Source organism: Erwinia pyrifoliae DSM 12163 (genome assembly GCF_000026985.1).
Lineage (GTDB): Bacteria > Pseudomonadota > Gammaproteobacteria > Enterobacterales > Enterobacteriaceae > Erwinia > Erwinia pyrifoliae.
This window is the reverse complement of sequence record NC_017390.1, coordinates 1,911,231-1,968,901: the sequence shown is the minus strand read 5'-3', so window position 1 is coordinate 1,968,901 and position 57,671 is coordinate 1,911,231. Positions and strand designations below refer to the sequence as shown.

Below are 57,671 nucleotides of genomic sequence, written 5' to 3'. Positions count from 1 at the left end.
CCGGATAAGTTCGCCCGGAGACTTCAATGACCGGCGCATTGTGGAAATGGCGCGAGAAGCGCTGCGGGTCGATGGTCGCCGAAGTAATGATCACCTTAAGATCGGGGCGTTTCGGCAGCAGTTCACACAAGTAGCCGAGGATAAAATCGATATTCAGACTGCGCTCATGCGCTTCATCGATAATGATGGTGTCATACTGCATCAACAGACGATCCTGCTGGATTTCCGCCAGCAGGATGCCGTCGGTCATCAGCTTCACCTGTGTGGTATCACCCACTTTGTCGTTAAACCGCACCTTATATCCAACACAGCCACCCAGCGAGAGCTCCAGTTCAGAGGCGATGCGTTCCGCCACGGTACGGGCAGCAAGGCGGCGCGGCTGCGTATGGCCAATAAGCCCGCGAATACCGCGCCCCAGCTCCAGGCAGATCTTGGGCAGCTGGGTGGTTTTGCCCGAACCGGTTTCCCCGGCAACGATCACCACCTGACTGGCTCGGATGGCATCGGCAATTTCCTGCTTCTTCTGGCTGACCGGCAGATTTTCCGGATAGCGTATCGACGGTGTGGCCGCTTGCCGGGCCGCCACCCGCTGTTCGGCGCTGGTGATATCAGCGCTCAACTCGCCGGTTACCGCCTGTAACGCAGTCGGGTTTTTGATTTTTTTTGCACTCTGCAGGCGGCGTAAGAGACGCTGGCGGTCACGCAGCATCAGCGCATCCAGCCGTGAGTACAGCGTTGACAGGACAGATTGTGAGGTGTCAGACATGTTAATAGTGCTCGCTTTGTTGCGCCTGCATGGGCAACAGGGATTGATCAGGGTAAGAATTGTGCGCAGTGTAACACAGACAGGGACTTAGCGTTTTAAATGCGCAGCGGGAACTTATTCAAACTTTTCGAACATTGATATCGAAAACTCGCACTTACACTTGCGGTAAATTGTCCGTAAAGTGTTTCTCAACAAGCGGAATATTTTCGTATGACAGCACAGGAAAAAACCATGAGCAAAGTATTAGTCCTGAAATCAAGCATTCTTGCCGGTTATTCTCAGTCCGGCCAGCTGGCTGACTACCTGGTCTCCGAGTGGAAAGCTGCCCATCCAGGTGATGAAGTGACCGAACGTGATCTGGCCGCAAACCCCGTACCGGTGCTGGACGGTGAGCTGGTCGGCGCATTGCGCCCGTCGGATGCGGCGTTAACTCCGCGTCAGCAGGAAGCACTGGACTTGTCCAATCAACTTATTGCCGAACTGCAGGCGCACGACACCATTGTGATAGCCGCACCGATGTACAATTTCAACATCCCGACTCAGCTGAAGAACTATTTCGACCTGGTTGCCCGTGCAGGCGTCACCTTCCGTTATACGGAAAACGGCCCTGAGGGATTAATCAAAGGTAAAAAAGTGGTGGTATTGTCCAGCCGTGGAGGTATTCATAAAGATACCCCAAGCGATTTGCTGACCCCCTACCTGACGCTGTTCCTTGGCTTCCTCGGAATGAGCGACGTACAGTTTGTCTTTGCTGAGGGCATCGGCTACGGCCCGGAGGTGGCAGCGAAAGCCGCCAGCGAGGCAAAAGAAGCGATTTCGCAGATCGTTACTGCCTGACAGGAATCAGACGATTACAGGAGCTGGAAAGCGTGTTTAGCTCCTGTCCGGTTAGTTTATAGCGGTAACAGGGTAGCCATAATAGTTGCTTATTTAAGGGAAGAATCAGATTTTGCCCGTGTTGTTTCCTTCCAGCGCTCATGCTCCAGATTTGGCTTTAACCTCATCAGTAATGCCTTATAGCCACTTGCTTCAGTGGGTACTATCGTTGTCATAAATTTTGCATTGTTATCAGACTCTTCTACAATAACAGGGTATTTGTAAGCATGACGTCCTCGTGACTCTATTTGACCTGCATCACATAAAGAGCGTTTACTTGCAAAGTCAGTCCTGTAAGATTCTTGACTACATGTTGTGAGCAATCCGTTACCAGATAAAAATAGATCTTCTATTGGTACTCCCATTAGCGCCCCCTTGCGGTCATTGAGAGTGCAAATATTTCTTTTCTTATCGAATCCTGAAATAACAGCTGCATCCTCTGACTGGCCACTCTCTATATGCGAACTATCAAGCATCATTCCGTACGGCATGTCCGGATTGAATCTGAAGAAAGTAATCAACCCGCTATCGCCGATATATTTTTCGATGTATTCGCTTAGCTCTGAAGATGTACGTAAGTTGATTAATTCCACCTCATATCCCATATATTCAGCAATTTTCTTTAGATCACTCGACTGCAATACCTCACCCTGTAAAGAATTAAATTTTTTTGCTATTTTTCTTATACTTTCGACATTACCCTTCTCAGCAAGAAGAGGAATTTTCTTAATCGCCTTCGAATCGGCGTAAAACGCTTCAACAAGAGCTAATGCATAAATTTTGCAATGTTCTCCTCGTCGGGGTGGATAAAAATCCTCTTTCAATTCAACCGTAACGCAATTTGACTGACTATACTTTAATTCATACTTAATAACTTCTCTATTAAGCTTTTCCAACTCACCTTTAAGAGGTTGAATCATAAAATGCTCCAGCTCCCTGTCAAAACGCATACTTTTTATATCCATAATACCATTGCATATCACATTTCTACGTTCTGTATTATCATTGTTTTTGTTAGCTTCGGCGTTACGGTCATCCACTTTTTCATCTTCCCTGGGAGATGCGCATAACGCGTTTTCATACTTTTTCTCAGGCTCAATAGAAACACCTGGCTGATTGTTCACGCCAGAGACGGAAAGAATAACCTGGCTATTATTTTGACTTGGAGAGGCAGGTCGTTTTCAACAATATATTCAGGTTCATTTATGCTGCTGTCTGTATTAATCTTCATCTTTACTTTCCTATGCATTTGCCATTTTAGCAAATGCCATATATTAAATTAATATGGAAAGACGTGTATTAAAAAACGCTAAAGCATCCTCACAAAAATCTGTTTCACTACTGCCCTCGCCTGTTAATAACCTACCTGTTTCTTCAGCCACAACCCGTTAATACCGCGCACATATTCACCGGGTTTGGCGCGATCAACCAGTTTCTGCCCGGCGATATTGGCCACCTCTCGCGTGGTCAGGTTATTTTGCTGTGCCAGCTGTTGATACTGTTGCAAACGCCCCGCGTTAATCTGCCTGACCAGCTGCAGGGTTTCACCGTCCTGCTGAATGGGCGCAATATAGCCGTTTAGCGTTTCGCCCACCCGCCCCTGCTGGCGAGCCTCATCAAGCGTTAGTGCTATTGCCGCCGGTGACAGCAGCAAACAGCCCAGCAGTAATCCCCGGTACCGTTGTCTCATACGTATTCCCTAAAACAGGTTACTGTTGTTTTTGAGTAAGGCTTCCACGTCTTTATCGACCTTGATATGAATCTCATGTTCAATTTTGACATTCATATTGATGGTAATCGGCTCTTTCGGCGCGGCGACCTCAATGCGTGGGACACAACCACTCAACAGCATAATGCAACTGGCCAACGGCAGGCTAATCAGGGCTTTCATCACTTTTTTCCTTATGCAATGGCAGGGTAGCGTTTTCTTCAACCCAGTACTGCAAATTATTGCCAAAGCGCAAACTGCGCCACAGTTGAAACAGGTTTTCACGCTGGGTGTAATGCAGCGATACCCGTTGGTTTCGATTGCTGAAACGGCTGGAGCCCTCAATTTTTGCTGCCATCGACATCCAGCCGAGATTATCAATATCGACAGTGGCCCAGCTGCGGGTAATCTCCATATAGCGCATCCAGTCTAAGGCTGCCCCGGCGGCAACATTGTTGCTACTGATGGCATCCGCCATGTCCTTATCCATGCGCACCGTTAACGTATCGCTATTCGCGACCCAACCGCCTTTAACCAGCCACTGTGAATGGGTCAGCCAGAGCGGTAATGCACCGTCGATCGTGCCGGACATCGCTATCTGCTTTAACTTTAACGCCGATATCAGTTCGGACACATTGATATGCTTAATCTGCACGGTGGCGGGCTGGGTTTGCGGCATTTGCAAATTGGCCATATGAAGCTGGCCACCTAAAACGTCAGTACCCACATTGGAGAGCCTGAGCGGTTTAGCGCTGCTCCACGGATACCATCCCTGCAAATCGGCGGTGATATTTTGCATCGCGAACTGGTTGGTGATCTCTTTGATGCGCAACGCTACCGGGCCATGCATGCCGAAATACCAGCGCTGTGCTTGCAGTCGGAAGGGCAAAGAGAAATCAATACCCTTAATTGCATTATCAGGCATTAACACGCTGCCATTGGTGACCAGCCAGTGCCCGCCTGCTTTCAGCCCTTGATCGCCAGCGGCGGAGAAAGCAATCTGCGCTTTAAGCTGTCCGTCCTGGATGGACATTTTCAGATCCGGGCTGAGCAGCGGCTGAAAAACGCGCAGCGACTGCTGCGGCCACCACATCTGACCGCGCAAACGCTCGCCGTTCCACCGGCCTTGTACCTGTACCGGGCCTATTTCCCCGGCCTGCAGACTGCCATTATACAGAAACCAGGCCGGGTCACGCCCTTTAACCGCGAAGGTCAAAACGGAAGGGGGCAGATATCCCCCGCTCTTCAGGCGCACTTTTTTGGCTTTCATGTTGAGCTGACCGTTGAACGAGGGCCGTGCCGGGTCGCGCTGCCAGAGAATCGGTTTATCCAGCGTCAGACGCGGCGCATCCACGCTGGTGTCTGCATAGCGCAGATGGTTAAAACCCGTTGATAGCGAGTTCAACTCAATCAGCGTATTCAGCCAACGCCCACGACCGTTTACATCCCACTTTGCTGCCAGCGGAGCCAGATAGCCGTTGCCCCAGTAGCGCCACAGCCATTCGCCTTTATCCGGCCAGAAGCGGCTGGCTCGGCCATCGAGGTGCAGGCGAAAACGCCCCATCTCCCGGTTATGAGCGCTAAGAATTGCCTGCAGGCGGCCGTTGATCCCGGCAGATGAGACGGAAAGGCCTGCCAGAGGCCAGCGTGCTTCATCAACTTCCAGCGTCGACAGCAATTGTCCTTTCATGCGCAGCAACGCCCCGGGTTGCAGCACCAGCAATGGATCGATTAGCGGACCACGTAAAACGCCCGGCAGCCCGGCAAAAAATTGCAGCTGCGCCATTTTTGCGTCGCCGGTCAGCCGCAACGGCAGATGACTGTCTGACAGGTCAAGCCTGCCCGGACCGATAGCGAGCACGACGTTACCCTTACCACCGCGCCCCTGGGTAAGCAGATTCAGGCGGCCGGTTATTTCCGTCGCGGCTAATCCTTGCTGCCAGTTCTTTGCACTTAACGCGATATTGCCAGAAAGGGGCTGACCACCCCAGGGCCAGTTCCACTGCCCCTGCCTTATCTCGATAAGCTGCGGAGCAATTTGCCATGGCAGAGTCAGAAGCGGGATGGCATGATTTTCGCTGCGGGCGATCAGCGTGCCGTTCCGCTGTTGCCAGTTCAGATCGACGCGAATGGGATCGGGGACACCATCAAGTGTGATATTACCGCGTAAACAGCCGGATTCAGGCAGGCCGCCCGGATTCGCCGGCAGATTAAGCGTGCCGTTCAGGATAACGGGCTGCGCAATACCAGCCGCTTGCCATTCAACATTATTCAGCGCCAGCTGCTGGCCGTTAAGTTCGGCCTGTAAGGTCAGTTTTTTTGCCCGGTACTCCAGGCGCTGGCGCCGGGCATCAATATGCAGCTGCAAACGACCGCTTCCATTCTGCCAGGGCGCAACGACCAACTGACCGATGCTCACATCGGCAGCCGGCAGTATCTGCTGCCATTCAGCCAGTGTTCCAGGAGCCTGCCGACTGTCTGAGGGTGGAATTTTCGCTGCACAGGCGCTGTCAATCAACAGGGTATCGGCAGACAGCTGCCAGCGTGACCGGTGCCGGGATAATGCCGCGTTGCTCACCGTCACCAGCTCGCAGTTACCGATGCGATAATGCAAGCCGGGAAGCCGCAGCGCCCCCTGTTGCCAACGAAGGTTGCCATGAAGCACGAGGGTGGCGTTTTCCGGTAGCCAGAGAACGGCCAGGCGCGGCAGCCATTTTGTCACAGTAAGCAGCAGGCACGTCAGCAGCAAAATGACTACCGTCAGCACAACCAGCGCTCTAATCCAGCCCCGTTTCATGGCGGCAAATCCTGTTATGTCTGTGATTATTTGTCAAATGATGGCACGGAATGCCACACGGGTGAAGTATTTTGCCGGAATGCAGCAGATTCGCTGCTTTTTCTTATAGTTGATGAACGGCACCGCCCCCCTTCGGGCATTCATTGTTACACTGCTAAATAATCAATGACGTGAAGGAAAGGAGTAAAACCTTGAAAATTGCGGTGTACAGTACCAAGCAGTATGACCGGAAATATCTTCAGCAGGTCAATGAAGACTACGGCTTTGAAATTCAGTTCTTCGACTTTCTGCTCAGCGAAGCCACAGCAAAAAACGCGGCGGGATGTGAAGCAGTTTGTATCTTCGTTAACGATGATGCCAGCCGAAGCGTATTAGAGGAACTGGCCGCGCTGGGGGTGAAATGTGTTGCCCTGCGCTGTGCGGGTTTTAATAACGTAGACCTTGATGCAGCCGCAGAACTGGCAATAAAAGTCGTTCGTGTTCCCGCCTATTCGCCCGAAGCAGTGGCTGAGCATGCGGTAGGGATGATGATGACCCTCAACCGCCGCATTCATCGCGCTTACCAGCGCACCCGCGATGCTAATTTTTCGCTTGAAGGTTTGATAGGTTTTAATATGCACGGCCGAACCGCCGGGGTGATTGGCACGGGTAAAATCGGTATTGCCGCGCTGCGCATTTTGAAAGGCTTCGGTATGCGTCTGCTGGCATTTGATCCTTATCCCAGCCCACAGGCGGTGGAACTGGGGGCTGAATACGTCGATATAGATACCCTGTTCAGCCAGTCTGACGTCATTACCCTGCACTGCCCGCTGACGGCGGAGAACTACCATCTGCTGAATAAGAGTGCCTTTACCAGGATGAAGCAAGGGGTGATGGTGATTAACACCAGCCGGGGCGGGCTTATTGATTCTCAGGCGGCAACAGAGGCCCTTAAGCAGCATAAAATTGGCGCTCTGGGAATGGACGTATATGAAAACGAACGTGACCTTTTCTTTGAAGATAATTCTAACGATGTGATCCAGGATGATGTATTTCGCCGGCTGTCAGCCTGCCATAACGTGCTGTTTACCGGGCACCAGGCGTTTCTGACCGCCGAAGCCTTAACCAGTATTTCACACACTACGCTGGAGAATTTGCGGCTACTGAAGAAAGGCGAGCCGTGCGAAAACCTGCTAACCGCGTAACTGAGATCGTCAGCGGCGCGGATCCCCGGGAGCTGACACACCAGTCAGTGACCGGGGTGAGCAACGGCAGCCAACGCACCTGCGATGCAAAGATGAAGGGTATCAGCGTGCGCAGCTACCATTGAGTAACGCCCCTTCCGAACAGCGGCGACCGTTCTTCAACTGACACATCCCTACCGCGCTACCATCCAGCTGACGTGACAGCGCCAGCGTCCCTCCGGCATTAAGGCAGTTGTTCGCCGCCAGGTCCGCCATCTCTACTCTGGCCGGAGCGTGGGCAGCTGTAGCTTGCTGCGGCGGCTCATTATCGCCGCTGTTGCTGCAGGCGGAGAGTAACAAACAGGATGCCACCAACAACGATGTTACTGCTTTCATGGGATTGACTCCGGGTCGGTAAGTGCGGGAATGCGCCGGCCAGCATATGTCAGGTTTATCTGCAGGTCGATAGGTACCACGCAATTTTACAAAACAATTTCCAGGGAATATCAATAGACGTTTTCTGATTTATCACCAATGAGAATGGGGAGAAGTGAATTGTTATTGGAAAGCATTAAGCCTGAAAAGATCATGGCAAACACGCGCGGTCGCGTTAGTCTTAGAAGTTGACGGTTAATTTGCGGCGGCCGGGTCATCAGGCCCTGCGCCTTTTTACCATTTTATAAGGAGAGTTTAATGTCTGATAAATCCGTTTTGATCATTGCCACTATGACCGCTCACCCCGGCAAGGGCGACGCGCTGTTTGATGTATTGAACCACTGCGTGGCTCCCAGCCGTTTTGAGCAGGGTAATATACATTACGATTTGTACCGCAGCGCAGAAAATAGCGACCGGTTTTTGTTCCATGAAACCTGGAAAAACGCCTCTGCCGTGGACCATCATGAAGCCCAGCCGCACTTTAAGAAGTTACTTGCTGCTGCCGGCCCGCTATTGGCAGAGCCACCAGTGATCAATAAGTTCTGAATCGAGAATCGTTGCGTCTGAACACTGACGAGGCAGGCGGAGTTCTCTTCTTATCATCCGTCTGCCCCGACCAGTTATTTCAACAGCCGCGCCCGGCAGGACTTACCTTTGATTTTCACCTGCTGTAACTGCTGCATTACCTTGCGCGCCAGCTCGCGGCGGATAGCCACATAAGCCAGAGTTGAAGCTATATCAATCTTACCGACCTGGTCGCCGTTCAGGCCACCTTCACCGGTCAATGCCCCCAGAATATCCCCCGGGCGAATTTTGGCCTTACGCCCCCCTTCCAGGCTTACCGTCACCATTTCGGCCAGCAGTGGCCTTGCAGCAACTGCTTTCAATGCAGACAGGTTGCACCACACCAGTTTCTGCTGCAAATAGTCTTCCAGTGCATGCGCACGTATCATTTCATCAGGAGCGACAAAACTCACCGCGCACCCCTCTTGTCCAGCGCGAGCCGTTCTGCCGATACGATGTACATGCACTTCAGGATCGAAGGACAACTGATAATTAACCACCATCGCCAGAGCTTTAATATCCAGCCCGCGTGCCGCCACATCCGTGGCGACCAGGACCCGACAGCTCCCGTTGGCAAAGCGTATCAGCATCCGATCGCGCTCGCGTTGCTCAAGATCGCCATGCAGCGGCTGTGCGCTAATCTGGGCTTTGTCCAGCGCGTAGGCGATCTCATCACATTCACGTTTGGTATTGCAAAACACCACGCATGAAGAAGGCTGGCGTTCGCTAAGTAAGCCGATAAGCGCAGTCAGTTTTTCACGCGCTCCTGCTTCATAGAAGGTCTGCTCAATCGCTGGCAGATCAGAAACGTCTCCGGTTTCTATGGTTAACGGGTCGCGCTGAATGCTCTGACTGATTTGAGCGATAGCCTGCGGCCAGGTGGCGGAAAACAGCAGCGTCTGGCGCGCCTGCGGGCTGTGGCTGATTATCGTGTCAATATCTTCGCGGAAACCCATCTCCAGCATACGGTCGGCCTCATCCAACACCAGGGTGCTGATGGCGTCCAGCTTCAGCGTTTCTCGTTTCAGATGATCGAGAATACGCCCCGGCGTCCCTACCACGATGTGCGGCGCATGCAGCAGCGAGTCACGTTGCGCACCAACAGGCTGGCCGCCGCACAGGGTTAAGATTTTGATATTCGAGGTAAAACGCGCGAGACGGCGTAGCTCTTTCGTTACCTGATCGGCCAATTCACGCGTAGGACAAAGCACCAGTGCCTGAGTCACATACTGACTGGCATCGACGCGGTGCATCACCCCCAAACCAAATGCAGCAGTTTTGCCGCTGCCCGTTTTTGCCTGGGCGCGAACGTCACGACCAGCCAGAATGGCGGGCAGCGATTCAGCCTGTACCGGGGTCATGGCAAGGTAGCCGAGTTCATTAAGGTTATCAATTTGGCTGGCTGGCAGTTGGGTCAAGGTTGAAAAAGCAGTCACGGAATAGGTCTCTAAAAAAACGGGCAGGTTATTAGCGGCGATTGTAGCAGATAAGTGTGCCTGAAGGGGATAAAAGCGCTGGCGGCAGGTCCTGCCAGCGCAAGGTGTTTCGCATCCAAATTAGATGAATACGAGGGCGACCAGCAGCCAGAATGCCGCACAAAATAGCAATATTGCAATCCAGGTATTTCTGCGGTTCCATTTCATAGTGGATATTTCTCCCCAAACTTTCGCTCCGACAGAGACGTGGGTAAAGCACAAAGCTGTATGAAGATTCATTTATCAGCATAAACATGGAAAAGATGGCCTGAATATCGCACTGCGTAGTGAGTCGGTAACCATCGCGGCGATGCTCTGAAAAATGCACCTGATGACGGGAAATCAGCGCCGCCGGTAAGGATTTTTTTTGTCATCCTCACTGCTGTCTGGAGCACGCGGAATTTCCCCCTGCTCTTTTGGCTTATCTCTGGCTGGGTGCGGTTTATCTTTGGGTTCAGTTTGGGGCATGGCTCTCTCCTTGCTGGCTGTTTATTTAAGTTTAGACGATAGTTGGACGGCGTCGATGGTATAACGTGCGTGCACTGGGAAACGTAAAAACCGTATTATCGCCTATCGAGTCTCTGGCCAGACGGCACGCGGCCGTAAAACGTGCTGGCATTCGCCGCCGGAATCCGTACCATACGCGGCATACTTTTGCCTGCTGGTTTTAATCTGCCGGCGCAAACCCATCGTTTATCGCGGATCAGATGGGGCATAAAGACGCGCAGTGGGTTTATGACGTCTACGGAAGTGGATTGAAGAGCTGAACGGCGATCGGGTGCTAATGCTAAACAATAAGCAGGCACTTAAATTTTTTGCCCCTTATATGCCCCTTATATGCCCCTTTTGGCTTCAGAGATAGAAGATAATGCCAGAAAATCAACAAGATACAAAGAAAGAACAATACAATTTGAATAAGCTTCAAAAGCGCCTGCGCCGTAACGTGGGTGAAGCGATCGCTGATTTCAACATGATCGAAGAAGGCGACCGGATTATGGTTTGCCTGTCAGGTGGTAAAGACAGCTACACGATGCTGGAGATCCTACGCAATTTGCAGCAGAGCGCCCCTGTCTCCTTCTCGCTGGTGGCGGTCAACCTCGACCAGAAACAGCCGGGTTTTCCGGCGCACATTCTGCCGGAATATCTGGAACAGCTGGGTGTGGAATATAAGATTGTCAATGAAGACACTTACAGCATTGTTAAAGAGAAGATCCCGGAAGGAAAAACCACCTGCTCGCTCTGCTCACGTCTGCGTCGTGGCATTCTTTACCGCACCGCCAGCGAGCTGGGCTGTAGCAAAATCGCTCTCGGGCATCATCGCGATGACATCCTGCAAACGCTGTTTTTGAATATGTTCTACGGCGGAAAAATGAAAGGAATGCCGCCAAAATTAATGAGTGATGATGGCCAGCATATTGTTATCCGGCCATTGGCCTACTGCCGCGAAAAAGATATCCAGCGTTTCGCTATTGCCCGGCAGTATCCAATCATTCCTTGTAACCTTTGCGGTTCACAGCCCAACCTGCAACGCCAGGTCATTGGCGACATGCTGCGCGACTGGGATAAACGTTATCCGGGGCGCATCGAAACCCTGTTTACCGCCATGCAGAACGTGGTGCCTTCTCATCTTGCCGATGCAAATCTGTTCGATTTTAAGCATATTCGCCACGGTGCTGATGTGGTAGACGGCGGCGATCTGGCATTTGATCGTGAAACGCTTCCCGTTCAACCGCCAGGCTGGCAGCCGGAAGAGGATGAAGACGCACCTGCCCGGCTGGATGTCCTGCAAATTCGTGAGTGAATCCATAAGCTGATTACACTGGCTATGCAGGGCGGCAAGTGCCGTTAGTGGCAAAACGCCAGTGATAATAAGGCCAGAAAAAGGGCGTACGGCAGATATCCCTCGCCTGGCCTGGTGACCTGAGGGTTTAGTTGAGCTGGTAAATCCCTGACTGCCAGGGTTGTAGCAAAAGTTCTCGCGCGTTTTCCGCAACGGGCTGAATGGCGCTACTCTCTGACAAGGTTTGCCTGATGGTGAGTTGATCTGGCAGCCGGTAATTGACCACATTTTCCTTAAAGTTAATTACCACTAAATATCGCTTATCCCCATGAGTGCGGGTACAGGCATAAACCGTGTCGTTGTTGGGGTCCAGATCTTTATACTCACCATAGGTGAGCGCCGGTATGGCATGTCGCAGGCCGATCAGCTTGCGATAATAATTGAACACCGAGTCCGGATCCCTGGTCTGATCCGCAGCGTTTATCAGCTTATAATTCGGATTGACGTTGAACCACGGCGTTCCGGAGGTAAATCCGGCATTGGCGCTGTCATCCCACTGAAACGGCGTTCGGCTGTTATCCCGGCTGGTCAGACGCACGTTGCGCATAAACTCTTCGGGATCGACCTTGCCGCTGCTGACGTAATCCTGCCAAAATCCCTTTACCTCTATGTCGTCAAAATCAGCGATGGTCTTAAAGGGGTAATTTGTCATGCCCAGTTCAGATCCCTGATAAATAAAAGGCGTCGCACGCTGGGTGATCATTAAGGTTGCCAGCGCTTTAGCCGATGCCTGTCTCCACTGAGGCCGATCGTCGCCAAAATGCGATACGGCACGAGGATTATCATGATTATCCAGGAAGAAAGCATTCCAGCCATATTTCCCCGCCACACGGTCAACCTTGTCGATCGTTTGGCGGAAATCCGTCAAACTCCAGGCTTTCTGACGCCATCTCTCTTCTACCCCTCTGTCCAGACGAATCAGGTCAAAAGTAAAGGCAATATTGAGTTCGCCACGGCGTCTGTCGAAATAGTCAATTGACTTCTCTAAAGGAACGCCAAATATCTCCCCGGCCGTGGCGATATTATAATGTGAGAAAACCTGCTGGTGCATTTCTTTAATATAGCGGTGAATAGATGGCCCTTCGGTATATGTCCTTGCGAAGTTTTTCCGCTGTTGAGGTGTGAGATCGGGGAAATCCGGGATTTTGGCATAGGTGGCCACCGTGTCAAAACGAAGCCCCGCTACCCCTTTGTCCAGCCAAAAGCGCAGCATCGCATAGAGGTCTTCACGTACTTTGGCATTATCCCAGTTAAGATCCGGTTGCTGCTCAGCAAAATAATGCAGATAGTACTGGCCGGAATTATCCTCTTTCTTCCATGCAGAGCCGCCGAAAAATGAGGGATAATTATTGGGCGGCTGGCCATTTTTGCCATCACGCCAGAAGTAATAATCACGATACGGATTATCTTTGCTGCCTTTACTTTGCACAAACCAGCTATGTTGATCGCTGGTATGGTTGATCACAATGTCAATCATCAAACGCATATTACGTTTATTCATTTCGGCAATGAGTCGATCAAAATCTTCCATCGTACCGTATTCTTTCATGATCTTGCGGTAGTCACGGATATCATAACCGTTATCGGTATTAGGCGAGTCATAATGCGGGTTAATCCAGATAGCATCAACGCCCAAACGCTTTAAATAATCAAGTTTTTCAATGATGCCTTTAAGATCGCCTATCCCATCACCGTTGGTATCCTTAAAGGAACGCGGATATACCTGATAAAAAACGGCCTGTTTCCACCATGCTGGAAAATCATCAGACTTCTGCGCTAATTGTGTTGTTGCCATATCCATTTTGCCAGCCATAACCTGGCCTGGTAAAACGGATAAAACAGGAGCCACTAAAAGTGCCATGACCGTACTGAGTGTAAAACGTGACATCAAACTCTTCTCCATCCATAGGTAAAGTAAAATGCGTCATCCCCCTGTTTTCTGGCTTCAGGTACATACTCACAGGCAATATGCTCGCAGGATAATGAAAAAAAAACCGGCTATAAGCCGGCGTCGTCAGAATCAAATGTGCTAAACATTAATTCTAAAAAGGAAGTGAGACAATTGGAGTGCAACGCCCATCGCTTGATGTTGCATTCACCTGCGAGAAAAAGTTTGCCTGTATTCGCTTATATCTGTATTGATTTCGATCAGTATTTGGTTATATATTGCGCCCTCTTATTTTGTGCATCATAACCATTTACGGCTTCTTAACCAAAAGGCAACTCCCAGTACCAGAGAAGCTAACAACAGGCAGAAAGCCACAAACCCGTAGCGCCATCCTCCTCCGGGTATGCCCCCCAGATTGACGCCGAACAGTCCGGTAAGGAATGTGGTCGGCAGAAACACTACCGCCATCAATGACATGGTATAGGTGCGGCGGTTCATCGCTTCCGCCATCACCGTGGCGATCTCGTCTGACAGCACGCCGGTACGTGCCACGCTGGCGTCAAGATCGTCCAAACCACGCCCCAGACGATCGGAAATATCCTGCATGCGACGACGGTCGTCGTCATTCATCCACGGCAGGCGCTCACTGGCGATACGCGAGTAAACATCGCGCTGCGGCGCCATATATCGGCGCATGATAATCAACTGTTTGCGGATCAGTGACAGCTCCCCGCGTGGCGGCACCCGCTGGTCGATCACCGCATCCTCCAGCTCGATGATGTTATCGTGCAGCAGTTCTATAAACTCACTGGCATGGTCGGTCAGCGCATCACACACGTCGACCAGCCAGCCGCCGCCGTTGACCGGGCCATTCCCTTTTTTCAGGTCGTTAAGGACTTCATCAACGGCATAGACCTTGCGACGCCGGGTCGAGACGATCAGCTTTTCATTGATAAACACCCGCATCACTACCAGCTGGTCCGGACGCGATTCGGTGTTCAGATTGACGCTGCGCAAGGTGATCATGGTACCATCACCCAGGCGGCTCACGCGTGGGCGCATGCTGTCACCACCGAGTGCATCGCGTACCGCATCTGGCAGTAGCGGCGTCAGCCTCAGCCAGTCCGCACTTTCGTGATGGGCGTAATTGAGATGCAGCCAGCACGGCCTGTCGCAGTCTAAGACGTCAGCGTCATTGATTGGGGTCATGCCCCCCTTACCATCTAGCTGGCATGAGATAATGGCATCTGATACCTGTAGTGATTTGCCTGTAATCGCGTCCACGTTGATTCCACCTCTATAATATTCATCGCATGACAGTCTAGCCTGTGACGGCATCGTTGCAAATTTTGCTTAGGTATCAAGGGATGACATACCGGACGTTTGCATTTTGCCGGGTGTGCCTGTGGCGGCTTTCGATTACCTCTGTTTATGATATATTGAAGATAACAGGCAACATTCATTGCACGAACCTACTAACAATTTGCAGATTTGAAACAATGAAAAACGTTATTGGTACTCGTCATCAATAACGCATAAATAATACATTTTATTTTTATTTCAACCGTAATTAACTGAGCCAGCATCAATTCTATAATTTACCCGAATGAGATTAATATTTGATCTTTACTTTTACTAAAACCAAACATGGCGACATAACCATCTCTTTTTTTATTCACCTTGAATAAAAACTGTTCAACTCCCCTTCGGCCTGGGTAACATATTCCTCATGCCAACTTCTCCGGCATGAAATCATTACACCTCACAGCTCATTAACCGTAGAGTGCTCAAAGATGAAATTATTTAAGAATATCTGTGCAATTGCCGTTTTGGCAACAATCCCCGGTGCAGCGATGTCTGAAAGCGTGGGAGTACAAGTTATTGGCACGATAAAACCAGTGGCCTGCACCCCTGTTATTTCCAATGATGGTAACATTGACTACGGGATTATTCCCACTACCGAATTAAACGCCAATACATTAACCCAGCTTGGTAACAAGCAGCTCACTTTTACTATTTCTTGTGATGCTCCAACCTGGCTAGCCTTAAAAGCAGTCAACGGCCGTCCAGGCTCAGCTGCTGGCGTAACAAATGAAAACGGAGCTTATGGCGGCCTCGCACCAACCGGAGTAATTACCGATAATGGCAAGTACGTTGTCGGACTGGGTATGGATGGGGATAAAAAGATCGGCGGTTACAATATCATGCTGGATCATATTACCACCGATGGCGACCCCGTTAATAACATCTACAAGCTTTCATCTGACGCGACGGGCGCATGGAAAAAGATGCTAGTACTTCCTTTCTATCTTAAAGAAGAAATTTTGTCCTCATGGACTACGCCCTCAGGGTGGGAGCCAAAGATTTTCACTAACATGAGCGGCACACTCAATGTCCAGGCCTATATTAATAAAGCCTCGGAACTTGATCTCAAACAACCCATCAAACTCGACGGCCAGACCACCATTGAGCTGGTCTACCTGTAACAGGTTACTTTGCCGGGCCTGTGCGCCCGGTGTTTTCAGGTCATACTGTATCAGCTCTATTTATCCTTCAGACACGGACGATTGAAAATATGACGTTTTCAACTTACTGCGCAGCTATATTTCCTGTGCTTGGGTTCTTTGCGCCCAACGTAAATGCTACGGGTATATTGCCCGAGACATCAGTAGTGATTGTTGAAGAGGAGGATGGCGAAGGGGCGATTAATCTTAAGAATACCGACGCCTTTCCCGTGCTGCTCCTTACTAACCTGCAAGATATTGAGCCAGACACAGGCAGGCTGATAACCATCACGCCACCGGCAGCACGGGTAGAGCCGGGCAAGACCCAGCGGGTACGTTTTATTCTCACCTCGAAATCACCATTGAAGACCGAGCACCTGATGCGGGTGGCTTTTGAAGGGGTACCCCCACAGGAAAAGGGTAAGAGCGTGGTACGCATGACGGTGCGGCAGAATTTACCGGTCATTATTCGCCCCAGCGGTCTGAAGCGTGATAAGGCGCCCTGGAAACGCCTGATCTGGACGCTTAAAGCAGGCAGGCTCAGCGTCAGTAATCCTTCGCCGTATGTCGTCAGGCTCGGACAGAGCGTCACCACCCTGCCGCAAGGCTCCAGCTGGTCACTCCCCCACGCGTGGATTTTGCCTGGACAGCAGTTAACACTGTCAGGTGAGGATAAAAAAGCAGAGGCCAAAGCTGACAAGGTGCGCTTTTTCCCTGCAAACACTTGGGGTTTTGCCGTAGACAGTTATGATGCGCCGCTGGCGTCCGGGGAGTGATCATGCAAGCGAATCTCAATGCATCGCGACAGCCAACGCTGCGCCTGATTTTCACCCTGCTGGCGGCGTCCGGCTATGTTTGTACAGCCGTGGCTGAGTCTGTGGACTCTGTAAACGACAATCTCATTTTCGATATCGGCGTACTTAAAGAACGCGGGATAGACCCCAAAATCGCCGAAATTTTCCGTCACCGGTCACGCTTCCTGCCCGGTGAGTCTTCTGTTCTGTTAACGGTAAATGGCACAACGCGCGGCCGGGTAAAGGTGCGGTTTGATGAAGCAGGCACGCTCTGTGCAGACCGCTCCTTTCAGCAGCAGGCCGGTCTGATTCTCCCCCCCGTTTTCGCTGACGATATCGCCTGCTTTGACCTTCGTCGTGCATGGCCTCAGGCTGAAGTGCACACAGAACCGGATCAAGGGAAAGTCAGCCTGGTCGTTCCGCCCCAGGCCGTCACTCAGGCAGTGGGTGAAGATGGCAAATGGCTGCACGGCGGCAGTGCCGGAATGCTCAATTATGATGCCAGTTATATGAACTCATCAGGTGGGGTAAATTTCGCTCAAATTGCCAGCGAGGTCGGGCTAAACGTCAGTGACTGGATATTGCGCAGCCGCCAGACATTCAGCCGATTCAATGGAAAAGACAATATTCACCATCAGGCCACCTATGCGCAGCGCAGCTTTGCGAGCATTAAAAAAGTGCTGCAGGTCGGTCAGGTCAATCTCGCCAACTCCTTATTTGGTACCGGACAGGTGCAGGGATTCCAGATGTTCCCTGAATCCGCCCTGAATAAACAAGAAGGTGCCGGGCTGGTAGATGGTGTGGCTGACTCGCAGTCAGTCGTTGAAGTCCGTCAGTCCGGCGTTCTTGTCCATAGTACTATCGTTCCGTCAGGTCCTTTTCGCCTGCAGGGATTTTCCCTGCTTAATAAGAGTTCTGACCTGCAGGTCACCCTGAACGGCAGTGACGGGCAGCAACGACAGTTTACCGTACCTGCCTCTGCGCTGCTTACGCAGGCACCCTCGGTGTCGCCAGGTTTCTCTTTCGGTGCGGGGCGCCTTGAACAGCAGGGTGGGAACACACCGCTGGTCGGCACATTTGCCACCGGCTGGCAGTTGACGCCGTATACTGGCCTGTACGCCGGACTTTTCGGGTCATCGCCCTGGCGAGCCGGCTCGCTCGACCTGGACACCCAACTGTTTGACACTACCCGGCTTAACCTCCAGAGCACCGTGGCTCAGGATGCAAAGAATTCGGCAATCGGGACGTCGGTATCTGCCCTGCTCAGCCACAGTCTGACAGAGCGCCTCAGCATCAGCGCCAATGGGCGCCAGCAAACGTCCGGCTATCGTGAACTGAGTGATGCGCTGCAAAGTGCGCGATACGATACTGACAGACAGAGCCGCCATCAGTGGGGCGGTAGCATTAGCTGGGCAGCAGAGATGCCGGGGAGCGTATCCCTGTCGTGGGGTCGCACGACCACATTTGCTGGAGTACACAGCGATTATCTGCGCGCTGGCTGGAACCGCCAGGTGGGTCGTGCGTGGCTGGGACTCAGTTTTGAGCATAACACCAGCACCCTGAGTGGTCAGAAAGACGACCGTCTGTATGCCTCTTTCAGTATGCCTTTGGGTGACAGGCGCGATGTCAGCAGCTTCCTGAATACGACAAAGCGTAGCGCCCGAGGCGGCGTACGCTACAGCGATCGGGCCAGCCAGGATGTTAACTGGAGTATTGCCAGTGAGCACGAGTCACGTAACAACCATACCTCAGCAAGTGGCAATGTTAGTGCGGTCACGCGCGTAAGCCAGCTTGGTGCCAGTATCAGTCATAACAGCGATAAATATACCAGCTGGTCGACGCAGGCCAGCGGCGCGGCGGTGCTGCACGCTGATGGATTGACGCTGTCACCTCATCGCGTTTCCGATACCTTTGGCATTGCCCGGGTGGGCGATGAATCGGGCGTACGCTTGAACACGCCATCGGGGACGGTATGGACGGACTGGCGAGGCTATGCCGTGCTGCCAGCGCTTAATGGCTACCGCAGCTCCGGCATTCAGGTCGATACCCCTAGCCTGAAGAAAAATGTCGACATCGCCAATGCGTGGCAGGAAACCGAACTGGCTCGTGGTGCTATCGGACGGGTTGATTTTGAGGTAATACGCACCCGCCGTGTGCTGGTCGATGCGCAAATGGCGGATGGTAGCAGGCTGCCCCGTGGGGCCAGCCTGTTCGATGGTGAGCGTCTGGTGACTGTTGTGGCAGACGATGGGACGGTTTTTGTACCGAATGCCTCGGCTAAAATGAAGCTGGAAGTACAACATGCGGGCAAAACGCTGTGCACAATTAATCTCACTCTGCCGCAGCAAGCGGCATCGTCCCGGCTGTATGAAAATACAACGGCAACTTGCGAGTAAGGATATTGCATGAAAATATTTAACAGGCCGTGGCTGATGCCAATATTGTGGGTTGCTAGTACCTTTTGCGCTGCCGAGCCTTTCCCTGGTAGTGAAAACGGTATGACGAAACCGCCAGATACTCGCTGCATTATGACGGTTGGCAGCCCGCTTATCGACTACGGCGTGATGTCGCGCTGGCAGTTGCAGGATATTCCGGGTGGAAACGTTAGCCCCGGCATTCGCTCGACAACGGTGAGCGTGGTCTGCCCGCATAGCCGGACGATAAAACTTCTGGTACAGGGTGACGCCAACGAAACCGGTCATCTGCGCTATGGCGAGCGTGGCCACACTCTGTTTCACTTATCCGACGTCCAGCTGGACGGCAAGCCAGCCGATCTGCGTTCAGTTATGCCCGACGGCATGCTGGAAGACGCCGTCAGTGAACCACTACCACTTACATCGGGGCAACGGCTGGTCACGCTGGTTAATGGGCAAGTAACCCAGGGAAAAACGCTGACGGCGCGCCTGCAGATACAACCGGTATTAAGTGAAGAAGATGCACGAGCCAGCAGCTTACAGCGCAGCGCATCCGGGCTGACGCTGACGCTGGTTGACTGAATACGGCGTGGCCGGCTTTAAGGCGAAATAGGCGCCCGGCTTGCGCACAGAAAGCCATATAACGCACCCTGTTACTGAAACAGGGTGCAGGCGTTTTTTCAGGGCTAAACGTTGTAACTGCTGTTGGCGCGGGTTAGCCCGTTTTTGCGCCCAGGCTTTGGCGATACCGTTACCAATGCCCAGAGCCAGTATTGCCCCCACACTGTCAGACTATCAAACTCACCCATTTTATCCATCTGCTGTTGCGCTTTTCGCTGTGAGTCGAGCTGCCTGTCCTGCATCGATCGGGGTGAAAAGGGATCCTGTTTTAAGCCACGGCCCGCCAGTAGTACGTTGCAGACAAACAGCAAATGCCGTTGTTCAGCCTGCAACGATATTCAGAAGTTTTATCATTTCTGATTACCCGTGCTTTTCTCGATACTGCTAATGCATCTTTGTCTATGCCATGGCTGCCATCGCGGCGCAAATTCTGGCAACGTTGTGGTCAACAGAGCATTCAGCGCTGTCGAGAACTAAACGCTGCCGCTGCCATGGCTGGTAGTCGCGGCCGATGACGGCGGCCCAGTCCGGTAACCTTAATCCACTGATATCTGTGCGGCGCTGCTCTACTCGCTGGCGATGGAGTTGTCGATCCGGGCAGACCACCTCAATCTCTAACCAGGGCACGCCATTCGAAACAGCCACATCTCGAAAGGCATCGCGCGTCAGTCGCAGCGGATTGACCGCATCAGTTATCACGCTTAATCCCGTTTTCAGATTCTCTGACGCAAGCTGATACGCAACAAAATACCCTTCTGGCCCCCTCTGTTTATCTTCTTTTTCCGCCTGACGAATGGCCTGCTCGATGGTATCAATACGCAAATAAACCGCCCTTATCCGGGCGGCAAGCACACGCGCAATGGTGCTTTTACCGCTTCCCGGCAAACCGCTAAATATGATTAACATGGTTGATCCTGTCTGCTACTGATAAGGCTTAATTCAGCATAATGCATCGCAGTAAGCCCGCTGCAGTGGCTTACTGCACGGTTGCTTAGTGCTTCAGGATATACATTGTCCGGCTGTACGCGACATCTTCCGGATTGGTTATCGGATAGCCTTTCACATAAGGCTTGATCAGCCTGGCGTTGGTGAACTGATAGACCGGGGCAATGGGTGCCTGGTCGGCGATAATCTGCTCCGCACGAATGTAGTCATCATTACGCAGTCGGTCATCGGTCTCGCGACTGGCTTTTAGCAGCAGGCCGTCATACTCGCTGTTGCTGAAGCGGGCAATATTGCCGCTGTGCGTCGAGGTCAGAAGACTCAGGAAGGTCGAAGGTTCATTATAATCCCCCACCCATGAGGCGCGGATAACATCAAAATGACCTCTGTTACGGCTATCGATATAGGTTTTCCATTCCTGATTCTGTAGTTTGACATTCACACCGAGGTTTTTCTTCCACATCGAAGCCGCCGCGATAGCCAGCTTCTTATTGTTTTCGGAGGTGTTATACAGCAGGATCAAATCAAGCGGACGATCGGGACCGTAACCGGCTGCGGCCAGCAGCGCTTTGGCCTGAGCATTTAATACTTCCTGATTATGCTGTTCGATAAAGCCCGGTTGCGGGTGGAAACCGGCGGTCACATCCGGTGTAAAATGCCAGGCTGGTTTTTCTCCGCTACCCAGTACCTTATCGGCAATCACCTGACGATCAATCGTCCAGGACAGTGCCTTACGAACGCGCACATCGGCGGTCGGCCCCTTCTGCGTGTTGAACGCATAATAATAAGTTCCGAGCTGGTCTGGGGTATAAATCTCGCCAGCAAGCTGTTTCTTCAGCAGTCCATATAGCTCTTTCGGGAAGGACTCGGTGATATCAATCCCCCCGGCGCGGTAACGTTTGGTGGTGCTGGACTCTTCACGAATCGGAACAAAGGTCACTTTAGTCAGTACCGTGTGGGCGTTGTCCCAGTAATACCGGTTCTTTATCAGCTCCAGCTTTTCATTCACCACCCGGCTAGCTAACTGATAGGCCCCGTTACCCACCAGATTGCCGGGACGCGTCCACCGTTCGCCATTTTGCGCTATGGCTTTTTGTGGCACCGGGAACAGGCTGAAATTAGCCGTCAGACTGACAAACCAGGGAACTGGCTTATCAAGGGTGACTTTCAGGTGGGTGGCATCAATAGCGCTGACGCCCAGCTTTTCGGCAGGCATCTGTCCTTTCACGATTGCTTCTGCGTTTGCAATTCCGGCCAGTGCAGGGAACCAGGCGAAAGTAGAGCTGGTTTTTGGATCCACCAGGCGCTGCCAGCTGTAGACAAAATCAGCGGCGGTGACAGGGTCACCGTTAGACCAGCGAGCATCCTTACGCAGCGTGAACACCCAGGTGATATTGTCATGTGTTTTCCAACTGCTGGCCACGCCAGGAATAATATGACCCCGGGCATCCTGATTGGTCAGTCCTTCGAACAGATCGCGGATAACCGGGATCTCCGGCAAGCCTACTGCTTTCGCCGGATCCAGTGATGCTGGCTCATCTTTAATATGGCGCAAGATTTCCTGACGCTGCGCCAGCTGGGTACCCGAAGGGACATCTGCAGCGTGCGCGCCATAGCTAATAAGTAGCGCTAAACCAGCCAGCGCAAAAGGCAATAATTTACTCATAAACGATATCCTTACCTGTCTGAGTCTGTGATATGGCAGCTACCCGGTGTAGCTGCCGGCAAATAGCATTTTTTATATCCGTTCATCTGGCTGCTGGTGTGCGAACCTTTAGCAGCCGGGCGTTGACTGAACAAATGGTAAAACTACTCTGCGGGCAAGGATGAAGGGGAAAGTGAAATACGTCCGCCGTGAAACGCCAGCGCCGGTTCAGCATCTATCGCCAGCCAGGATGGCCCATCCAGATCGACGAAGCGCGCTTTTTCCACCAACGGCAATGCTGCCCGGATAGCGCGTGAAGTACACAGCATACAGCCCAGCATAATGGCAAACCCCTGTTCTTGTGCTCCGCGCGCCAGCTCCAGCGCCGCCGTCAGCCCGCCCGTTTTATCCAGTTTAATATTAACCATCTCATAACGTCCATGCAGCGCAGCCAGGCTGTCTTCACTATGGCAGCTTTCATCAGCGCAGATCGGCAGCGGGTGCACAAAGTTTTCCAGCGCCACATCATCAGCGGCCGGCAGCGGCTGTTCCAACATGGCAATATTTAAATCGGCCAGCAGCTGACATCGTGCCGCCAGTCCTTCACTATGCCAGGACTCATTGGCATCAACGATCAGCATCGCCTGCGGAACAGCGCTGCGGATCGCGACCAGGCGCTCGGCAATCAGGTGGTTATCGAGTATAACTTTAATCAGCTTTGCGCCATTTTCCCACAGCGCCAGCGCGCTGCTCGCCATCATTTCCGGCACGTCGATACAGACGGTTTGTGCCGTTTCAATTTGCACGGGTGCCGTGGTGCCGGTTAGCTGCCAGAGACTCTGCGAACCGGAATGAACTTCCAGATCCCACAGGGCGCTGTCGATAGCGTTACGCGCCGCTCCGGCAGGTAAATGCTGTAGCAGCGCGTGGCGCGTTAAGCCCTGCTCGATCTCCGGTACCAGCTGAGCGATTTGTGCCAGCACCGATGCTTCAGTTTCGCCATAACGCGCATATGGCGTGCATTCCCCGACCCCCTTAATGCCGTTTTCCTCCAGTTCTACCACCACCACTCCCGCCTCATGGCGAGCGCCGCGTGCAATGATAAACGCACTGTGCAACGGCCAGCTTTCCGGATAAGCCTTTACTGATCTCATACTCAATTCCTTAACGGGTTCGCTTTAGGCTGCTGTAATGGTATTTTATTGATTGATGCTTTCAGTGTGACCGACACTGAAGAAGATTAAACATGATAAACAATAAAAGGATAGCTTATGTCTCAGACCGTACATCTTCAGGGCAATCCGGTTTCCGTAGATGGCCAGCTGCCCACCAAAGGCCAGGCGGCAAAGCCATTTACCCTGGTAGCCAAAGACCTTTCAGATGTCTCACTGTCTCAGTACGCGGGTAAACGCAAGGTGTTGAATGTTTTCCCCAGCGTTGATACGGGATTGTGTGCCACTTCCGTTCGCAAATTTAACCAGCTGGCCAGTGAGATCGATAATGCCGTGGTATTGTGCATTTCTGCTGACTTGCCGTTCGCACAGTCACGCTTCTGCGGCTCAGACGGTCTGAACAACGTGGTGACCCTTTCCACCCTGCGCGGCCACGCCTTCCTGAAAGATTATGGCGTGGCGATCGTCGATGGCCCCTTAAGCGGCCTGGCTGCCCGTGCCGTCATCGTCCTGGACGAAAACGATATGGTCATTTATAGCCAGCTGGTCAATGAAATCTCCACAGAACCCGATTACGATGCGGCTCTTGCAGCCTTGAAATAGCGCTTCTGCGGTGCGCCCCTTATCTGGAGCGCACCTTGCCTGTCTGGTCCCATTATTCCGCGTCGTTTTTTTTCTGGCTGATGCCATACTCACGCAACTTATTAGCAATGGCAGTATGGGAAACCCCCAGGCGTTTAGCCAGCTTGCGCGTGCTGGGGTAGGATAGATAGAGTCGGGTCAATATCGAACACTCAAAGCGGCTGGTTATCTCATCCAGCGTGCCTTCAATCACTTCTTCTCCCAGCGGTAGCGCCATTGCCTGCTCCGGCAGCACAATATCATGCGGATGCAACTCATCACCCTCCAGCTGGGTTAACGCCCGATACAGCGAGTTCTTTAACTGGCGTACGTTACCAGGCCAGGCGTAACGGGTAAGAAACGCATTCAGCTGCGAAGAGATCTCAGGCCTTGCCACGCCGAGTTCGTCAGCAAAACGGGCAACAAACATGTCGGTTAGCGGCATAATATCCTGCGGACGGTCGCGCAACGGCGGTAGATTAAGCGTTAACACGTTGAGCCGATAGAACAGATCTTCTCGAAATTCTCCCCGTTGTACCAGCTCCATCAGGTTCTTTTGAGTGGCGCAGATGACCCGCACATCAACATGCATTTCATGATCTTCACCCACACGCCTGAAGGTACCATCGTTAAGAAAGCGCAACAGCTTGGTCTGCATACGCGGCGACATTTCACCGATCTCGTCCAGCAGCACCGAGCCTCCGCTCGCCTGCTCGAAAAAGCCTTTTTTACCTTGCAGTGCGTTCGGATAGGCTCCCGCCGCGTGACCAAACAGCTCACTTTCCGCCACATCATCCGGCAGTGAGGCGCAGTTAAGGGCGAGAAACGGCTTTTTACCTCGCGCGCTGCGCAGATGACAGGCGGCGGCCAGCATATCTTTACCGGTGCCGGTATCTCCGACTATCAGCAGAGGCGCATCCAGCATTGCCAGCTTACGTGCCTGCTCCACCACCTGACGCATCTTCGGGCTAACCGCGACAATATGTTGAAAATCGCTGTCGTCGTTGACCGCCAGGTTTTGCAGCTGCTGGCCCATACGCGCCGTCGATTTTAGCAGGATCACTCCCCCGACAGGATTGGGGGTTAACTGTTCTTCATCCCGGGCATAAACAGGCGTGACTTCCATCAGAAAGTCTCGCCCCTGTAACACAACATGATGTGCCTCCGGGTTGATTCGATCGCCGTCAAGCCAGCGCTGAAAATTGAAGCCGGGAATCAGCGCCCCCGCGTTATAGTTGCGCATTTTTTCTTGGTTAAGTGCAAACAGCGTCTGCGCGGCGGGATTGGCAATTTCTATTTTGCTCTTTAAATCAATGGAGAAAACCGGTTCCGGCAGGGCAACCAGCAGCGCACTGAGCGCTCGATGCTCACGTTCTGAGGGAAGATATGAGATGGTACGAACATCGGTAACGCTGGCAATACGGCGGATATCCGCCATTAGCTGGCTGAACTGTTCAAAACCGACATTAGAAAAATTGAGGTAAATGCGGCCAATGGCGGCAATTTCGATGCCGCGCAGATCGATACTGCGTTCGACCAGCAGATCCAGCAGTTCGCGAGTCAGACCAATCCGGTCCTGGCAGAAAACTTCGAGACGCATGTGGGGTAACCTTTATTTTCACCGTGCAAAGCCTGTCCGCAGATAATACTCTATCCCTCGTCGGGTCAGAAGCTATCTGTCATGAATAGTTGACAGCGTCATGACTGCGGTTTCTTTGCGCCGCGTTGCAGGCTTTCTTTCAACTGCCCCATTAGTTCGCTGCGGAAGTCACCGAGGCGCGGTTTATCCCCTTCCAGCCACGGTAGCGGGCGGCAAAGCTCCATCGCTTTGATGCCCAAACGGGCGGTTAACAGGCCGGCACCGATTCCCTGCGCTGCCCGGGTGGAAAGTCGGGCGGCAACATCTTGTGACATCCAGTCCAGACCCACCTCGCGCACCAGTTCAGACGCCCCGGCAAATGCCATATTAAGCAAGACCAGGCGGAACAGACTGATTCGGCTGAAATAGCCAAGCTCAATGCCATAAAGTGCGGCGATACGATTGACCAGCCGCAGATTACGCCAGGCAATAAACGCCATATCAACCAGCGCCAGCGGACTGACGGCAATCAGCAGCGTGGACTCCGCCGCGCAACGGCTGATTTCACGTCGCGCCTGGCGGTCCGTCACCGGCTGTACCAGTTGGGCATAAAGCGCCACGACTTCGCGGTCGTTATGGGTTTCGTGCAGAGAAGCGTGCCAGCGTTGCAGCGCCGGGTGTCCGGCTTCCAGCCCTGCCTGCTGTGCCAGCTTTTCGCAAAAGGGGCGACCTTTGCCAACACCGTGGCTGGCCAGCAGCTCGCGCGCAACATCACGTTCGTCTGCCCGTTCGCGCAGACGATACAGGCGTCGCCATTCGCCGATCAGCGATCCGGCTCCGGCCGCAACGATCAGCGCGCCAGCCGCGCCGCCGCCAAGCGCTATCCAGTCTTGAGTAGTCCAGGCCTGGTGCAACCACTGCCCACCCTGAGCGATCACGCTGACGGCAAATAGCCCCAGTCCGGCGCTGACCATTTTACGCCACAGGCTGCGTTTCGGCCGCAGCGCGGCTTCAACCGCCTGCTCGCCCGCACCTTCAGGTTCTGCTTCCTGCTCGGGGTCGGCGGCGACAAAGCGATCCTGCTGCGCGACAAAAGCCTGCTGCTGGCGCACCGCCGGCACCCGCTCCTCGCGGAGCGGCTGGGCGAAATCGATTCGTGGCTTAATGGGTGCGTTCATCGCAGCTTATCTCCTAATAAAAATTCCAGCGCTGCATCCATACGTATATGCGGCAGCGGGCGGTCGACATCCAGTTCCTGTGGGCGAAACGGCTCAAAATGGAAGCCCTGCTCCTGCCAGAACGCATTGCCGGGCAGGCGTGCAGGTACCTCTCCGGGGTAAACCGTCAGCGCATGATTGTCCGCCAGACGGTGACCACGCAGCGCCGGGATGCTCTCTCCCTGATGATCGACCCGGCCACTTTGGGTGGCTTGCACCGAAGCAAGGCCCACGCAATCCATGGTTATCCCTTCGAAGGCGGCGTTCTGCCAGGCATCCTGAACCAGCTGCTGCAGCAAAGAGACCAGGTTGGCATGCTGATCGGCGGTGACGTGGTCACTTTTGGTGGCGGCAAATAGCAGCTTGTCGATCACCGGCGAGAACAGACGGCGGAACAGCGTGCGCTGGCCGTAAGAGAAGCTTTGCATCAGCTGCGTTAGCGCCAGGCGCATATCGTTAAACGCCTGAGGCCCGCTATTCAGCGGTTGCAGACAGTCGACCAGCACGATTTGACGGTCAAAACGCAGAAAATGGTTTTTATAAAAGCCCTTCACAACATGTTGGCAATAATATTGATAGCGGGCGCGCAGTGTACCGATGTTACTGGATGTATCAGCCTGCATCAGACGCGTTTCTGCGCCCTCTTCCACCATTGGCCACGGGAAAAACTGCAGTGCCGGTGCGCCCGCCATCTCACCCGGCAGCACAAAACGCCCCGGCTGGATGAAATGTAAACCTTCCTGCTTGCAGCGCTGTAAATAATCTGTCCAGGCGGCCGCGATGTCTGCCAGACGGTTCTCGTCAGCGGGAGCGTACGGATCCAACCCGACAGACAGCTGCTGCCAGCGTTGCGCCCAGACGGCGCGATTGCCATGCAGTAAACCGGTCATCTGCCGCGACCAGCTGAGGTAGTCCTGCGCCAGCATGGGCAGGTCCAGCAGCCATTCTCCAGGGTAGTCGACGATTTCCAGGTAGAGCGTTGAGGTGTCTTTGAAGTGGCGCAGCAGCGAATCACGCGATCGGTAGCGCAGTGCGAGACGCATTTCGCTGACGCCGCGCGTTGGTGTTGGCCAGTTTGGCGGCATACCGTACAGCTGTGCCAGTCCTTCGTCATAGGTAAAACGGGTCAGCCCCAGGTCGCGCTGTGCAACGCGCTTAACACCGAGCAAACGCTGCTCACGCGCGGCTGAAAACATCGGCAGACGCGCGCCAGCGTTCACATTGAGCAGTTGATTAACCAGTGAAGTGATAAATGCGGTTTTACCGCTGCGGCTTAGTCCGGTAACAGCCAAACGCAGATGGCGATCCACGCCGCGATTGACCAGAGACAGCAATTCATTTTGTAGTCTTTTCATCAGTGGCGAAGAAGCCTTATCGGGTTGTGTCGTCAGTCAATCAGGGCTTTACCCAACGCGAGCTGGCCCCTTTTAATGCGCGGCGAATCAGCGGTTCCAGCGCCCAGGCGAGAAAAATTTTCAACGGCTTGCGTGCCACTGATTTGACTGCCCAGCCGCTCAAACCCGCCGGGCCGTAGGTGATAGCATTAATCAGAATAAATTTACCGGCTTTTTTGAGAACCGGAGCATGTCGTTTTAAGTGACGCATCTTAGTACCCCATTCGGTTAAAGCTGGCTGAAGCGGCTGCGCACGCTAAACGTTTCCGAGGTGACATAACGCTCCACCTGTCGCAGCTGCTGCTCACCGCCGTTAATTTCAAGACTTAACTGGTCAAGTAACTGATGAGCGCTGAGTGGTTTGCCCTGCTCCTGCTCGCCGGGCGGCATTTCGTCCAGCGCCAGCGCCAGCGCGCAATAGGCAATCAGGGTAAAGACAAACAGGCCGAAAAACATCGACAGCACCACGATAATGCGCACCAGCCGCACCGGAATATCCAGGTAATGGGCAATCCCGGCGCAAACGCCTTTCAGCTTACCCTGTTGCGGCATGCGATAAAGCTTTTGCCGACTCATGGCTGCCTCCAGCTGGGATGTTCGGCATCAAGTATAGCTTCCAGCGCCTGGATGCGTTCACGCATTTTTTTTGCATCCAGGGTCAGTTGTTGCAAGCGTTGCAGCTCCTTTTGTGACAGTTCAGCACCGCCGTTATGTCGATTAGTGTAGTGCAACCATAACCAAATCGGCGCAACAAACAGCATGAAGATGGTTAAAGGTATAGCAAGAAATAATGCGCTCATTCACTCTCCTTGAAGTAACCAGGCCTGGGGTCAAGGGCATCTTAACGGATGCCCTGCCCGATGCTTATTCACCGTCACTACGGTTCATTTTCGCTTTTAACGCCGCCAGCTGTTGACTGATTTCATCATCAGCCTGCAGTTCTGCAAACTGCCGATCAAGATCTTTCTGTTTGCCAAAGCTGTGGCTTTCAGCTTCCGCTTCCATATGATCAATGCGGCGTTCGAAGGATTCGAAACGCGCCATGGCTTCATCCAGTTTGCCACTGTCCAGCTGGCGGCGCACACTGCGCGAGGAAGCAGCAGCCTGATGACGCAGCGTCAGTGCCTGCTGGCGTGCACGGGTTTCAGCCAGTTTACTTTCCAACTCGCCGATTTCACCTTTAAGGCGAGCCAGGCTCTCTTCCACCTGGCTGGCTTCCTGCTGCAAAGCGGCAAGCAGATCGGTCAGTTTTTGTTTTTCAATCAGAGCCGCACGAGCCAGATCTTCTTTCTCTTTAAACAGTGCCAGCTCGGCTTTTTGCTGCCATTCTGCCTGCTGAACTTCAGCCTGTCCGATGCGGCGCAGCAGCTGCTTTTTCTCCGCCAACGCGCGTGCAGAGGTGGAGCGTAGTTCAACCAGCGTGTCTTCCATTTCCTGAATCATCAGCCGTACCAGCTTTTGCGGGTCTTCCGCTTTTTCCAGCAGAGCGTTGATGTTGGCGTTAACGATATCGGCAAAACGTGAAAATATCCCCATAATCAAATTCCTCATCAGTCCGGTGTCTGGCCATATGCCATTTGTCGGTATCTGATAATACAAATAGCGTGCCAAATTATATCTTATTGATTTTAAATCGGGAAATGGCTTTACAGTCCGATACCGGAAGAATATCATGGTGATTATCACTAATAATTGGTGAAATTAATGATAAATGAAAATACTGAAACCCTGATGGGTGAATCAAACAATTTTATTGAAGTGCTGGAGCAGGTATCCAGACTGGCACCGCTGAATAAACCGGTGTTGGTGATCGGCGAGCGCGGTACCGGTAAAGAATTAATTGCCAGCCGATTGCATTATCTGTCTGAACGCTGGCAGGGTCCGTTCATCTCTTTAAACTGCGCTGCCCTGAATGAAAATTTGCTGGACTCTGAGCTGTTTGGCCATGAAGCCGGCGCATTTACCGGCGCGCAAAAACGTCATCTTGGCCGTTTTGAACGTGCCGATGGCGGTACGCTGTTTCTCGACGAACTGGCTACCGCACCGATGCTGGTACAGGAAAAGCTGTTGCGAGTGATTGAATACGGTCAGCTGGAGCGGGTTGGCGGCAGTCAGCCTTTGCAGGTGAGCGTAAGGCTGGTCTGCGCCACCAATGCCGATTTACCGCAGTTAGCACGCGAAGGTCAATTCCGCGCCGACTTGTTAGACAGGCTGGCCTTTGATGTTGTCCAGCTGCCCCCGCTACGCGAGCGCCGCAGCGATATTCTGGTGATGGCGCATCATTTTGCCATACAGATGTGCCGGGAACTGGGGCTATCGCTTTTCCCCGGCTTTTCCCCGGCGGCAGAGCGACAGCTTCTGGCCTATGGCTGGCCAGGCAACGTGCGCGAGCTGAAAAATGTGGTGGAGCGCTCGGTTTATCGCCATGCAGATAGCGAAATGGCGCTGGACAGCATCATTATCGATCCTTTTCAACGTAGCGTGGCAGAGTATGAACCGCAGTTCACTCACGATATGCCGCCCCGTTTGCCGCTCGATCTGCGGAACTGGCAGTACCAGCAGGAAAAAAAACTGGTTGAGCAGGCACTGATTCAGGCACGTTTTAATCAGCGCCGGGCCGCTGACCTGTTAGTCGTTACCTATCATCAGCTCAGGGCCATGCTTAAGAAACATCAAATTCACTTTGATGAAGAGTAGCCAGGTTCCTCCTTCGCCATCATACATGCAGAGCCGTGTACCGCGTTTTACTTTTGTAGAATATCGCCTGGCGTAATCTGAATAATAAAACAGAGGGTGGGTTAGAACGATAACAGGAGACTTTAGTTTGTCAGGTTATAAGGATATGTGATGATTGATAAACTAAAAACGCTTAGCCCTTTTTCAGATATTAACAGATGACTGCTTCTCCAACGGCATTTGCGGGAGTTGCTGGAGTTCCACCATTTCCACCGTAAACAGAGACTATCTCTACTTGTGTTAATGCTTTCATTTCACATTCCTTTTATCATTAGTTGTTAACTACTCTTTCCATTGAACCAGCATGTCAGGCTGATTATTATTTTGAATAAATTAGCAAAGCCAAGGTAGATTATCACCGCTAAAAACACGTCAACAAGGGAGTTGTTATCGCCAATTATTCGCATCGATGAAAAAGATATGGCTAATATCGTTAGCGGCATGATTAATATAGCAGGTATTTTTTTTACAAAAATAGGGGTCATTTGCTTTTTACCCATAGTGATATTTTAATTCTGCGGTGGACAAGAGCATTATTGACATTAGTAACGCAACGAAACCACAACCATCATTGTTTTCCAGTCAGGAGCAGGATCTTTTTATCTGGAAAATGAAGTTTATCAGCTTCTGTAATTTTCGAACGATACGCCCAAAAAATAGAATGCAACACAGGTTAAGTAACTATTTTCCAGAAGTCTTTTTCCTGAATGCCTTTGGGTCAGTTGATTCATCCTTCCGTCCTTTCCTGGCAAGGTCATGTGTGTGGGCACAGCGAAAAAAAACCCGCGTCAAGCGGGCTAAAAATACTGGAAGCAATGTGAGCAATGTCATGCTCTTCAACGGTAGAGCCACCGCCGAAGAACACAGGAATAATAATCATTCTCAATATCGCTTGTAAAGCACTTTGTTGAGAATACTTCTCATTCCCGCAAAAATTGTGTGCATATTCAACCTGAATGCTGCGCTGATGGCTTGACCCCGGATGAAAAAAAACCATTCGCGACGGCAAACTTTGGGTGCAGACAAAGAGTGGGTTACACTCAGTCTATTGCCTGAAAATCAGAAGAGTTATGCGCAAATTATTCCCTCTATTGCTTCTCGCCCTGAGCGTGCTGAGCACTCCGGTTTGGTCCTCCTCGCCCGGCGATATTCGCCAGAGCGGCTTTGTGTACTGCGTCAACGGTGTCATTAATACCTTTAACCCACAGTTGGCCAGCGGCGGATTAGTTGTAGATACGCTGGCCGCGCAGCTTTACGACCGCCTGCTTGACGTCGATCCTTATACCTACCGGCTGATCCCTGAACTGGCGGAAAGCTGGGAGGTGCTGGACAACGGCGCGGCCTACCGTTTCCATTTACGTTCTCATGTCCCCTTCCAACATACCCCGTGGTTCACCCCAACGCGGGCGATGAATGCTGACGATGTGGTCTTCAGCTTCGAACGGGTTTTTAACCGCCATCATCCCTGGCACAACGTTAGCGGCGGCAATTATCCCTACTTTGACAGCTTGCAGTTTGTCGATGCGGTGCAAAGCGTGAAAAAGCTGAATAGCCATACGGTAGAGATCCGCCTGAACAGCCCTGATGCCTCCTTTCTCTGGCATCTCGCTACGCACTTCGCACCGGTACTGTCAAACGAATACGCAGAACAGTTAACCAGGGCAGACCGCCAGGAGTTGATGGACCGCCAGCCGGTAGGTACCGGGCCGTTTATGCTGAATGATTTCCGCGGCGGGCAATATATTCGCCTGCAGCGCCATGATGACTACTGGAAAGGCCAGCCCCGTATGTCACAGGTCGTGGTCGATATCAGCGCGGGCGGTACCGGGCGTTTGTCGAAACTGTTAACCGGGGAATGTGATGTGCTGGCATACCCGGCAGCGAGCCAGCTTTCGATTCTGCGTGATGATCCTCGTCTGCGCCTGACGCTGCGCCCGGGAATGAATACTGCTTACCTGGCATTTAATACCCGCAAGGCTCCTCTCGATCGGCCTCAGGTACGCCAGGCGCTGGCGCTGGCTATCAATAACGAACGTTTAATGGCCTCAATCTATTACGGCACCGCCGAAACCGCCGCTTCGATATTACCGCGTGCCTCATGGGCTTATGACACCGAGGCGCATATTACCTCCTATAATCCAGCCAGGGCGCGTGAAGAATTGCAAGCGCTGGGAATCAATGACCTGCATCTGACGCTATGGGTTCCCCCCGCTTCACAAGCCTGGAACCCCAGCCCGCTGAAAACGGCAGAACTTATCCAGGCCGACCTGGCACAGATCGGGGTAACGGTGAATATTGTGCCGGTCGAAGGCCGTTTTCAGGAAGCCAGACTGATGGAAATGAACCACGATCTTACGCTGACCGGTTGGGCCACCGACAGCAATGACCCGGATAGCTTTTTCCGCCCGCTGCTCAGTTGCGCGGCGATAGCCTCGCAGACTAACTACGCGCACTGGTGCAATTCGGGCTTTGACGTGCTGCTGCATAAAGCGTTGCTGTCTCAGGAGCTGGCAGAACGAATTGACTATTATAATCGTGCACAGATGCTGCTGGCGCAGGAGCTACCGGTGCTGCCACTCGCCTACTCCTTACGTTTGCAGGCTTACCGCTATGATATAAAAGGACTGGTGCTCAGCCCGTTTGGCAACGCTTCATTTGCCGGTGTCTATCGCGATGACGGCAAGGAGAAATCACCGTGATTATCTATACGCTGCGCCGCCTGGTGCTGTTTATCATCACGCTGTTTATGATAACGCAACTCGGCTTCAGCCTGAGTTATTTTACGCCGCATGCTCCGCTGCAAGGCGCTTCGTTGCCGGATGCGTGGCTGTTCTGGTTTGCCGGGATTTTGCATTTCGATTTCGGCGTCTCCAGTATTAACGGCCAGCCGATCGCCCAACAGCTGGGTGAAGTGTTTCCGGCCACGCTGGAGCTGTGCCTGATGTCTTTTACGCTGGCGCTGCTTGTTGGCATCCCGCTGGGTATCGCCGCTGGCGTGATGCGCAATAAATGGCAGGACAAGGCAATCAGTGCGCTGGCACTGGTAGGTTTTTCGCTGCCGGTTTTTTGGCTGGCGCTGCTGTTGACGCTGTTTTTCTCACTCAATCTTGGCTGGCTGCCGGTTTCCGGGCGTTTCGATCTGTTATATCCGGTCAAACATGTTACCGGATTTGCTTTGATCGATGCGTGGCTATCCGACTCGCCGTGGCGACGTGAAATGGTTATCAGCGCGCTGCAACACATGGTGCTGCCGGTGATCGCGCTGGCGGTTGCGCCCACCACGGAGGTGATCCGCCTGCTGCGGCTCAGCACGGGTGATGTCATGCAACAAAACTATGTCAAGGCAGCTGCAACGCGCGGGCTGTCCTTGATCAGCGTCATTCGCCGTCACGTATTGCATAATGCGCTGCCCCCGGTGATACCGCGTTTAGGCTTGCAATTTTCGACTATGCTGACGCTGGCGATGATCACCGAAATGGTGTTCAGCTGGCCAGGGTTGGGGCGCTGGCTGATTAATGCTATCCGGCAGCAGGATTATGCCGCCATCTCTGCCGGGGTGATGGTGGTTGGCGCGCTGGTGATCGCGGTAAACGTGCTATCCGATATTCTGGGTGCCATGACTAATCCGCTGAAACATAAGGAATGGTATGCCGTCCGATAATATCTACGCAGAGAAGAAGCCACCCAGTCCACTGCGTCATACCTGGGGGCTGTTCTACGGCGATACCACCGCGATGATTGCCTTTTATGCCTTTATTGCTCTGCTGCTGCTAACCCTTTTTGGCGGCGTACTGGCCCCCTATAGTATCGACCAGCAGTTTCTTGGCTACCAGCTGCTGCCGCCATCCTGGTCGCGCTATGGCGATGTCTCTTTTTTCCTTGGCACTGACGATCTGGGGCGCGACCTGCTCAGTCGCCTGTTGAGCGGCGCTGCGCCGACCGTGGGGGCGGCAATGGTGGTTACTCTGGTTTCGGCCTGCTGCGCCCTGGTGCCGGGAGTGATGGCCGGGCTAACGCACGGACTGCGCTCGGCGGTGCTCAATCATATTCTCGATACGCTGTTATCAATACCTTCGCTGCTGCTGGCCATCATTGTTGTGGCATTTATGGGGCCTAAGCTGGAGCATGCCATGCTGGCGGTGTTTCTTGCTCTGTTACCTCGTCTGGTGCGCGCTATCTACAGTGCAGTACACGACGAGCTGGAGAAAGAGTATGTGGTGGCAGCTCGTCTTGACGGCGCCAGCAGCTTTGAAATTCTGCGTTACGCCATTTTACCCAATATTCTTGCCCTGCTGGTGACCGAATTGACCCGCGCCCTGTCGATAGCCATTCTTGACATTGCCGCACTCGGTTTTCTCGATCTCGGCGCACAGCTGCCTTCCCCCGAATGGGGGGCAATGCTGGGCGACTCCCTTGAACTGATTTATGTCGCCCCCTGGACCGTGATGTTACCTGGTGCAGCCATTATGCTGAGCGTATTGATTGTTAACCTGTTGGGTGACGGGATCCGCCGGGCCATCGTTGCAGGAGTTGAATAATGCCGCTACTCGATATCCGTAACCTGACGATTGAATTTATGACCGCCGACGGCCCGGTCAAGGCGGTGGACCGCGTGAGCATTACGCTGACCGAAGGGGAAATACGCGGCTTGGTCGGCGAGTCTGGTTCGGGTAAAAGTTTAATTGCCAAGGCTATTTGTGGCGTGACTAAAGATAACTGGCGCATTACCGCCGACCGCATGCGCTTTGATGATATCGATCTGCTGCATCTCTCGGCACGCGAGCGGCGCAAGCTCGTCGGTCATAACGTTTCGATGATATTTCAGGAACCGCAGTCGTGCCTTGATCCTTCAGAAAGCATCGGCACCCAGCTTAAGCAGGCAATCCCGGGCTGGACGTGGAAAGGCCGCTGGTATCAGCGTTTCGGCTGGCGGCACCGAAGGGCGATTGAGCTGCTGCACCGGGTAGGGATTAAAGATCATAAAGATATCATGAGCAGTTTCCCCTACGAATTAACCGATGGCGAGTGTCAGAAGGTGATGATCGCTATTGCGCTGGCGAATCAGCCGCGACTGCTTATCGCCGATGAGCCGACCAATGCGATGGAGCCAACCACCCAGGCACAGATTTTCCGTCTGCTGGCGCGCCTGAATCAAAACAACAACACCACCATTTTACTGATAAGCCACGACCTGCAAATGCTCAGTCACTGGGCGGATAAAATCAACGTGATGTACTGCGGACAAACGGTGGAGACCGCAGTCAGTGAAGAGCTGATTAGCGCGCCCCATCATCCTTATACCCAGGCATTGATCCGTGCGATGCCCGACTTTGGCCGCTCGCTGGCGCATAAGAGTCGTCTTAATACTTTGCCGGGCGCTATACCCTCGCTGGAACATTTACCGATTGGATGTCGCCTTGGACCACGCTGCCCCTATGCACAGAAAACCTGTATTGAAACACCGCGCCTGACCGGCTCGAAAAATCATCTGTTTGCCTGTCATTTTCCGCTGAATATGGGGAGCCAGTAATGTTTGAGACGCTGCTGGAAGTGCGTAATCTGAGCAAAACCTTTCGCTACCGTACCGGGCTGTTCCGACGCCAGCATGTCGAGGCCGTTAAAGACGTCAGCTTCAGCCTTGGTGAGCGGCAGACGTTGGCTATTATCGGGGAAAACGGTTCGGGTAAGTCAACGCTGGCAAAAATGCTTAGCGGCATGATCGCCCCTTCTGGTGGGGAGATATCTATCGAGGGTCGTCAGCTGGAGTTCGGCGATTATGCATGGCGCAGTCAGCGGATACGTATGATTTTCCAGGATCCCTCGACATCGCTTAATCCACGGCAGCGTATCAGCCAGATCCTTGATTTCCCCCTACGGCTGAATACCGAACTGGAGAGCGCAGAGCGCGAAAAACGGATTATCGCCACGTTGCGTCAGGTCGGGCTTCTCACCGATCATGCCTCCTATTATCCCCATATGCTGGCCCCGGGGCAGAAGCAGCGTATCGGCCTTGCGCGCGCGCTGATATTGCAACCGCAGGTAATAGTTGCGGATGAAGCGCTGGCCGCTCTGGATATGTCAATACGTTCGCAGCTGATTAACCTGATGCTGGAATTGCAGGAAAAGTACGGCATTGCCTATGTGTATGTTACCCAGCATCTGGGCATGATGAAGCATATCAGCGACCAGGTGCTGGTGATGCACCATGGCGAAGTGGTAGAGCGCGGCGAGACCGCCAGGGTTCTCGCTGCGCCGCAACATGAACTGACAAAACGTCTGGTCTCTGGCCATTTTGACGAGACGCGAAACACCGTTACCGGGCGCTAATAACCGGCTAATCCCGTCAATGGTCTGGTCGTTTTGCCCGTTCGCTAACGGTGAACGGCAATCAGGGTGCGACCACAACGGGTTATCGCGCCACGACTGGCGTCGTGGAACGGTTCGATCGCCCGTTAGGGGTGTTTGATAATGACTGATTCATTTCAACCCCCGAACCCGGCACTAAACCGCCTCGCTTACGCCCCGCGCTCATGCTGCCACGGCGGGCATGAAAGCACATACCCCTCCCCTTAGCCACGACCGCCTCAATGCCGTGTCCAATCTGACGCCATCAGGGTAAACGCCCCTGTGTTCGCCGTAAGGCGTGAAGATTTCGTCTTCTTATGCCAACCAGCTATTTGATAGTACGGATGATTATTTCTTCAGACCTGTCGCTTGCGTCAGGATAATTCTGCCATTCAGGTCCGCTTACTTGATGCCTGCGCTAAGCGCCGGATAAAACCAAAAGGAATGCCCATGGAACAGCGCCGCTTTACCGGTAATAATTACTGGTATCACGAAACGCAGACCAGCCTGCCCGCCCAGCGCGCACCGCTGGTTCCCGAAGCTGCGACGATTGAAGACCGGTTTCTGCTCGGGCTGGCTCAGATTGTCGACGCGGACGTTAAATCCGTTTTGCGGCAAACCCAGCCCGCGCTGCAGGCGTCGCGCCGCCTTTATCAGCTTCTGTTCCCTGCCCAACTGCCCACCACGCTTAGCCATACGCTTAGCTTGTACGATCGGCTCAGTAGCGCGCTGACGGTGGCACAGGTCGCGGGAGTGCAGCGGCTGTGCAATCACTATGCGGCACGGCTTCACCCGCTACCGGGGCCTGACTCGTCTCGCGAGAGCAATCATCGCCTGACGCAGATCACAGAATTTGTCCGCCAGCTTGCTACCCAGCCGACGTTAATCAGTGCCGCTGCGCTGCAGCGACTTGATGAGGTTGGCCTGAGCGCGCCCGATATAATCAGTCTGAGCCAGGTTGTCGGTTTTATCAGCTACCAGGCGCGTGTGGTTGCCGGAATTCACGCCCTGCTAGCGCTACCGGTATGCTGGATGCCTGGAATGATGGTTCCACCCGATGCAGACGGCAGCCTTTTCAGCACCATCAAAGACTGGCACCCCCTGGTCGCTCCGGTTGAAATGCGCTATGCGACGCCCGACCAGCTGGATGCACTCGCTCACTGCCAACCGCTGAGTGATTTGCAGGTCGCGGCGCGGCTGTTCGCGCATGATGCTCAAACCCTGTCAGGATGGAGCCAGCTGCTGGACAGACTGGCAGACGACAGCAATAACCCTCTGGTCGCACTGGCAGCGGCAGTAGCGGCACGCATCAATGGCAGTAGCGTCTGCTTTAGCCGTTATCCGGCAGGCGAGCTGTGTGAAGCATTAAAGGTGAGTGTTCAGCAGGGGCTAAGCGTTGCCGATAAGCAGCAGCAGGCGGTGATCCAGTTCGCTGCCCGGCTGACGCGCACCCCGGAACGCATCAGCGCAGTGCATATACAACCGCTGAAGGACGCAGGCCTGAACCTTGCACAAATATTTGCGGTTATCCTCAGCGTGGCGGTAAGCAGCTGGTGCAACCGCCTGATGCAGGGGCTGGGAACCAGCCAGTTAAGCTAGCTCGCCAGCCAGCGGCGTACTTCATCAAAGAAATGTTGCGCCAGTGGTGTGGCACGCCCCTGCTGAGCAATCACCACTGCTCCCTGCCGTGACATTGGCGCTATCGCTACCCGGCGACGCCGGAGATCGCGGGTCATCTGTTCCAGCTGATGTCCAACCGGCGAAATCAGACATCCCAGACCCACCTGCACACCTTGCAGCAGCTGAAATACCGAAGTGGTTTCCAGCACCACGCGCAGACTCAGCCCGGCATCGCGGAAATGGCTGTCTATATAGCGACGAAAATAGCGCGTCTGTTCGGCAAGACAAAGCGGCAGTCTGGCGATCTCAACCAGATCCAGCGGACTATCTGTATCTCCCGCTAACTGCGGAAAATAGTGCGGATGATAAAGCAGTTCCACGCCGCGATCCGCTAACGTTTCCGCCTGGAAATGCAGCGCACGCAATGCCGCCAGTTCAAAAAAACCGATGCCAACATCGACCGTATGGCCGTTAAGCGCTTCAAGCAACTGGTCGGCGCTGAGCACCGCTAAACGATAATCCAGCTGCGGGTAACGCTGACCAATGGCTTTCAGCATTGTCGGCAACGAAATACCGCACTGGGGCACAACCCCTATCCGCAATGTTCCACTCACACCGTGCTTTAAGGATTCCACTTCCAGCTTCAGACCCTGATAAACCGAGACGATCTCGCGCGCCCATGACAGCACCCGCTCGCCTTCGGGGGTAAAGCCGTCAAAATTGTTACTGCGGTTGATCAGCGACAATCCCAGCTCCAGCTCCAGATTTTTCAGGCGCATGGAAAGCGTTGGCTGGCTGACAAAACTGGCCTCGGCCGCGCGACCAAAATGGCATTCGCGCTCTAAATTACATAAATAAATCAGCTGCTTGATATCCATCGTAATGATATTTCTGTCAGTTAGGTTTAAGCCAGTTCGGGACGATGTCAGGGTGCACCCGGCAACGTTTAATCTGACAGGCAATTTTTATCCTGTGAACAGCAAATCAACCGCACATCGCTCAGTATAACAAATACGCCCGGGTCGAAGACCAGGCTATTAACTGATTCCCTGAAGCCTGCTCGCAGATTTAAAACCTGGCCTATCGTTTTTGTTGTTTATAGTCAAATCATGTCATTATCATCCCGGTGGTAATCACAAAGGGAAATGAGCGATGGCAACCGGATACTGGATAGTGAAAGGCGATAAGACAAGCTGTGGCGGCACGGTGCACGAGGGCATGGAGGGAACAAGCTTTGCCAATTACCCCGTAGCGGTGAACGGCAGCAAAGTCTCATGCGGCATACATTCCGGCAGCTATAGCGTGGAAGGTGGGCATCCTGGCGAAACCCTCCACGGGCATGACGTGGCCAGCACGCTGTACAGCCGTTCCACCTGTCCTTGCCGGGCTTTCTTTATTCCTTCCCAAACGTGGGTGTCTCACGGGTTTTATCAGGGCGACCCGCCTCCGGTCGTCGTGCCCTCTTCCCACACCGCGCCACAACCGGAACAGCGCGCGCAGTCAGCCCGCAATAAAGCGGCTAACCCAACGGGCGATGAGCTGAAAAAACCACAAGAAAAGCAGGGGATCACGCTGACCGTCGGCGTTTTTTTTGACGGTACCGGCAATAATGCGATCAATGCCAACAACATGCTGCAAGCCTGCAGCGCCAGGAATTTCGACCTCAACGATGCTGAAGCGGGGGCTATCCTCGGTAAATGTGCGCGTGAAGACTTCGGCATACCGGGTATCGGGGCGGCCAGCTATAGCGGTTATTACACCAATATTCACTGGCTAAGTACGTTGTATAAAAAAGTATTTTCAGCTAACAGTCGCGATGTGCAAAAAGCCATATACATTGATGGCATTGGTACGCAAGCAGGTCAGCCTGACAGCATGATCGGACAGGGGCTGGGGATCTCTGATACCGGGGTTATCGCTAAAACTGATAAAGCCATCGCCCAACTGGCTGATATTCTGACTGAAAGCATTGAAGGTTTAAACAGTCACTTTTCGGCATGTGAACGGGTTATAAAATCCCTGCAGTTTGATATTTTTGGTTTCAGCCGAGGTGCGGCCGCATCGCGCCATTTTGCCAACCGCATCCATTCAGCCGATCCCGCAATGACCAGCGCTATCAGTAAGGGTCTGAAAGGAAAGCCGTTTAACGGCAAGCCTGCCGGAAAAATCCGCTTCATTGGCATCTTTGATACCGTGGCCGCGATTGGCAGGCCGCTGAATGGCCTGAATCCCCATAATGCCGATACCGGCGATGTCAATATTGTGCTGCGCCCGGGCGTGGCGGATAAGGTGTTTCATATTACTGCGGCGCATGAGTGCCGGTTTAACTTTGCCCTGAACAGCGTGAAACCCGCGTGGCCGGAGCTGGCGCTGCCGGGCGTGCACTCTGATATTGGCGGCGGCTATCTGCCGCTGGTGAAGGAGGATCTGTTCCTCACGCGCCCGCAAACCGATATCGTCCCACTTAATCATCCGGGTCAGCAGACGCGGGGTTATCATCTGGCGACCAAACAGCTCCAGGTGCTCGACGTATCGCCCTGCATCGCGCCGATCCTGCGTACCAATGAAATCATGGCGGAAACCTGGTTCGACGACAGGGTGCCGGCAAACCGCTACGGCGAGCTGCAGAAGCTTAGCTTCGCGGCGATGACGCTTCGCGACCGGTTAGTGAAGAACGACTGGTCGAGAGTGGTACTGCGGGTGATGCTGGATGCGGCACAGGAAGCCGGGGTGCTGTTTGATAAAATTGAGGAAGACGATAATTTTAATCTTCCTGCCTCGCTTTCTTCCCTTTGCGAAAAAGCCTTAGCGATGGGTAAGTCCGTGCGGTCAGGCCAGGATCCTGGCTCCTTCAGCCAGGACGAGCTGGATATCATCGCGGGTCAATATATCCACTGTTCTGCCAACTGGAACGCCATTATGGCAGACGCGGACGGGTTCAACTGCGGCGGTGCATCCGCCTCCGAAGTGATTGGTTTTATCAATCGCCCGGACAAGCAGTGGCGCCGCACGGAGTACAATATGAACGGTAAGAAATGCTGAAGCCGAGCGCTTTATTGGCTGGCGCTGCTGTTCTTGCTGAGCGGCTGTCAGACGGGCGAGCTGCCGACTCCGGAAGAGACCGGCGGGATGCCCTATGGCGACTGGGGATGCGCCTTTTTTTCGCCGCATGCCCTAACCGCAGTAGTGACAAGGGCAATGATTAACGACGGCGAAACGGGGGTTTCTGCTTACCGGATACGGGATAGTACCCCGGTGATCCCCACACCATGCAGAAATGGAAGGACAAACCAGATATGGCCTCCGCCAGTTGCCGGAAGCGTTTGTTATCTTACGGTATCCTGATGTCTCAATTGCGCGATAAACGCAACTTATCGCACCATCTCAGCAATCAATTAGACAATTATCCTTTAACGCCGCAGAATCGCAAAAAAGAATGCTAAATCTACTAACAAAAATTCAATATAAGCCTGCGAGATGATGAAATTCAAACAATCTATTAAGCCATATCAGGCCGCTGCGGGCGGCTGGGGTTCTCTGGAAGCCACTACCCGCTTCGTTTTCGACAGCAAAGAAGTGTTAAAAAACATGCGCAACTTGATGCGCATGAATAAAGCAAAAGGCTTTGATTGCCCCGGCTGCGCATGGGGTGATGACAATAAAAGCACCTTTAGCTTCTGCGAAAATGGCGCGAAAGCAGTGACCTGGGAAGCAACCCGTCGCCACATCGGCGCTGACTTTTTTGCGCAGTACAGCGTTTCGGCTCTCTTTCAACAGAGCGATTACTTCCTCGAATATCAGGGACGCCTCACCGAACCGCTACGCTATAATCGCACCACCGATCGCTATGAGCCTATTAGCTGGGAACGAGCATTTGAGCTTATTGCCTCACATATTAAAGCCATGGACAATCCTGACCAGATGGAGCTGTACACCTCTGGTCGCGCCAGTAATGAAGCCTCCTGGCTGTATCAGCTATTTGGCCGCATGAACGGCAGTAATAACTTCCCCGATTGTTCCAATATGTGTCATGAAGCCAGCGGGGCCGGGCTGAAACGCAGTATTGGCGTCGGCAAAGGGACTATCCACCTTGATGACTTCGACCATGCTAATGCGATTTTCGTCTTCGGTCAGAACCCCGGAACCAACCATCCACGCATGCTGCACAGCCTGCGCCACGCCGCCGATAATGGCGCAAAAATAGTCACTTTTAACACGCTGCGCGAACGTGGACTCGAACGTTTTGCCGACCCGCAAAAGCCGCTGGAAGTGGTCACAAGCAAGGCGGGCGCCATCAGCTCAAACTACTATCAGCCGAATCTTGGCGGCGATATGGCTGCGGTACGCGGAATGGTGAAAGTTCTGGCTGAAAATCATCGTGCGCTTATCGAAAACGGTGAAAAAGGCCTGTTTGATGAAAGCTTTATCAGCGCAAACACCCAAGGCGTGAAAGCGTATCTTGCCGCAGTGGATGCCACCGGCTGGCCGCAAATCGTCCAGCAGTCCGGCCTCAGTGAACAGCAAATCCGTGAAGCGGCGGCGATTTACCAGAGCGCGAAGCGGGTTATCTGTACCTGGGCAATGGGTATTACCCAGCATAAACATTCCGTTGATACCGTGCGCGAAATTGTTAACCTGCAGCTGCTGTTTGGTCAGCTGGGCAAAAGAGGAGCTGGTCTGTGTCCGGTGCGCGGCCACAGTAATGTGCAGGGCAACCGGACTATGGGCATTGACGAGAAGCCATCGAAAGCGTTTCTTGACAGCCTGGAACAGCACTTTGCTTTCGCCCCCCCGCGTGGCATTGGCCATAATACCGTCCAGGCTCTGGAGGCGATGCTGCGTCATGAGGTCAAAGTACTGATTGCGCTTGGCGGTAACCTTGCAGCCGCCGCGCCTGACAGTCCGCGTACCCAAGAGGCGCTAAGGCGCTGTGGCCTTACGGTACAAATCAGTACTAAACTGAATCGCAGCCACCTGTGCCCGGGCAGTGGCGACGCCCTTATCCTGCCGACGCTTGGCCGCACGGAACAGGATATCCAGGCCAGCGGGCCGCAGTTTATCACCGTAGAAGACTCCTTCAGCATGGTGCACGCTTCAGAGGGCGTAGGTAAACCTATTGCCGATACCCAGCGTTCTGAAACCTGGATTGTGGCCAGGATTGCCCATGCGGTTCTGGGTAGCGATAAAGTCGACTGGCTCGGACTGGCGGACGATTACAATAAAATCCGCGATCACATTGCCGCAACCATCCCGGGCTTTAGCGATTTTAATGCCCGCTGCGATATAAAAGGCGGTTTCTATTTAGGCAATGCTGCCGCCGATTTGCGCTTTAACACCCTGAATGAGAAGGCGCAGTTCAGCTCTGGCGCCCTGCCTGCAACGCTTTTCCCGCAGCTGGATGTTGATGTGCCCTTTACGCTGCAGACCTTGCGCTCACATGACCAGTACAACACCACTATTTATGGGCTGGACGATCGCTATCGCGGCGTGTACGGCCAGCGTGAAGTGCTGTTTATGAACCCGGAGGATTTAGAGGAACTGGGCTACGTCGCCGGCGATAATGTCGACATCGAAACCCTGTGGAATGATGGTATTACGCGTAAGGTTAGCGGCTTTAAACTGATCCCCTACGCTATCCCGCGTGGCAACCTCGCCGCCTACTATCCTGAAACAAACCCCCTTGTACCGCTTTCGAGCTTTGGCGATGTTAGCGGTACGCCGACGTCAAAATCGATACCGGTTAAAATCACCCTGTCGACGCCGGGGACCGGGTTACGCATCGCCTGATGATGCAAGGCTTTTTACTTGCCGAAGAGCGGTTAATCGCGTAAAACTGTCTGCCGCTCTTAGGCCACGAAAACTGTTGAAATTATGTTTCAGGATAACCCGCTGCTCGCGCAGCTTAAAGAGAAGCTCCACTCCCAGACGCCGCGCGTTGAAGGTGTGGTAAAAGGCACTGAAAAAGGTTTCGGCTTCCTGGAAGTCGATGCACAAAAAAGTTACTTTATCCCCCCGCCGTTTATGAAAAAAGTCATGCACGGTGACCGCGTCAGTGCGGTTATTCAAAGCGAGAAGGATCGCGAAGTTGCCGATCCGGAAACGCTGATTGAACCTTTCCTGACGCGCTTTGTCGGCCGTGTCCAGAAGAAAGACGACCGGCTGTCGATTATTCCCGACCATCCCCTGCTGAAAGATGCTATTCAATGCCGCCCTGAGCGTAATGTGAAGCATGACTTCCAGACCGGCGACTGGGCCGTGGCTGAAATGCGCCGTCACCCGCTGAAGGGCGATCGCACCTTCTATGCCGAACTGACCGAATTTATCACCACGGCGGATGATCATCTGGCTCCATGGTGGGTCACTCTTTCGCGGCATAATCTGGAGCGTGAAGCGCCGGATGTCGCTACGCCGCAAGAGATGCTGGATGAACAGCTGGAACGCGAAGATCTTACGGCTCTGCCATTTGTCACTATCGACAGTGCCAGCACCGAAGATATGGACGATGCGCTGTATGTGGAAGACGTCGGTAACGGTGTGCTTAAGCTGATCGTTGCTATCGCTGACCCAACAGCCTATGTTCCGGTGAACAGCAAGCTGGATGCGGTCGCGGCTGAACGCGCGTTCACCAACTACCTGCCCGGTTTCAACATCCCAATGCTGCCACGCCAGCTGTCAGATGATATCTGTTCGCTACGCCCGCATGAGCGCCGCCCGGTGCTGGCGTGCCGCGTTACTCTCGCCGCAGATGGTTCACCCGCAGACGACGTTCAGTTCTTCGCCGCCTGGATTGAATCTCACGCTAAGCTGGCGTATGACCCTGTTTCTGACTGGTTAGAAACCGAGGAAGCAGGCGCATGGCAGCCTGAAAACGAGGCAATCGCCAACCAGATCCGCCTGCTAAACCGCCTCTGTCTGGCGCGCAGCGAGTGGCGCCAGGCGCATGCTCTGGTATTCAAAGACCGCCCAGACTTCCGCTTCCATCTGGGTGAGAAAGGTGAAGTACTGGATATTATTGCCGAACACCGCCGCATTGCTAATCGTATCGTTGAAGAATCGATGATCCTTGCTAATATCTGCGCTGCCAATGTGCTGCGTGACAAACTGGGCTTTGGTATCTATAACGTCCACCACGGTTTCGACGAAGTCAATGCCGGGCAGGCCGCAGCGGTACTGGCTAATCATGGCGTAACCGCTGACCCGCTGGCGATTGCCACGCTGGATGGCTTCCGCAATTTGCGCCGCGAACTGGATGCCCTGCCGACTCAGTTCCTCGACAGCCGTATTCGCCGCTTCCAGTCATTTGCCGAAGTCAGCACCACGCCAGGTCCGCACTTTGGTCTCGGCCTGGAGGCATATGCCACCTGGACCTCCCCGATCCGTAAGTATGGCGATATGATTAACCACCGCCTGCTGAAAGCTATCATTAAAGGGGAAGAAAGCACTCGTCCTGCCGACGAACTGACGTTGAAGATGGCGGAACGCCGCCGTCAGAACCGTATGGCCGAGCGCGATGTGGGTGACTGGCTGTACTCGCGTTTCCTGCAAAAAGCGGTTGGTAGCGAGCAGCGTTTCAGTGCGGAAGTGATTGATGTCTCCCGTGGCGGCATGCGTGTACGCCTGCAGGAAAACGGTGCCGTTGCTTTTATCCCTGCCCCATTTCTTCATGCCGTGCGTGATGAGCTGGTATGCAGTAACGAGAATGGCAGCGTTCAAATCAAAGGCGAAGTGGTTTACCGCGTCACCGACCTGATTGAAGTGACGATTGCTGAAGTACGTATGGAAACCCGCAGTATCGTCGCCCGCCCGGTAGCCTGATACATCAAGCGGGATAGTTTCAGCTATCCCGCTTATTACCAAGCTCCCTCTTATGTCTGTGACGTCAGCCTGATTGAAGTGATGAATCCTGACCATACCATGCGTTTTTGCCATGTTTACGTTGATAGTGTTTATCCAATAAGGCCTGATCGATGGCCGGCAGGCCAGGCGCTAATTGCTGACAGAAAATTCCCATATAGGCCACTTCTTCCAAAACCACCGCACTGTGAACGGCTTCCTGCGCACTACGCCCCCAGGCAAAAGGGCCGTGGCAATTGACTAAAACCGCCGGGACTGCCAGCGGGTCGATGCCTCGCTGTTTTAACGTTTCAATAATAACCTGCCCGGTTTGCCATTCATAATTTGCGATGATCTCCTCATTACGCATCTGACGCGTACAGGGGATGTGACCAAAGAAATCATCAGCGTGCGTGGTGCCCCAGGCCGGAAGATCTTTGCCAGCCTGAGCCCAGATAGTGGCATGACGCGAATGGGTATGCACAACGCCGCCAATTTCAGGCCATGCAAGGTAGAGCGCGCGATGCGTCGCCGTGTCTGAGGAAGGCCGTTTATTTCCTTCAATCACCTCCCCGCTCTCCAGCTCGACGACCACCATATCGTCGCGCTGCATCACCTCGTAACTCACACCGGAAGGTTTAATCACCATTAACCCTTGCTGGCGATCTATCGCACTCACATTGCCCCAGGTGAAGGTGACAAGACCGTGGCGCGGTAGAGCCAGATTGGCTTCCAGCGTCTGCTGTTTTAAGTGTTCCAGCATGATGCGTTCTCCGTTAAGACCTTTGCCTATTGTCGACGTCACCAGCCTAATCGGCTATGGAGAGATTGGCTGGATCCGGGGGAATAAACGACTGACAGCGGCCCTGCGCTGAATAAACGCGCATCGGTGAGGTGGAAGTCGGTACTTTACACTAACCACTAACTGGGCGAGCGTGGCTGGCTGGGTATGCAGTCTGCTTTTACCTATGCCTGATGCTGTGCAGGTCAGTCAATTCGCTGCACAGTAAAAGTATTGTTTACATGCGTTCGGGCAAGATATGTAGAAAACATCCTGGCGCTATTTATCTGTTAGCCTCAGCTGCTGCGTGAACGGGCTGTGCTTACAGAGGGTTCAACGAGATTATCCAGCTAAAATTATCCATTCGGTGATATATATCACTAAAATATCATCGCAGTCGCAGAGGGAACGAAGCACATCTACTATAATAATGATTAGCTTTGCTGTCGTGTGAAGGAGGGTTTTATGTCAGTCACTGCTAAACGCATTGTCGCCGCCATGCTGGCTGCCACCTTAGTTATCTCACTAAACGCGTGCTCTAACTGGTCCAAACGCGATCGTAACACGGCGATTGGAGCAGGCGCGGGCGCTGTTGCCGGCTCGGTTTTATCAAACGGTAGCGGTTGGGGAACGCTTGGCGGCGCCGCCGTTGGTGGCATCATCGGGCATCAGGTCCACTAACTGTCCTGCGACGGATTAGGGAGAATCACTGAAGCGGCACGAAGAGAGAGGACGTGAATAAGCCAGAAAGCCTGTAGCATCTGACTGATGCTACAGGCTTGTTATTTATATCATGGGTGAACTCCAACATCACCGACGTCAATGCAGACATCGCCCCAGCAGATGATTTCAGCACTTACCGCAACAGAGAACGTTGCGGAAAAAACCAGGCTTGCTAAGAGTAAAAGCATCTTTCTCATAACTGACTTCCTTTAAGTTTTAATTTTAATATTGCTGCAGGTGCGGTGCAATTATATATAGTTACGCTACGTTATTAAATAAATATGTTTCATAATTGTTGATAGTTTTGTAAACCAACTGCGAGCTGTGGCCATCGGTTCACCCTGGCGTTTTCCCAGCGGCGAGACGCAATACCTGACGTATTACACGGCGTGATTGATGTTAATGCGTTATTAATTGGAGACTGGATGGAATCTGGCAATGCAAGCTGTGTTGTTTCTGTGCCAGAACTGGCAGCTGACGATGGGTAAATGAGCCAGGATCCGGTGACCATGTGAACGATCACCTTAAATAGTATGGTAATGACTTTATCTTTTTAGCCGGCGCGAAATTAGCCCCCTGCCAGTTTGACCTTGTAGCTCTTCGCTTCCAGCAGCGTTTTCAGAAGGTCGCGTTTATCGCCTTGTATTTCAATTACACCGTCTTTCACTGCCCCGCCACAGCCGCACTTCTTCTTCAATTCAGCCGCCAGTTTGTTCAGCTCTGCATCACAGAGATCTATGCCTGTTATCAGGCAGACGCCTTTCCCCTTTCGGCCGCTGGTTTGGCGCTGAATACGCACAAACCCGTCGCCTTTGGGACGTTGGATAATGGCTTCAGGTTGATCGATACGTCCGGTTTCGGTTGAATAAACCAGACGGCTGTTATTTTCAGCCATTATACCCCCTGTAATGAACTCAGAATGGTGCGTAACGCCACAGCCGGGTCGGCAGATTGCGTAATCGGACGCCCGATCACCATATAATCTACGCCGGCCTGCTGCGCCTGCTGTGGCGTCATTATGCGGCGCTGATCGCCAACGTCACTGCCCTCCGGTCGAATACCCGGAGTCACCAGCCGGAAGTCCGTCCCGATTGCCTGTTTGAAATGCCTGGCTTCATGTGCAGAGCAAACCACACCGTCCAGACCGCATTGCTGCGTCAGGCGTGCCAGACGCTCCGCCTGTTCTGCCGGTGAAAGCGTTATTCCAAGACCGATCAGGTCGCTGGCATCCATACTGGTCAATACCGTTACGGCTATCAGCAGCGGGGCATCCTTAGCAAAAGGCAGCAGAGCTTCACGGGCAGCGCTCATCATGCGGGCCCCACCGCTGGCATGAACGTTGACCATCCACACGCCCAAATCGGCAGCGGCGGCAACTGCATGAGCGGTGGTGTTTGGGATATCGTGAAACTTCAAATCGAGAAATATCTCAAAGCCACGCTGCTGTAAGTCGCGCACCAACTGAGGTCCAAACAGAGTAAACATCTCTTTGCCAACTTTCAGGCGGCAACTGCCCGGTTCAATCTGGTCAACGAAGGCCAGGGCGCGATGACGGTCAGCATAATCTAGCGCAACCACTATCGGCGAACCGATAACCTGAGGTGAATACATGAAAAACCCTCTTAAAAATGAAGCACCACGAGGCGCGAACGATAAACGGCAAGCATTTTACCTGCGCCATTGCAAAATTCACAGTGAGTCGTTGAGAATAATCCCGCCGGATTCTGATGTCACTTGTCCCTTCCGTTGACCTGATTGACTCACAGAACGCAGTCGCTGCTGGAAAAAATCAAGCCGTGAAAATTAGTATGTTGTAACTAAAGTGAGGCAACAAGCTGCATTTCAATGCAGCGTTACTGTCCGTCGAGGCCGCGAATAGGTTTTACTGAAGACCATGCCCGGCACGAGGGGCAATGCCAATAGAGTGCATGTGCGGTAAAGCCGCATTTATGGCAGCGATAGCGTGGCTTGGTGCGGATCTGCTCTCCAACCATATCGCGCAGAACCATCAGGCTGTCTTTCGCACGACCGTCTTCTGCTTCCTGCAAGTTGAAGTCCATCAGGCGATGGAAGACCCGCATCGTTGGGTGACGCTGGAGCTGACGCGTGATATAGGTTTGTGCCGCTTCTGCTCCATCCTGTTGGTCAAGAATGCCGGCAAGGTAAAGCTCGGCCGCCGCTCCGGTGTTCTCTTCAACACAGCGTTCGAGGTAGTTGACCCATGCAGGTCCTTGTTCCAAATGCTGGTAACAGCTTTCCAGCATTTCAAGCGTTTCGCTGACCAGCTCCTTATCCTGCTCTATCACTCGCTGTAAGTGCTGCACCGCTTTAGCGTATTCGGCTTTGGCTATGTGAATACGCCCCATCATGATTGAGACCCTGGCGCTGTTCCGATCCGCCGCCTCACCTTTTTTTAACAGGCTCATCGCCCTTTCCAAATCGTCGCTGCTCATCGCCTGCAACGCCAGCTCACAGTAAAAGTGTGCGATTTCCATTCCGAGCCGGCTTTTACCGAGTTTGATCAGCCGTTCCGCCGCGTCTATCGCATTTAGCCAGTCGCTGGTCGCCTGGTGAATAATAAGCAGCTGTTGCAGAGCGCTGAGGCGAAAATCAGTCTCGTCAACCAGCTGGCCAAACATGTGCTCCGCACGGTCATAAAACCCTGCCGCCATATAGTCTCGGCCAAGTTGCTGAATCGCCAGCAGGCGTTGATCGTAAGTGAGGGAGTCACTCTCCATCAGTGCCTGATGGATGCGAATGGCGCGGTCGACTTCGCCACGGGAACGGAACAAGTTACCAAGAGTCAGGTGGGCTTCCACTGTGCCACTGTCCTCTTTCAGCATATCCAGGAACAGATCGACAGCTTTATCCTGCTGATTAGAAAGCAGAAAGTTGACGCCTGTCACGTAGTCACGCGACAGACGATTCGCTTCGTGTTGCTTGTCCTGTTGTGCACTTCTGCGCCCCATGTACCAGCCGTAGGCTGCAGCGACAGGAAGTAACAGAAACAGCAGTTCCAACATAAATTATTGTTCCTTAATGACAGCATGCTGTGACGTTGTCACAGTGTCGCCAGTCTGTCCCAGCTGGTGCTGTAAACGCTTTACTTTACGTTGCGCGTGGGCCAGAGAGACACGCACACGCAGCCAGAACAATCCGCAGATAGCCCAGCCTAGCAAAAAACCAGCAGCAAATATTGAAGCCAGTAACGTCGAGATGCTGAATTCACCCTGCGCCAGCAGATAGTTAAATGTCACCACCTGATCGTTATGAGCGCCGAGGGTGACGGAAATGACGAAAATCACCAAAACCACTAAAAAAATAAGCAAATATTTCACTGTTCATCCCTTAAGCTGGAGTTAACCAGATGAATTATGCCAAAAAAACAGGCCAGATGCTTGCCTCGATTTTCGTCAGCTGCTGCTCCGTTTCTCAATCCCGCCGACTACAATGCCAGTAACAGCTTAGCACCATGACAAGCATTTGATATGGGACCGTAAAACGGCTTTTCAATCAGTTACCCGTCTTATCCTGCTGTTTGGCCTGGCTTTCCCCCGGCTGCAGGGAAAGCGGACCACACAGATGTTGTGCCACCCAGGTTGCCAGCGTAACCAATAACCCACTCAGCAGCGTGGATACGATAAGATCGCGAGGCCAGTGCATGCCCAGTAGCAGTCGGCTTGCCATCACTGCTGTTGCCCAGCCCATCAGTATAATCACACTGGTATAGCGACGGCGCGGCCAAAGTAACGCCGCACCCAGTAATGCCCAGGTAGCAGCAAACATAGTGTGACCTGAAGGAAATGCAAATCCGGTTTCAAACGCCCAGTGCTGCTTTAACCAAACCGGGATTAGGCTATCGTTTGCTACTGCCGCGCGCACTATTTCACTGCGTTCGGCACGTTTGTGGGCATAAAATTGTTGCTGATCTATAGCCTGTTTTTCTGCCAGCCACATCACATATGGCCGGGGTTCCTGGACATGACCCTTAATCATGCTTTTAACGTGTTGCCCGGTTAACAGGGTTACGGTGACGATCGCCACTAAGATTAATGCAGGCTTCAGGCGCAGGCGCAAACACCAAAGAAACCAGCCGCAGAGAAAAGCGCTGGTCAATACTCCCCACGGGCTGGTGACGGTTTCAGTAAACCAGAACATAATTTTGTGACCCCATTCCATTTCCACTGGCTGCCATCGCCAGCCCGACAGCATGACGGCCAGCGGCATCAGCAGTAACAACAACGTAGCCAAAGTTGTGCGTTTAAGGATTTCGGTCATTTTTGTTCCTTGTCAAGCGTCGATAAACGACATCGCTATAAAAAGATATTTGAAATTAATAATATACATGCATTTGTGATGATATTTTTGCCGTAATACAACAATCGCTCTAAGGTATTAACTGCCTCTCTATGTGTTGTGGCAAAATAGTAACATCGTTTGCGTCAGACAACTGACAGAACACCATCTTGCGCTCGCGCAACACCTGACGTTTTTGGAGATTGACATGCAGCTTAAACGGGTGGCTGAAGCCAACTTGCCCACGCCCCGGGGCGATTTCCTTATGGTTGGTTTTGAAGAACTGGCAACCGGGCACGATCATCTTGCACTGGTTTATGGCGATATTTCAGGCGGTGAACCGGTACTGTCTCGCGTTCATTCAGAATGTCTTACCGGTGATGCTTTGTTCAGCCTGCGCTGTGACTGCGGTTTCCAGCTGGATGCGGCGCTGACCCAGATTGCTGAACAAGGGCGAGGGATCCTGCTTTATCATCGTCAGGAGGGGCGCAATATCGGCCTGCTAAACAAAATCCGGGCGTATGCGTTGCAGGATAAAGGCTATGATACGGTAGAAGCAAATCATCAGTTGGGCTTTGCCGCCGATGAGCGTGATTTCACTATATGTGCGGATATGTTCAAACTGCTGGGCGTGAATGAAGTTCGACTGCTGACGAATAACCCGCATAAGGTTGAGATCCTAAGCGAAGCCGGGATCAATATTGTAGAGCGTGTACCGCTGATTGTTGGACGCAACCCCAGCAATACGCATTATCTCGATACCAAGGCGGCGAAGCTTGGGCACCTGCTGTCGAAATAGCTTGCCGGAACGCTGCAGGATAACGTTCACACCGCCTGCAGCGTATAAATATGGCTGGTTTTATTTCAGCATATTACGGATCACATAATGCAGAATGCCATCGTTTTTGTAATAGGTTAGCTCATTGCCGGTATCTATCCGGCAGCGTGCGGCCAGCACCTCTTGACTACCATCCCCTCTGGTCAGTGTCACGGTGACCGTGCCGCCGGGTTGCAGCTGCTGAAGATCAACCACATCAATTTGTTCATCTCCGGTGAGTTGCAGGGTTTTACGCGTCACACCCTGCGGGAATTCCAGGGGCAGAATCCCCATGCCGATCAGATTAGAACGGTGAATGCGCTCAAATGATTCGGCGATAACCACCCGTACTCCTTGTAGCCGAGGTCCTTTTGCTGCCCAGTCACGGCTTGACCCGGAACCATACTCTTTGCCTGCAATGATCGCCAGCGGAATGCCGGCCTGCTGATAGCGCATCGCCGCATCGTAAATCGCCATCTGCTCGTTGCCGGGAATGTAACGCGTCATCCCCCCTTCCACTCCGGAAACCATTTCATTGCGGATCCTGACATTGGCAAAGGTTCCGCGCATCATCACTTCATAATTACCGCGCCTTGAACCATAAGAGTTGAAGTCGGCCCGTTCAACGCCGCGTTCCAGTAAATAGCGCCCTGCCGGACTATCCGCCTTAATGCTACCGGCTGGCGAGATATGATCGGTAGTGACAGAATCACCGAGCATCGCCAGAATACGCGCTCTATGGATGTCCTGCACAGGTTGCGGTTCCTTACCCATCCCATCAAAGAAGGGCGAAAGGCGAATATAGGTCGAGCTGCCATCCCAGTCGTAGGTGGCCGCCTCACTTACTTCAATTTGCTGCCATTCCGGCGTGCCTGCAAACACCTCGGCATACTCTTTGTGGAACATGGCGGTAGAGACCAATTGTACCGCCTCGGCAATTTCTGTTGGACTCGGCCAGATATCTCTGAGATACACTGCGTTACCGTTAATATCCTCGCCAATGGGGTCACTCTGCAGATTGAGCGTCATGTTTCCAGCCAGCGCGTAAGCCACCACCAGCGGTGGCGAGGCTAGCCAGTTCGTTTTAACCAACGGATGGATGCGACCTTCGAAATTACGATTACCTGAAAGCACGGCACCCACCGTCAGATCCCCCTGCCCGATCGCCTTTTCAATTTCATCAGGCAACGGGCCAGAGTTACCAATGCAGGTGGTACAGCCATAACCCACCAGGTTAAAGCCGAGTTTATCCAGGTAAGGAGTCAGTCGGGCGCTGGCAAGATAGTCGGACACCACCTTGGATCCCGGTGCCAGCGAAGCCTTTACCCAGGGTTTAGGCTTCAGTCCCAGCATAACGGCTTTTTTTGCCAGCAGTCCGGCAGCCATCATCACGCTGGGGTTCGAGGTATTGGTGCAGGAGGTAATCGCGGCAATGACTACGGCTCCATCTTCCAGTTGATACTGCTGCCCGGAGCTACTATCGCGGCAGCTAACCGCATGGTGCTGTTTTAGTGCGCGATGAATTTCCAATTCGTTGCTGGCACGGAATGCAGCAGGGACATCTCTCAGCGATACGCGATCCTGTGGCCGCTTCGGCCCGGCAACGCTCGACTCTACGCTGTTCATATCCAGAGCCAGCGTGCTGGTAAACACCGGTTCATCACCGCTGCATCGCCATAAGCCTTGCGCTTTGGCATAAGCTTCGACCAGCGCCACCTGCTCCTGACTGCGCCCGGTGAGTTTCATATAGCCCAATGTGACATCATCGACAGGGAAGAAACCGCAGGTCGCGCCATATTCAGGCGCCATATTGGCGATGGTGGCACGATCGGCCAGCGGTAAATCATCCAGGCCATCACCATAGAACTCAACAAATTTACCGACCACACCGTGCTGACGCAGCATTTGGGTTACCGTAAGCACCAGGTCAGTCGCGGTGATCCCGGCCTGCAGTTTGCCCGTCAGTTTGAAACCTACTACATCTGGGATTAGCATAGATACCGGCTGCCCCAGCATGGCAGCTTCCGCTTCAATGCCCCCAACGCCCCAGCCCAGCACGCCGAGCGCATTGATCATCGTGGTATGTGAATCAGTTCCGACCAGCGTATCAGGCCAGGCAATCTCCCTGTCACCATCAGGCTCATGCCAGACGGCCTGGCCAAGATATTCCAAATTAACCTGATGGCAGATCCCGGTGCCCGGCGGAACGACGCTAAAACGGTTGAAGGCTTTCTGCCCCCAATGAAGGAAGACATAACGTTCGTGGTTGCGTTCCATTTCAAGGCGCACATTCTCTGCGAAAGCATCATCATTACCATAATCATCGACCGTCACAGAATGGTCGATCACCAGATCGACGGGTGATAACGGGTTCACTTTTGCCACATCACCGCCAAGACGCTTAACCGCTTCGCGCATGGCAGCCAGATCCACAACCGCCGGAACGCCGGTAAAGTCTTGCATCAGCACCCTGGCCGGCCGGTAAGCAATTTCCCGCTCCGCGTGGGCGTGTTTAAGCCACCCCGCCAGGGCGTGAATATCCTCTGTGGTCACGGAGTCTTCATCCTGCCAGCGCAGCAGGTTCTCCATAAGTACCTTCATTGATTTTGGCAGACGAGAGATATCGCCGAGTTCAGCGGCCGCTCGGGTAAGACTAAAATAGTGATAGCGCTTGTGGTTTAGGTTCAGGACGTGCTGACTGAGTTGGCGCAGGGTTGTCGACATGGCTTCTCCGTTGTTGTTATCTGTTTATCATAACCATAGGAAATACAGGGTTAGCTTTAAACATAGCACAAGCAGGTAACCACATTTGCCAGTAACATCATCTGAGAAATGCTGAAACATAAAAATATAAAAGGTAAAAAAACGCCTCGCTAACCGAATTAGCGAGGCGTTAATATTTATTTGTCTGAGCTGTCATCTTGACTTTATTTTTTGAACTTTACTGCCAAGCCATTGCACACCGGTCGCTGACATAACTGAAGTCTTTAGTCGCATGACCTTTTGATTTGCGTTAAGTCAATTTCTCATTCGTTTAAAGCTGCCGCTTTGCGGAGAGGCTATATTTAATCCCCTGCCTGAACGCTGCTGAGTCACTATGAATTGACGGAATGAGTGGCAAATTTTCCCGGCAATGGATATTCATTAACAGTTTGTAAATTTTTATTCACCTGGTTACGAAGGAAATTATCACGTACTGACTTATTTTAGGTTTTTGTCTTCAAACATTGACTCTATGAAGCCACGCTGTAATTTGTTCAGATCCCACGATGAAGGAACCTTTAACTGAGCCTCGTTATTATTCCGCTCAACGGTTTTGCAAAAACCTTCATGGGTCATACTCACTTCCCAAACCTGGCGTTTAACCAGAGCTGCATACATAGTTACCCCCAAATATGCCAGACAGACAAAGCGGCAGCTGCCCAGAAGAGTGCACAGCCAGCAAATACGGCCATCCAGGCTTTGCGTTTCAGATTGCCTGAACGCTTAGCGGTAACGGTTTTCCTCCCGAAATCGGGTTGGACGGAGACTCTTGTAGCCATAATATTAATCATCACCTCATAAAAGATTGCTTGGATCAATCAAGATTAATCCTAAACATTTAGTGGCGTAAAATCCAGTGATATTTAATTAACAAACGTCAATCAGATTTATTTAAGGTAAAGAAAATTCATCGCGATATTTTCATCAACTGATTGAAAGTGATTCTCATTTGTCAAAAAACCAGTGCAGAAAGAAACACTTCACTGCCGTGAAAAACCGAACAACAAGATGATAATCCATGAGTTGTAAGTACTTACCGGCTTAAGAAAGTATATGAGCGCCGCTGCCCGTTAGCAAAATGAGGCATCGAAAAGTGTGTACTGTTTCTCATTTAATAAATAACCATGAAGTAAGGCGTGGGCTATCTTTCCTTTAAGACAAATTATTGGCGGGATATTGGCGATTAAATTAACAGGTAACGCCTGTCAGAAAAGGGCCTGACCAGGCCCGATAATAACATTGCTTATAGTAAGGTCTTCATTTCGCCGGCAGCTTAATGTCCTTAAACATAGCTTCGATATCTTCATTCGATCGCAAAGCCACTGCGGTATCCACCACATCG

Annotated in this window: 50 protein-coding genes and 1 pseudogene (2 of these 51 cut by a window edge); 22 read left to right on the top strand and 29 right to left on the bottom strand. The window is 52.9% G+C overall.

Annotated features, from left to right (window positions below; translation table 11 throughout):
* Positions 1 to 766: the 5' portion of an ATP-dependent RNA helicase HrpA gene (gene hrpA / locus EPYR_RS08755; protein ID WP_012668042.1), read on the bottom strand. It extends 3,137 nt beyond the left edge of the window; 766 of the gene's 3,903 nt are visible here — the first part of the coding sequence; the start codon lies at positions 764 to 766; its stop codon lies off the left edge, out of view.
* A gap of 231 nt (positions 767 to 997) precedes the next feature.
* Between hrpA and EPYR_RS08750 the strand changes: the two genes are divergently transcribed.
* A complete protein-coding gene (locus EPYR_RS08750) occupies positions 998 to 1,603 on the top strand; it encodes an FMN-dependent NADH-azoreductase (RefSeq protein WP_012668041.1) in 606 nt (201 codons plus the stop codon).
* An 89-nt stretch (positions 1,604 to 1,692) separates the two neighbouring features.
* Here EPYR_RS08750 and EPYR_RS08745 read toward each other — a convergent pair whose 3' ends face one another.
* From EPYR_RS08745 to EPYR_RS08730, 4 genes are all read right to left on the bottom strand, one after another.
* Positions 1,693 to 2,682, bottom strand: coding sequence for a hypothetical protein (locus EPYR_RS08745; protein WP_231839706.1), 990 nt, complete (start codon positions 2,680 to 2,682; stop codon positions 1,693 to 1,695).
* Positions 2,683 to 2,996: 314 nt separating this feature from the next.
* Positions 2,997 to 3,332, bottom strand: coding sequence for a YdbL family probable chaperone protein (locus EPYR_RS08740; RefSeq protein ID WP_012668039.1), 336 nt, complete (start codon positions 3,330 to 3,332; stop codon positions 2,997 to 2,999).
* 9 nt (positions 3,333 to 3,341) lie between these two features.
* The gene (locus tag EPYR_RS08735; RefSeq protein WP_014538888.1) at positions 3,342 to 3,533 is read right to left on the bottom strand and encodes a YnbE family lipoprotein; all 192 of its coding nucleotides are present in this window, start codon (positions 3,531 to 3,533) and stop codon (positions 3,342 to 3,344) included.
* Positions 3,517 to 6,147 (bottom strand): YdbH family protein, encoded by a 2,631-nt coding sequence (locus EPYR_RS08730; RefSeq protein ID WP_012668037.1) that lies wholly within the window; start codon positions 6,145 to 6,147, stop codon positions 3,517 to 3,519. Before EPYR_RS08730 ends, EPYR_RS08735 begins: the two co-directional genes overlap by 17 nt.
* Before the next feature lie 191 nt (positions 6,148 to 6,338).
* On the opposite strand from EPYR_RS08730, the gene EPYR_RS08725 reads away from it, so the two are divergent.
* The gene (locus EPYR_RS08725) at positions 6,339 to 7,331 is read left to right on the top strand and encodes a 2-hydroxyacid dehydrogenase (RefSeq protein WP_012668036.1); all 993 of its coding nucleotides are present in this window, start codon (positions 6,339 to 6,341) and stop codon (positions 7,329 to 7,331) included.
* Positions 7,332 to 7,433: 102 nt separating this feature from the next.
* On the opposite strand, the gene EPYR_RS08720 is transcribed toward EPYR_RS08725, so the two are convergent.
* Positions 7,434 to 7,706, bottom strand: a complete 273-nt coding sequence (locus EPYR_RS08720) for a putative hemolysin (RefSeq protein ID WP_012668035.1) — start codon at positions 7,704 to 7,706, stop codon at positions 7,434 to 7,436.
* 297 nt (positions 7,707 to 8,003) lie between these two features.
* On the opposite strand from EPYR_RS08720, the gene EPYR_RS08715 reads away from it, so the two are divergent.
* Positions 8,004 to 8,291: a putative quinol monooxygenase gene (locus EPYR_RS08715; RefSeq protein WP_012668034.1), complete on the top strand. Its 288-nt coding sequence runs from the start codon at positions 8,004 to 8,006 to the stop codon at positions 8,289 to 8,291.
* Positions 8,292 to 8,365: 74 nt separating this feature from the next.
* Here EPYR_RS08715 and dbpA read toward each other — a convergent pair whose 3' ends face one another.
* Positions 8,366 to 9,745, bottom strand: a complete 1,380-nt coding sequence (gene dbpA, locus EPYR_RS08710) for an ATP-dependent RNA helicase DbpA (protein ID WP_012668033.1) — start codon at positions 9,743 to 9,745, stop codon at positions 8,366 to 8,368.
* A gap of 571 nt (positions 9,746 to 10,316) precedes the next feature.
* Between dbpA and EPYR_RS21050 the strand changes: the two are divergent.
* Together EPYR_RS21050 and ttcA are read left to right on the top strand one after the other, a co-directional pair.
* A pseudogene (locus EPYR_RS21050) lies at positions 10,317 to 10,646 on the top strand (tyrosine-type recombinase/integrase); the annotation flags it as partial.
* A gap of 6 nt (positions 10,647 to 10,652) precedes the next feature.
* Positions 10,653 to 11,585, top strand: a complete 933-nt coding sequence (gene ttcA, locus EPYR_RS08705) for a tRNA 2-thiocytidine(32) synthetase TtcA (RefSeq protein WP_012668031.1) — start codon at positions 10,653 to 10,655, stop codon at positions 11,583 to 11,585.
* Positions 11,586 to 11,712: 127 nt separating this feature from the next.
* Here the strand turns inward: ttcA and EPYR_RS08700 are convergent, their stop codons facing one another.
* Together EPYR_RS08700 and zntB are read right to left on the bottom strand one after the other, a co-directional pair.
* Positions 11,713 to 13,512 (bottom strand): glycoside hydrolase family 13 protein, encoded by a 1,800-nt coding sequence (locus EPYR_RS08700; protein ID WP_012668030.1) that lies wholly within the window; start codon positions 13,510 to 13,512, stop codon positions 11,713 to 11,715.
* 300 nt (positions 13,513 to 13,812) lie between these two features.
* Complete coding sequence (gene zntB, locus EPYR_RS08695) at positions 13,813 to 14,796, bottom strand: zinc transporter ZntB (protein ID WP_012668029.1); 984 nt, start codon at positions 14,794 to 14,796, stop codon at positions 13,813 to 13,815.
* 509 nt (positions 14,797 to 15,305) lie between these two features.
* Here zntB and EPYR_RS08690 point away from each other — a divergent pair.
* The 4 genes from EPYR_RS08690 (at position 15,306) to EPYR_RS08675 (ending at position 19,806) form a co-directional block, all read left to right on the top strand.
* The gene (locus tag EPYR_RS08690; protein ID WP_014538885.1) at positions 15,306 to 15,998 is read left to right on the top strand and encodes a DUF1120 domain-containing protein; all 693 of its coding nucleotides are present in this window, start codon (positions 15,306 to 15,308) and stop codon (positions 15,996 to 15,998) included.
* A gap of 89 nt (positions 15,999 to 16,087) precedes the next feature.
* Positions 16,088 to 16,792: a fimbria/pilus chaperone family protein gene (locus EPYR_RS08685; RefSeq protein ID WP_014538884.1), complete on the top strand. Its 705-nt coding sequence runs from the start codon at positions 16,088 to 16,090 to the stop codon at positions 16,790 to 16,792.
* A gap of 2 nt (positions 16,793 to 16,794) precedes the next feature.
* Positions 16,795 to 19,206 (top strand): fimbria/pilus outer membrane usher protein, encoded by a 2,412-nt coding sequence (locus tag EPYR_RS08680; RefSeq protein WP_012668026.1) that lies wholly within the window; start codon positions 16,795 to 16,797, stop codon positions 19,204 to 19,206.
* A 9-nt stretch (positions 19,207 to 19,215) separates the two neighbouring features.
* Complete coding sequence (locus EPYR_RS08675; protein WP_012668025.1) at positions 19,216 to 19,806, top strand: DUF1120 domain-containing protein; 591 nt, start codon at positions 19,216 to 19,218, stop codon at positions 19,804 to 19,806.
* 438 nt (positions 19,807 to 20,244) lie between these two features.
* On the opposite strand, the gene EPYR_RS08665 is transcribed toward EPYR_RS08675, so the two are convergent.
* From EPYR_RS08665 to ycjG, 3 genes are all read right to left on the bottom strand, one after another.
* On the bottom strand, positions 20,245 to 20,751 hold the full coding sequence (locus EPYR_RS08665) for a P-loop nucleotide/nucleoside kinase family protein (RefSeq protein ID WP_012668023.1): 507 nt from the start codon (positions 20,749 to 20,751) through the stop codon (positions 20,245 to 20,247).
* Positions 20,752 to 20,836: 85 nt separating this feature from the next.
* Positions 20,837 to 22,453 carry a peptide ABC transporter substrate-binding protein gene (locus EPYR_RS08660; protein WP_012668022.1) on the bottom strand — a complete coding sequence of 539 codons (1,617 nt, stop codon included), beginning with the start codon at positions 22,451 to 22,453 and terminating at the stop codon, positions 20,837 to 20,839.
* Between the two features lie 143 nt (positions 22,454 to 22,596).
* Positions 22,597 to 23,586: an L-Ala-D/L-Glu epimerase gene (gene ycjG, locus EPYR_RS08655; protein WP_012668021.1), complete on the bottom strand. Its 990-nt coding sequence runs from the start codon at positions 23,584 to 23,586 to the stop codon at positions 22,597 to 22,599.
* A 117-nt stretch (positions 23,587 to 23,703) separates the two neighbouring features.
* Between ycjG and tpx the strand changes: the two genes are divergently transcribed.
* Positions 23,704 to 24,207 (top strand): thiol peroxidase, encoded by a 504-nt coding sequence (gene tpx, locus EPYR_RS08650; protein WP_012668020.1) that lies wholly within the window; start codon positions 23,704 to 23,706, stop codon positions 24,205 to 24,207.
* A 52-nt stretch (positions 24,208 to 24,259) separates the two neighbouring features.
* Here tpx and tyrR read toward each other — a convergent pair whose 3' ends face one another.
* The 7 genes from tyrR to pspA form a co-directional block, all read right to left on the bottom strand.
* Positions 24,260 to 25,825, bottom strand: coding sequence for a transcriptional regulator TyrR (gene tyrR, locus EPYR_RS08645; RefSeq protein ID WP_012668019.1), 1,566 nt, complete (start codon positions 25,823 to 25,825; stop codon positions 24,260 to 24,262).
* Between the two features lie 98 nt (positions 25,826 to 25,923).
* A complete protein-coding gene (locus tag EPYR_RS08640) occupies positions 25,924 to 26,982 on the bottom strand; it encodes a YcjF family protein (protein WP_012668018.1) in 1,059 nt (352 codons plus the stop codon).
* Positions 26,979 to 28,376 (bottom strand): YcjX family GTP-binding protein, encoded by a 1,398-nt coding sequence (locus tag EPYR_RS08635; protein WP_012668017.1) that lies wholly within the window; start codon positions 28,374 to 28,376, stop codon positions 26,979 to 26,981. The genes EPYR_RS08640 and EPYR_RS08635 overlap by 4 nt, the downstream gene beginning before the upstream one ends.
* Before the next feature lie 40 nt (positions 28,377 to 28,416).
* Positions 28,417 to 28,626, bottom strand: coding sequence for a phage shock protein PspD (pspD, locus tag EPYR_RS08630; RefSeq protein WP_012668016.1), 210 nt, complete (start codon positions 28,624 to 28,626; stop codon positions 28,417 to 28,419).
* A gap of 17 nt (positions 28,627 to 28,643) precedes the next feature.
* Positions 28,644 to 28,991 carry an envelope stress response membrane protein PspC gene (gene pspC / locus EPYR_RS08625; RefSeq protein WP_012668015.1) on the bottom strand — a complete coding sequence of 116 codons (348 nt, stop codon included), beginning with the start codon at positions 28,989 to 28,991 and terminating at the stop codon, positions 28,644 to 28,646.
* Positions 28,988 to 29,215 carry an envelope stress response membrane protein PspB gene (gene pspB / locus EPYR_RS08620; RefSeq protein ID WP_012668014.1) on the bottom strand — a complete coding sequence of 76 codons (228 nt, stop codon included), beginning with the start codon at positions 29,213 to 29,215 and terminating at the stop codon, positions 28,988 to 28,990. Before pspB ends, pspC begins: the two co-directional genes overlap by 4 nt.
* 64 nt (positions 29,216 to 29,279) lie before the next feature.
* Entirely contained in the window at positions 29,280 to 29,951 is a 672-nt protein-coding gene (gene pspA, locus EPYR_RS08615) for a phage shock protein PspA (RefSeq protein ID WP_012668013.1), read from the bottom strand.
* Positions 29,952 to 30,119: 168 nt separating this feature from the next.
* On the opposite strand from pspA, the gene pspF reads away from it, so the two are divergent.
* The 7 genes from pspF to EPYR_RS08575 all read left to right on the top strand — a co-directional run bounded on the left by pspF (position 30,120) and on the right by EPYR_RS08575 (position 39,095).
* Positions 30,120 to 31,112 carry a phage shock protein operon transcriptional activator gene (pspF, locus tag EPYR_RS08610; protein ID WP_012668012.1) on the top strand — a complete coding sequence of 331 codons (993 nt, stop codon included), beginning with the start codon at positions 30,120 to 30,122 and terminating at the stop codon, positions 31,110 to 31,112.
* A gap of 1,109 nt (positions 31,113 to 32,221) precedes the next feature.
* Positions 32,222 to 33,850 carry an ABC transporter substrate-binding protein SapA gene (gene sapA / locus EPYR_RS08600; RefSeq protein WP_012668010.1) on the top strand — a complete coding sequence of 543 codons (1,629 nt, stop codon included), beginning with the start codon at positions 32,222 to 32,224 and terminating at the stop codon, positions 33,848 to 33,850.
* The gene (sapB, locus tag EPYR_RS08595) at positions 33,847 to 34,812 is read left to right on the top strand and encodes a putrescine export ABC transporter permease SapB (RefSeq protein ID WP_012668009.1); all 966 of its coding nucleotides are present in this window, start codon (positions 33,847 to 33,849) and stop codon (positions 34,810 to 34,812) included. Before sapA ends, sapB begins: the two co-directional genes overlap by 4 nt.
* A complete protein-coding gene (gene sapC, locus EPYR_RS08590; protein ID WP_012668008.1) occupies positions 34,799 to 35,689 on the top strand; it encodes a putrescine export ABC transporter permease SapC in 891 nt (296 codons plus the stop codon). Before sapB ends, sapC begins: the two co-directional genes overlap by 14 nt.
* Positions 35,689 to 36,681 (top strand): putrescine export ABC transporter ATP-binding protein SapD, encoded by a 993-nt coding sequence (gene sapD, locus EPYR_RS08585; protein WP_012668007.1) that lies wholly within the window; start codon positions 35,689 to 35,691, stop codon positions 36,679 to 36,681. Before sapC ends, sapD begins: the two co-directional genes overlap by 1 nt.
* On the top strand, positions 36,681 to 37,478 hold the full coding sequence (gene sapF, locus EPYR_RS08580) for a putrescine export ABC transporter ATP-binding protein SapF (protein WP_012668006.1): 798 nt from the start codon (positions 36,681 to 36,683) through the stop codon (positions 37,476 to 37,478). The genes sapD and sapF overlap by 1 nt, the downstream gene beginning before the upstream one ends.
* Before the next feature lie 468 nt (positions 37,479 to 37,946).
* Positions 37,947 to 39,095: a CMD domain-containing protein gene (locus tag EPYR_RS08575; protein ID WP_012668005.1), complete on the top strand. Its 1,149-nt coding sequence runs from the start codon at positions 37,947 to 37,949 to the stop codon at positions 39,093 to 39,095.
* On the opposite strand, the gene EPYR_RS08570 is transcribed toward EPYR_RS08575, so the two are convergent.
* Positions 39,092 to 39,994 (bottom strand): LysR family transcriptional regulator, encoded by a 903-nt coding sequence (locus tag EPYR_RS08570; protein WP_012668004.1) that lies wholly within the window; start codon positions 39,992 to 39,994, stop codon positions 39,092 to 39,094. The genes EPYR_RS08575 and EPYR_RS08570 overlap by 4 nt on opposite strands.
* Before the next feature lie 274 nt (positions 39,995 to 40,268).
* Here EPYR_RS08570 and EPYR_RS08565 point away from each other — a divergent pair, with 274 nt between their 5' ends.
* The 3 genes from EPYR_RS08565 to EPYR_RS08555 all read left to right on the top strand — a co-directional run bounded on the left by EPYR_RS08565 (position 40,269) and on the right by EPYR_RS08555 (position 46,931).
* Positions 40,269 to 42,158: a phospholipase effector Tle1 domain-containing protein gene (locus EPYR_RS08565; RefSeq protein WP_012668003.1), complete on the top strand. Its 1,890-nt coding sequence runs from the start codon at positions 40,269 to 40,271 to the stop codon at positions 42,156 to 42,158.
* Positions 42,159 to 42,596: 438 nt separating this feature from the next.
* Positions 42,597 to 44,903: an FdhF/YdeP family oxidoreductase gene (locus EPYR_RS08560; protein WP_012668001.1), complete on the top strand. Its 2,307-nt coding sequence runs from the start codon at positions 42,597 to 42,599 to the stop codon at positions 44,901 to 44,903.
* Positions 44,904 to 44,987: 84 nt separating this feature from the next.
* Positions 44,988 to 46,931, top strand: a complete 1,944-nt coding sequence (locus EPYR_RS08555; protein WP_012668000.1) for an exoribonuclease II — start codon at positions 44,988 to 44,990, stop codon at positions 46,929 to 46,931.
* A gap of 64 nt (positions 46,932 to 46,995) precedes the next feature.
* Here the strand turns inward: EPYR_RS08555 and araD are convergent, their stop codons facing one another.
* Positions 46,996 to 47,712 (bottom strand): L-ribulose-5-phosphate 4-epimerase, encoded by a 717-nt coding sequence (araD, locus tag EPYR_RS08550; protein ID WP_012667999.1) that lies wholly within the window; start codon positions 47,710 to 47,712, stop codon positions 46,996 to 46,998.
* 483 nt (positions 47,713 to 48,195) lie between these two features.
* Here araD and osmB point away from each other — a divergent pair, with 483 nt between their 5' ends.
* Positions 48,196 to 48,411: an osmotically-inducible lipoprotein OsmB gene (gene osmB / locus EPYR_RS08545; RefSeq protein WP_012667998.1), complete on the top strand. Its 216-nt coding sequence runs from the start codon at positions 48,196 to 48,198 to the stop codon at positions 48,409 to 48,411.
* 610 nt (positions 48,412 to 49,021) lie between these two features.
* On the opposite strand, the gene yciH is transcribed toward osmB, so the two are convergent.
* The 5 genes from yciH to pgpB form a co-directional block, all read right to left on the bottom strand.
* Complete coding sequence (gene yciH, locus EPYR_RS08540; RefSeq protein WP_012667997.1) at positions 49,022 to 49,348, bottom strand: stress response translation initiation inhibitor YciH; 327 nt, start codon at positions 49,346 to 49,348, stop codon at positions 49,022 to 49,024.
* Positions 49,348 to 50,064, bottom strand: coding sequence for an orotidine-5'-phosphate decarboxylase (gene pyrF / locus EPYR_RS08535; RefSeq protein WP_012667996.1), 717 nt, complete (start codon positions 50,062 to 50,064; stop codon positions 49,348 to 49,350). Before pyrF ends, yciH begins: the two co-directional genes overlap by 1 nt.
* 242 nt (positions 50,065 to 50,306) lie before the next feature.
* Positions 50,307 to 51,476 (bottom strand): lipopolysaccharide assembly protein LapB, encoded by a 1,170-nt coding sequence (gene lapB / locus EPYR_RS08530; RefSeq protein ID WP_012667995.1) that lies wholly within the window; start codon positions 51,474 to 51,476, stop codon positions 50,307 to 50,309.
* A gap of 3 nt (positions 51,477 to 51,479) precedes the next feature.
* Positions 51,480 to 51,791, bottom strand: a complete 312-nt coding sequence (locus tag EPYR_RS08525) for a LapA family protein (RefSeq protein WP_012667994.1) — start codon at positions 51,789 to 51,791, stop codon at positions 51,480 to 51,482.
* Between the two features lie 175 nt (positions 51,792 to 51,966).
* Positions 51,967 to 52,731, bottom strand: coding sequence for a phosphatidylglycerophosphatase B (gene pgpB, locus EPYR_RS08520; protein ID WP_012667993.1), 765 nt, complete (start codon positions 52,729 to 52,731; stop codon positions 51,967 to 51,969).
* Positions 52,732 to 52,957: 226 nt separating this feature from the next.
* Here pgpB and ribA point away from each other — a divergent pair, with 226 nt between their 5' ends.
* On the top strand, positions 52,958 to 53,548 hold the full coding sequence (gene ribA, locus EPYR_RS08515) for a GTP cyclohydrolase II (RefSeq protein WP_014538877.1): 591 nt from the start codon (positions 52,958 to 52,960) through the stop codon (positions 53,546 to 53,548).
* Between the two features lie 60 nt (positions 53,549 to 53,608).
* On the opposite strand, the gene acnA is transcribed toward ribA, so the two are convergent.
* The 3 genes from acnA to cysB form a co-directional block, all read right to left on the bottom strand.
* Complete coding sequence (acnA, locus tag EPYR_RS08510) at positions 53,609 to 56,290, bottom strand: aconitate hydratase AcnA (protein WP_012667991.1); 2,682 nt, start codon at positions 56,288 to 56,290, stop codon at positions 53,609 to 53,611.
* Positions 56,291 to 56,949: 659 nt separating this feature from the next.
* Positions 56,950 to 57,108: a YmiA family putative membrane protein gene (locus tag EPYR_RS08500; RefSeq protein ID WP_071819574.1), complete on the bottom strand. Its 159-nt coding sequence runs from the start codon at positions 57,106 to 57,108 to the stop codon at positions 56,950 to 56,952.
* Positions 57,109 to 57,586: 478 nt separating this feature from the next.
* Positions 57,587 to 57,671 carry the 3' portion of an HTH-type transcriptional regulator CysB gene (gene cysB / locus EPYR_RS08495; RefSeq protein ID WP_012667989.1) on the bottom strand. The gene runs 890 nt beyond the window's last position, so 85 of the gene's 975 nt are visible here — the last part of the coding sequence; its start codon lies off the right edge, out of view; its stop codon occupies positions 57,587 to 57,589.

Bases quoted from the DNA above. Each gene is read 5' to 3' on its own strand.
- sapA (WP_012668010.1), top strand. From the start codon at position 32,222: ATGCGCAAATTATTCCCTCTATTGCTTCTCGCCCTGAGCGTGCTGAGC.
- EPYR_RS08720 (WP_012668035.1), bottom strand. From the start codon at position 7,706: ATGAAAGCAGTAACATCGTTGTTGGTGGCATCCTGTTTGTTACTCTCC.
- pyrF (WP_012667996.1), bottom strand. From the start codon at position 50,064: ATGTATTCACCTCAGGTTATCGGTTCGCCGATAGTGGTTGCGCTAGAT.
- yciH (WP_012667997.1), bottom strand. From the start codon at position 49,348: ATGGCTGAAAATAACAGCCGTCTGGTTTATTCAACCGAAACCGGACGT.
- EPYR_RS08665 (WP_012668023.1), bottom strand. From the start codon at position 20,751: ATGTTAATCATATTTAGCGGTTTGCCGGGAAGCGGTAAAAGCACCATT.
- EPYR_RS08700 (WP_012668030.1), bottom strand. From the start codon at position 13,512: ATGTCACGTTTTACACTCAGTACGGTCATGGCACTTTTAGTGGCTCCT.
- tyrR (WP_012668019.1), bottom strand. From the start codon at position 25,825: ATGCGTCTCGAAGTTTTCTGCCAGGACCGGATTGGTCTGACTCGCGAA.
- sapF (WP_012668006.1), top strand. From the start codon at position 36,681: ATGTTTGAGACGCTGCTGGAAGTGCGTAATCTGAGCAAAACCTTTCGC.
- pspD (WP_012668016.1), bottom strand. From the start codon at position 28,626: ATGCGTCACTTAAAACGACATGCTCCGGTTCTCAAAAAAGCCGGTAAA.
- tpx (WP_012668020.1), top strand. From the start codon at position 23,704: ATGTCTCAGACCGTACATCTTCAGGGCAATCCGGTTTCCGTAGATGGC.
- pgpB (WP_012667993.1), bottom strand. From the start codon at position 52,731: ATGACCGAAATCCTTAAACGCACAACTTTGGCTACGTTGTTGTTACTG.
- EPYR_RS08680 (WP_012668026.1), top strand. From the start codon at position 16,795: ATGCAAGCGAATCTCAATGCATCGCGACAGCCAACGCTGCGCCTGATT.
- pspC (WP_012668015.1), bottom strand. From the start codon at position 28,991: ATGAGTCGGCAAAAGCTTTATCGCATGCCGCAACAGGGTAAGCTGAAA.
- EPYR_RS08565 (WP_012668003.1), top strand. From the start codon at position 40,269: ATGGCAACCGGATACTGGATAGTGAAAGGCGATAAGACAAGCTGTGGC.
- pspB (WP_012668014.1), bottom strand. From the start codon at position 29,215: ATGAGCGCATTATTTCTTGCTATACCTTTAACCATCTTCATGCTGTTT.
- araD (WP_012667999.1), bottom strand. From the start codon at position 47,712: ATGCTGGAACACTTAAAACAGCAGACGCTGGAAGCCAATCTGGCTCTA.
- EPYR_RS08740 (WP_012668039.1), bottom strand. From the start codon at position 3,332: ATGAGACAACGGTACCGGGGATTACTGCTGGGCTGTTTGCTGCTGTCA.
- EPYR_RS08660 (WP_012668022.1), bottom strand. From the start codon at position 22,453: ATGAGTAAATTATTGCCTTTTGCGCTGGCTGGTTTAGCGCTACTTATT.
- sapD (WP_012668007.1), top strand. From the start codon at position 35,689: ATGCCGCTACTCGATATCCGTAACCTGACGATTGAATTTATGACCGCC.
- EPYR_RS08640 (WP_012668018.1), bottom strand. From the start codon at position 26,982: ATGAACGCACCCATTAAGCCACGAATCGATTTCGCCCAGCCGCTCCGC.
- acnA (WP_012667991.1), bottom strand. From the start codon at position 56,290: ATGTCGACAACCCTGCGCCAACTCAGTCAGCACGTCCTGAACCTAAAC.
- osmB (WP_012667998.1), top strand. From the start codon at position 48,196: ATGTCAGTCACTGCTAAACGCATTGTCGCCGCCATGCTGGCTGCCACC.
- EPYR_RS08750 (WP_012668041.1), top strand. From the start codon at position 998: ATGAGCAAAGTATTAGTCCTGAAATCAAGCATTCTTGCCGGTTATTCT.
- ttcA (WP_012668031.1), top strand. From the start codon at position 10,653: ATGCCAGAAAATCAACAAGATACAAAGAAAGAACAATACAATTTGAAT.
- EPYR_RS08500 (WP_071819574.1), bottom strand. From the start codon at position 57,108: ATGGCTACAAGAGTCTCCGTCCAACCCGATTTCGGGAGGAAAACCGTT.
- EPYR_RS08560 (WP_012668001.1), top strand. From the start codon at position 42,597: ATGAAATTCAAACAATCTATTAAGCCATATCAGGCCGCTGCGGGCGGC.
- ycjG (WP_012668021.1), bottom strand. From the start codon at position 23,586: ATGAGATCAGTAAAGGCTTATCCGGAAAGCTGGCCGTTGCACAGTGCG.
- pspA (WP_012668013.1), bottom strand. From the start codon at position 29,951: ATGGGGATATTTTCACGTTTTGCCGATATCGTTAACGCCAACATCAAC.
- EPYR_RS08730 (WP_012668037.1), bottom strand. From the start codon at position 6,147: ATGAAACGGGGCTGGATTAGAGCGCTGGTTGTGCTGACGGTAGTCATT.
- EPYR_RS08685 (WP_014538884.1), top strand. From the start codon at position 16,088: ATGACGTTTTCAACTTACTGCGCAGCTATATTTCCTGTGCTTGGGTTC.
- EPYR_RS08575 (WP_012668005.1), top strand. From the start codon at position 37,947: ATGGAACAGCGCCGCTTTACCGGTAATAATTACTGGTATCACGAAACG.
- sapC (WP_012668008.1), top strand. From the start codon at position 34,799: ATGCCGTCCGATAATATCTACGCAGAGAAGAAGCCACCCAGTCCACTG.
- EPYR_RS08675 (WP_012668025.1), top strand. From the start codon at position 19,216: ATGAAAATATTTAACAGGCCGTGGCTGATGCCAATATTGTGGGTTGCT.
- EPYR_RS08715 (WP_012668034.1), top strand. From the start codon at position 8,004: ATGTCTGATAAATCCGTTTTGATCATTGCCACTATGACCGCTCACCCC.
- EPYR_RS08735 (WP_014538888.1), bottom strand. From the start codon at position 3,533: ATGAAAGCCCTGATTAGCCTGCCGTTGGCCAGTTGCATTATGCTGTTG.
- ribA (WP_014538877.1), top strand. From the start codon at position 52,958: ATGCAGCTTAAACGGGTGGCTGAAGCCAACTTGCCCACGCCCCGGGGC.
- EPYR_RS08635 (WP_012668017.1), bottom strand. From the start codon at position 28,376: ATGAAAAGACTACAAAATGAATTGCTGTCTCTGGTCAATCGCGGCGTG.
- EPYR_RS08690 (WP_014538885.1), top strand. From the start codon at position 15,306: ATGAAATTATTTAAGAATATCTGTGCAATTGCCGTTTTGGCAACAATC.
- lapB (WP_012667995.1), bottom strand. From the start codon at position 51,476: ATGTTGGAACTGCTGTTTCTGTTACTTCCTGTCGCTGCAGCCTACGGC.
- EPYR_RS08570 (WP_012668004.1), bottom strand. From the start codon at position 39,994: ATGGATATCAAGCAGCTGATTTATTTATGTAATTTAGAGCGCGAATGC.
- EPYR_RS08555 (WP_012668000.1), top strand. From the start codon at position 44,988: ATGTTTCAGGATAACCCGCTGCTCGCGCAGCTTAAAGAGAAGCTCCAC.
- pspF (WP_012668012.1), top strand. From the start codon at position 30,120: ATGATAAATGAAAATACTGAAACCCTGATGGGTGAATCAAACAATTTT.